The sequence below is a fragment of the Mesorhizobium sp. Cs1321R2N1 genome, assembly GCF_037179725.1.
Classification (GTDB): Bacteria; Pseudomonadota; Alphaproteobacteria; order Rhizobiales; family Rhizobiaceae; genus Mesorhizobium; species Mesorhizobium salmacidum.
Window position 1 is genome coordinate 1 of sequence record NZ_JAPYKP010000016.1, and the last position, 57,671, is coordinate 57,671.

Sequence of the window (57,671 nt, forward strand, 5' to 3'; positions counted from 1 at the left end):
AACCATCAGCCAAATGAGCGATGATCCCCTCATCAGCCTGCCAGCTGTGGCACGCTGATCATCCCGGCCCCTTGCCGGAGAGCGCGGCGACCAAACCGTCAGCTACACCACTCCCTGGGACACGATCTCGTCGAATTGTGCAGCCGCCGCTTTGACTGGCTCTGAGACGCTGCGGTGAAGAGCGGCCAAGGCATTCAGCCCATTTAATCAGGAGATGCCAAGGGTTCGGCCACCATAACATCGGATGTCCACCCAACCACAGAATCGGCCTTCCGGGCCGGGGTGAAGTGCGAGCTTCAACCATCCGATCGACATGGATGGAGGCTCACGTCGGCGGCAAGCAGTTTCCGTCAGACCTGCCATGTGGTCTCTCGCGCTTAGTCCAGGCATTGCGAGGGCAGGTGGATTTCCAGTACGCCCCGCCTGCCCTTCTGGCGGCCGACTTGAATAACCAGGTCAATCGTCTTTCTGGCATAACTGACAATTTCGCGATGCGACATCTGCACACCAGAGCGCATCACCATGAGTGCCAACCTGTCGAAGGCAAGTCCAGGACTGTCGGCGTGGATAGTTGATATAGAACCCGGGTGGCCGGTGTTGATCGCCTCAAGGAAATCATAAGCCTCGATGCCGCGTATTTCGCCGAGGATGATGCGATCTGGGCGCATTCGCAAACAGCTTTCCAAGAGCCTCGATGGGCGGCGAGCGGAACCCTCGTCACGGTCTGCGATTAGCCCCACCTGGTTTTTGTGTGATGGGCTAAGCTCTTGTGCATCCTCGATCGTAATGATCCGCTCAGCAGGGTCTGACATCGCCAGCAAGGCACGCGCGACCGTGGTTTTGCCAGAGGATGTGCCTCCCGAAATCAGAATGTTGAATCGCTCGTCAACGGCTTGTCGAAACACACCTTGCAAATTGCTGGCCTGGGCCATGTCCATAATTGCCCGATGGCGCATACGGCGGTTGGCATCCACTGTGGTCTGTCCACCGTCGAATAGCTCTATCTTGGAACCGTCCAAGGTGCGCTGCAGATATTTGCGGATGGTCAGCGACACACCGAACGTCACCGCCGGTTCGACAACGACCTGCACGCGCAGCGGATTCCCCCAAACCACTGCGCGGCCCGAGACGATCGGATTGAGCGCCCCAAGGGTGTTGCGGGTCTCTCCAGCCAACTGGGCTCCAAGCTGCTTGATGGCACGGGGTGGCAAGGCCACGCCGATCTCATGCATGTGGAGCGCTCCGGCCTCCTCCACGAAGATGGAGCCGTTAGGGTTGATCGCCAACTCGTTGACATTATCATTGACCAGATAGTCCCGGAGTGGCTCCAAGTACTGCTCCACATATGAGATGTCGCGACTGGGCTGATGATCATTCATCGGAGGACGAGATCCTGGTTGACGAAGACTCGGATTTCCTCGCCCTGAGGGACACGAATGATAGGAGGGAGGGAGAGATATTTGTCCAAGATCGTTTCACTTTGATCGCTGAGTGCTCCCGCGATTTTTGACGCAGTCTGGCCACCAGCATTGCTGTTGCCTGATCCGGCACCGCCGATATTGATGGTCGGGCCACCTCCGCTGGAGGACCGGTTGCCGCTGGTCAGGCCGGGAATGCTCGAGGGCAGCGCGGTGATGGTGCTGATGAGGACAGATGCACCTATTTTGTTAATATAGCGGTTGTCCACATTACCTTCGGTACCGGCGCGACCAAGCAGGTCCGCCCCTGTGGAGCCGAGCGCGATTGATTTGCCATCGGGCGTGATTGCCCGGTTCCAGGCGATCAGCACGCGTCTTTGCTCAACATCCACTCGATCGCTGAAAGTGCCGATCAGGCTCGTCCCCGCCGGCATCAGAATGCGAGAACCGTCAAAGGAAAACACCGGTTCGATCACTTGGGCGCGGATATTCCCGGGCAGTTCTGTATCGATAGCCGTTTCAAGCACGGCAGAGATTATAGTGCCCTGCACGACCGTATGGGACGGAGCAGGCAGAGCACGAGACACCGACGTCTTTACCTCGGAGCCGGCGGCGGAGGCGAGAAAACGATCGTTTGCGCTCAGGTCTTCAGACACTTCTCGCGTACCTTCGGCTGAGGCGACGCCCGCTCCTGATTCATCCACGACAACGCCTGTCGATTCCCGTTGTCTGGTGGCGATCTCTTCGAGTTGACGACGCCTCTCGACATCGAGCTTGGCGACCTCACCGGAATGTTCGCGCTCTTCTTGCAAACGCAACGCCTCGGCACGCACCCGGGCGTCTTCAATCTTCCCCTTCTCCCGCTCCTGCTGGAGCTTCTGCGTCATGTCTTTGTTGTATTGCTCCAGCAGTGCCTGGACGTCAGCAAGTGAAACATCGGAGCCTTTGCTGGCCCTGGCAATGGCAACGATTTCCTTGCGCAGTTCTTCGAACTGCTTGTTGGTCTCAGCGTTAGGACTGGGCCTTGGCTCAGCTGCTGCAGGAGCCTTGGCAGCGGGAAAATCAAGCCGCTGATCGTTGGGGATCGCGCGGTCGACTTCCAGATCAACCTGCGAAGTTTTCTGCTCATCCTCGCCGCTAAAGCCGACTGCCTTCAGCGCGAGAGTTGGCTCGACAATCAGGAACGCAACGGCGATGCCGGCCAGCAACATGCCGGCGAGCACAACCCAGCCGACACTTCGACGCTCGGATTGACGAATGTGGCGAGCTCGTCGTTCCTCCACTCGCTTTTCGCGATCCACATCGACAGAGGCATCAGCCACTGTCTCTGCGGCAATGCGATCATGTCGAGGGTCAATGTCGCTCGACTTGTCCGGCACGTCCCAGTCCTTTCCTCACTGGCTTTTTTGCCATTGCACGGCGTTTGTCTTGCCGACGCAGACAGCCTCATCGCCGATCCTCATCACCCAATAGTCGCTGGTCCCATCAATGATGATATGGTCGCCGTCGGTGCGCGAATTGACCAGCTTTTCCTCGCGCTGATGACCGACGCTGAAGATTGCAGGTCGGGGTGCGCCCTTGGGCAGGACGAAAGTTGTCTGCAATGTATTGTCTGTCACCGCGAGCGGCCGGAACCGGGCATGGCCCGAGACCATGTAATTGTGATCCACGGGTCCGCCTCGGGCAAGGCTCTTGTCCGAGGGCCTGGATTGGTCTGGGTAGGTGAAGACGATCCGGAACGCTTGCGCGGCACCCGCCTTCATGCCCGCCTTTATCTCGCCGACTGATCGTAGCTCGAATGTATAGACTCGCTGATCGGTGTAGATAGTCATATTCGTCAGGGCTTGGTCGATAATGGGCTTCAAACTCACCACATTGCCCATCTTTAGCTTGATCACTTGCCAGGATGCGCTGTCTCCGAGGAGAATTGATTCCACTTTCTCCCCGGCGTCAAACTGGATCGCAGTGACTGACTTCAAATATAATCCGAGCTTATACACGTTATGCTCATCATATACATACCGCTTTATTCGCGCGTCTGATGCAAATCCCACCGGCGATTGTTCGGCCATGGCCGGCACTATCAACATTGCGCCGACAATCATCGATAATGATAAGATCTTTAGCATTTTTACCTAACAGTTTGCCGAATTTCTAATTGGCGGTTTCCGCGTCGATCCGGTAGGCAACAACGGTGAAGCCAAGGGGATTTTTCCACACCGACTCCAAAGTGGCATTTACTTGTGGCCTGAACTGGTAACCGACGGTGACAACATAACTGCGCTCGACAGTGTCGCGTCCCTTTTCTTCTCGATGCTTGATGATGCGTACACGAGCGAGGTCCGCCGCGTTGCGCCGACCCGAAGGCGTCAGTGAGATCGATTTGACCACAACGCGCACTCGAACCTCATCACCATAGACAGTCGGCGGATACTGAGCCGAATCCGAGCGCCAGGTCTGGGCCAGAGTTTCGGCGGCGTTATCCGATGAGCGCGCCATGACATCAGGAATTCGGGTGCTGTTATCGGCTGGATCGTAAGTTTCGCGATCAACAACGTAGGACACCAATTCTGCCTGAAGGACTGCCTCCTGCTGATCGAGCGAGGCAGGCCGAACCTGGACGATCTTTTCAGCCTCGCCGGTGGTCTTATCGACCATCACGACATAAGGCCTGGTTTCTTTGAGGGGCAGTACAATGACCAGAGCTACCACCGACAAAAGGCTGGCGGTGACGGCGCAAACGGCGACTCTTGCCCAATTGTTGCGTTGATCGCGAAGGCTGAAAAAAAGCTCGTCTTCGAATGCGTGCTGCATTGCTTGCTCAGCCACGCGTCCCTCCTATTCTGGTGTGCGTGGGTTCAGCGGTAGAGATTGGCCTGTTCAGGAGACAAGCCTCGGTTGCCCTTTGAGCGGGAAGCCCCACCGGCAGGACCGTCGGCAGCGGCTCCCCTGCCGTCCGATTTCGGCGAGGAACCCCCGATGATCCCGCGAGCGAGATGATCATTCCAACGCTGTTTCCGGACATACGCGCTTTGCTGCATCGCGTTGGCCCCCGACCGCACTGCGCCGAAGTGCGAAGCGCCAGCGGCACGTGCGGTGTTTGCCGTCATCAGGCCATCTTCCAACCACCGCCCTCCTTTATAAAGTGATTTGAGTCCACCCTTGACCTTGGAAGCTGCGGCAACCGCTGCTCCAGCGCCCACAGCGGCAACCGATGCAGAGGCTAAGGTGCTTGCCATCGTGGGGATCATGAACATGAGAACTGTCACAGCGATCATAATAAAGGGAAATCCAAATTCACCGCCGGCTCCTCTAGGCATGTGGGCGCTAATGCCCACTACAACTGCCATCAGCGCGGTAGCAAGTAACGGTATTATAGCAAATCCGATAGTAAAGCGCGTCCAACTCTCGAAATGTTGCCTGGTTTGAGGCATCATTAGCATGGTGATGGCGAGAGGCGCCAAGCTGATCGAAACGGCAAATCCGACTTTTGATATTAAAACACAAACGGCGGATGCCGCGGTAAAAAACGCACCAATGACCATTATTAAGATGCCTAAAGCAACGTTCCGTACTGACTTACCGATATCCCAGACGGACGTGTTTGAAATACGATCTTCGCCGATCTGCATTATCGCTCGAGAGAACCCGTCCATCGCAGAATACGTATTCATCAGCTTCGCAGGATTGGGGCCGCCACCAACAGCCCTCGGCGATGCCGCAGCGCGCATCATAAGCGCGGTGTATTCGCCGGGGACGTCTACGAGAATTGTATAGATGCCATGGAAATTCACCCAGATCGTGGCGAATGAATATATGAGTATGTATCGCACCCCCCACATCAGATATATTGAATAGTTTACAGGCCTAAATTGCATTATATGATTCACCGCGATGAATAGCAGCGCAATCAGAGCAGTAGCGTTAAGCAGTTTTCTGATCGGATGAGCGACTCCTTCAAAAACTGCCTGCACGTAATCGACGAGGGCACCGTCGATGGTTGCGGCAAGTGTTGAAATCAGGCCCATGGTGACTACTTGTCAAAGTTATCGAAAAGATTTCGGACAGTGTCCGGCTCGGCGGCCTCGGCGCCTAACGACATGAGGTAGGTTCCTGCCACGGATGCGATCACCGCTTGGGTGCGAAGCGTTTCGTTCAGTTGCTGCGCGACTTCAATCATCACGCGTGTGTTGATGTCGACGCTCGTTTTCAAGTCGCCACTGGTGCCGAGCGCTGTGACATAGCCATTTATCCTATCCATGCTGTCATTGGCCCGCCGGTAGGAGTCCTCCGCGGCAGACGCCGCGACAGCGCCTTGAGCCGCTGAATGAGCGACCATGACGTTGCTGAGGAGCTTGTCATTGCGCAAAGCAAATGCGTCGTCCAAGTGGTAGAGCTTGCGAATTTTGACTAGGGCTGCCTGAATGCCATCGGAGCCGACCGTCTCTCCGTTCAAGGCAGCGGTGGCCATTTCCCACAGACCTGGCCCTGCTTTGCGCGCCGCGACGTCTGCCTCGCCATTATTCTGTGGGAACGGCTTTGGCCCGGATATGGCAGCAAGCTGCGCTTGAGCCGCCTCCTGGATCCGGCTCAGCAGATTTTCAGCTACGTGCGCCGACGCAAGCAGTTGCGCGGTCCCGCCGCCCATCAGCCGAGACAGTTCAACCACGTATGTCAGCAGTTCGACAGCGTTCTTGTCATAGCTTGCCTGCGCGCCGTCCGGCGCCGCCGGGAGGGCGGCGATGGGAGGCAGGGGTACAGGCGCGATTCCGGTTTCTTGGGCGTAAGCCTCGTGAACCAGCAGACCGGCCCCAACCCAAAGGCCAACCACGGCTTGGAAAAAGACTTTCATGTGATGGCTCCTTCGGCTTGATGGTCAAGGATTTCCCAGGTGCAGACACAGTTGTTCTCCCGCGTCGCAGGGACGGATTGGCAGGCGGCAAGGGGGACGAGTACCAATGTGAGAAAGACCAGGGACCTCGTCATTTCAGCATCTCCATTTGAAAATTGGGCGTATTGCGCCATTCTGCAGGCGCGTTTTGCCCGCGTCCGCCCCCCAGAACGTCGATCGCCTTACCAATCGCCCCGAGCGCGAAATCAAGAACGACGCTGTCGCCGCCCGACTTCAACAGCACGAGATGGTTATCGACGTTACTTGTCTGAAGGAACGCGCTCTCCGTCGGTGACAGGTTGAGCGGCGCGAGTTCGGCTTCGGTATTGTAGGAGCTGGGGTAGATGAGACGCGTGACGGCGCTCTCCAATATGGCGTCGCCGGCGGCGCTGTTGATGATGTGCGACACACGCTGGGTCAGGAGAACGACCGCAACGTTTTTCTTGCGCATCGTTAGCATCCAGTCCTTGAGGCGCAGTTCGAAATACGCGTCGTCCAGCAGTTTCCACGCTTCATCAAGGACGAGCAGAGTCGGAACCTCGTCTTCTACGAGACGTTCCACGCGCCGGAAGACATAGCTCAGCCACGCTGTGCGAATAGCGTTGTTGTCGAAAATTTCTGTGAGGTCAAAGGCGGTGATCCTACTGTCGAAAGCGAGCGGATCGACGTCTTTGCCGCTGAAGAGCCAGCCGAACTGGCCAGTTTCGTCCCACCGGCCAAGCCGGTTGTGGAGGTCGCCCTGATCGTCCGTCGCACGCAGCTGAGTGCGGAACTGTTCGAAATTCTGGAGGCGGGGGTCAGCCGTCGCGTTGGCCTGAACGGCATCGCTGAGGGCCTGAACCTGCACCGGATTTAGTCGTCCGCCCTCGTTGCTGGCCAATGCCATCAGCCAATCCGACAGCCAGGCTGCGCCGCGGTTGTCCGCCTCCGCCCGCATTGGGTTGAAGCCCGTTTCCTGCCCCATACGTACGGAGGAATACGCTCCCCCCATGGCGCGGACCGCCATCTCAAAACCATTGTCCTTGTCGAAGATAATAGTGCGGGCGCCAAGCCGTTGGGCTTGGCTCAGCAGAAACGCGACGCCGAGGGTCTTGCCCGACCCGGTTTGGCCGAGCACGAGCGTATGAGCTACCGTACGCTGACCTGGCGTGCCTGGTAAATGGAAGTTGAAACGGAACGTCTCGCCGGATGCTGTCGGGAAGATTGTCACGCATTCGCCCCAAGGACATCGCTCCGGCGGGTTGCCTTTCGGCAAGCCGTGCATGGCGCAAAGTTCTGCGAAGTTCTGAGAGGAGATCATTGCCGCTCGTGTGCGGTAGCTGAAGTTGCCAGGATGCTGGGCGAAATAGACGGCCCGGGCGGAGAAACTCTCGCGAACGATTGCAGCACCAGCGTCCTGCATGGCGCGCGTGACATACGCCATGGCCTCCTCAAGCTCCTCTTGAGTTTCGCAGAAGACAGCGATGCTGCAATGATGGTCGCCAAAGATGACGCGACCGGATGCAACGTCGTCCTCGGCCAATTCGAGTTGTGCCATCAAGGAGACGGCCGCATCCTCTGCCGCCTTCATCTGCTTGCGCACACGCGCGATCTTGCCTTGGGCGGTGATGTTATCGATCGGTGTAAAGCTCTGTGAGACCACGGAATCGTAGGGTAGATTGAGCCTGTCGAGAATTCCGGGAAAGGTCTCGGTCGGATAGTCCTTTACGGATATGAGGGTCCCGTAGCGTTTGAGGCTGGGGTTGGGATGATCGCATTCAAAGACCCTGCCGCGGAACGTGACCATCGAGGTCGCCAGGAGGTCCGCGACCGGGACAAATTTCCTGCCCGCAACAAGACGCCCACTTGATCCATCGATCAGCGTGCGCAACATGCCGAGCCATTGGCCATCCAGGACGGTGAGACGACGAGGCTTTGCCTCGCTTAGACTGATCATGGAGGTTCTGATCATCTGATCGAGGCGGATCGCGCGCGCGGCGACCTCGTCACGGCTATAGGTATCCTTTTTCCCAAACAAATTGATGAATTTGGTCAGTTTTTTCGGTGGCCGTATCACCATGGTGACCATCGTGATGCGATCGCGCAGGCCGATGTTCTCAAGATAGTATTGCCAGCGCCGGTCAATCTCTTCGTTGAACGCATCTCCTTTGACCGCCCGCATGCTGGGCTGAGTTGCAACGGATATGCGGTGAACATAGTACCCAACGTTACCGCGCTGCTGCGCAATGAAGCGGGAAAACGCGTTACTCAGCTCCGCTGTCTGCCGGCTGTCGATTGTGTCGGCATTGACGCCTTCGACGACAAAGGCGCCCATTAGATCGCCATCCCGCAACATCAGGGTGACGTCGTCCACGCTGCTGAGATATGGAAGTTGGCTGGCAAGTTGGTCGCTTTTGTGAGCGCCTGGTCGCATCGCCCGATTGGGAGGCGACTCAAGCACGGTACACCAGTCCTTCGCCTTTCAGCAGTGCCGCACTCATCCGCGTGCTTTGCACGGTTGCGATGAAGACATCGATGATTTTTGGATCATAGGCGGCTAGAGCACGCAACGCGAAGTAGCCAGCCCCCCCCACGACCGCCAGATAGACGAACGATTTGGTTATAAGAAAGCCGAGCATCACGGCACATATAAGAACGACCAGATATGTGAGCGGCAACCCGGCAAAGGCGACCTCTCGCGTCAAGCCTATGAAAAGCGTTGTACGTTGAATGGCCTCTACTCCCTTGAAACCGTGAGGCAGCCGGCAGCCTTTAGAAGATGAAAAAGTGGCTGCGACGGATCGAAATCATTTTGCGGCCAGGCCATGGACGAAGCTGGCGCCGCCAAAGACGATCGCGATACCAACGATAACCGACACCGCGAAGGTCCAGTCCATCCGACCGGTCATGAATGAGAAGCCGACCGCGATGACAGCCAACGCCGAGATTGCAACCCCAATCGGGCCGGTGATCGATGCCACGATGGCGTCAAGGAATGATGTCACGCCGCTGAAATCCTGAGCGGCGCTTGGGCTGGCGAAAATGAATGTCAGGAAAGCCGCCGTACAAGCGACAGACAACAGCTTTCTACAATCCATGTCGATCATTTTCTTCATGTGTTTCCCTTCTGGAACGTATGTGACCACAATTTATGTGCAGTATGAAACTGATAACTTTTTGGATAATTCTTATTCATGCCTCTAGTTGGTTTGTCTTTAAGCTTATCGCCTTCTATGTTCCTTGTGACCATCGGTTTACGCATGCCGACGACATTCGTCACGGCTGATAACCAAAGGAGACCTCGCTATAAATTGTACTGCACTGCCGCTCGTATTCTCTGACACATGTGCCATTGACAGGTGCATTCGTCCAAGAGAAACGGGTTTCATTTGTAGTGTTACGTCATATTTCATTCGCAACAAGAGAGGACCTCGGCCCCGCGTGCGGAAGGGAATCGAGAGGAATGAAGCGGCCGAGATCGCACGGGCCATGGGCGTCATCGTGGAAGCCGAACGGCGGAGAACGGTCGAGCGTCAGGCGACTTGGCCGCTTGCAAGGACGATCCCGCACGACAGCACCTCAGCTCATCAGGCAACCTCACGATTGCGTTGAATCAGTTTAAGAGCTGATTGGGCGTTGGTCCCGCGCCACCGTGACGACTGCCTATGTCGCTTGCCCGATGAGGGCCCGCATGAGACTTGCAGCGTTTCGGTGGCCGAGAGCCACAGACGGGCTACAGGAAGATGCGCCACGGACACTTCGGCCAAGATGGGTCCAGAGCGCCGATTGATGAGCAACCCGTGAGGGCTCCCGGCACCGGGCACCATACTCCAGTTCAGTGAGGTGCATCCATGACCATTTTCGTCGGACTCGACTGGGGCGGCTCGAGCCATGCCGTCTGTGTCGTCGACGCTGCCGGTAAGGTCCTCGACCATTTTGTCGTGGCCCATGACCGCGATGGGCTTGCCGATCTCGTCGCGCGTTTGCGACGGCATGGGCCACCCGGCGAGACGCCGATCGCCATCGAACGGCCTAGCGGGTTGCTCGTCGACGCGCTGGTCGATGCCGGCTTCGTCGTCACGCCGGTCCATCCCAATGTCGTCAAGGCGTGCCGGCCGCGCTATCGCGCCGTCGCCGCCAAGAGCGATCCCGGCGATGCTTACATCCTCGCCGACATCCTGCGCACCGACGGGCACCGGCTGACCCCGCTCAAGCCGCAATCCGATGCCATCAAGGCACTGCGCGTGCTGGTGCGTGGCCGTGACGATCTCGTCGCCACAAGACTCGTCCTCGCCAACCAGCTGCGCGCCTTGCTCGAAAGCTTCTGGCCTGGCGCCGCCGGTTTGTTCGCCGACATCGCAAGCCCGATCGCACTGGCCTTCCTCCAGCGCTATCCCACACCTGAAAGCGCCAGCCGCTTGGGTGAGAAGCGCATGGCTGCCTTCCTTGCCCAGAACCAGTATTGCGGCCGGCGTAGTGTTGCCGATGTGCTCGGCCGGCTGCGCGCTGCTCCCGCCACAGTGGCCGCTGAAGCCGAGGCCGACGCCAAGGGTGAACTCGTACGTGCCATCGCCGTCACTCTCGAAAGCCTCGTCGCCCAGATCGGCAAGCTCTCCAGCCGCATCGAACATGCCGTTGCCGAACTGCCCGAAGGAAAGATCGTCATGTCCTTTCCGCGCGCCGGAAAGATCTGCGCTGCACAGATCACCGCCGAGCTGGGTGACGTGCGGGACCGCTTCCAGAGCCAGGAACACCTGGCCGCCGAGGCCGGCGTCGCACCAGTCACCTACCAGAGCGGTAAATCCCGCGCCGTTACATGGCGATGGGCCTGCAACAAGCGACTGCGCGCTGCGCTCACCTGCTTCGCCGACAACTCCCGCCATGCCAGCCCCTGGGCTGCCAAGGTCTATCACGATGCCAGAAAGCGAGGATGCAGACACCCTCATGCCGTTCGCATCCTCGCCAGAGCCTGGCTCAGAATCCTCTGGCGCGCATGGCAGGACGGCACATCCTACGACCCCAACAAACACCCCGCCGCTAGCCTCTTGCTCACAACAGGTTGACACAGGAAAGTCTCATCAGGTGGTCGTTTGCACAGTATCGTTGAGCCGGCCGTCATCTTATCGGACGTGAGATCGAGCCGGGCAGCTCGCCAAGACCAACTGCATGCGCGTCGGCGCGCGGCCCTGCCGGGTGTCGAGGAGCTTGCGCACCGACTACCGCAAATCGCGAAATGTCTTTGAGGCGAAGCACGCTCGATGTCTAACTAACACGTGGCTCAACGGCTATTGATGTGCCTTCAGTCCCGCCTCGCCGAATTTCGATTTACGGGTGTCTCGCTCCGTGCCTTTCGCGAGGTCGTGCCGGGACCCGGCGCCACCGGCGAAGGCGGTGAAGACAGTGTCGAGCGCCGGGCTGATGCGCCAAAAGGTGCAATCTGCCAGGCCACTCTATCAGGCGCTGGGAGATTGTTTCACGGAACGTATCTTCAGCCCTTCTGGGCAAAGAGCCTAGCGGTTTCCCGCCGGAATGGCGTTAACAACACTGGATTAGCGGTCTGACCTGCCAAGGGCTGAACCTCTTAGCGTCCGGGCAGAGTGCTTCTTACGGACATCTCGAACACGTCGAGCAGGATTGCCAGTCCGACCCCGCATGCGGTGAGGATGAGGCCGAACATGAAAATGCGGTTAGCACGTTCGAAAACCTGCCGGCGTAGCGAGCTGATTTCGAGCAGGATGGACAGGGCCCGCATCTGAAGCGCGATGCCGCCCAGGATCGGCACAACGGCGAAAAGATCATACAGCCGCCACGGCACCGGGTTCGCCGCCCAATGTGTGACGAAGCCCAGCGAGAATGCAAGTAAGATGCCGACGACGGTAACCGTGCCATTGCGGAACACAGTCTCGATCGGCTCCTCCTTAGGGTCCTGCTGGTCCAAGCTATCCTCCCTTACGGCAATCGGCCGATTGTTCGGGCGCCGGACGAATATCGCCCAAAAGCCAAAGCGGTTTCGTGAAGCGACATACAAGACAATCGCGCCAGAGGAAAGCCGCATAGATCACAGCGACGTCATCGGGCCCGACATGGACGTTGCGAAGCGGGGGCTGGCGTCGTCCTCCTTGATCATAGAGGCTCTGCAGCGGGTGCTGGCCGTCGTGCTGCCAAGGGTAAAACCCGCGGAGGCACCGGCGGCCGATGCCAATTTCGTTGTGATGACGGCCGTGGGTGCTTGAATGGCTGGAGGCTGACGGGCATTGTTTTGGCTGCAACGGTGGTATGTCGGGCCGGAAGGTGCGCTGGGATTTTGCTTGGTTTGGAGAGGCGATCCGTCCGCCACTGGATCCAGCTGTCGCGGCCAGAAAAGTTTCGACGACATCGACTTCGTAACAATCGGCCGCGCTGGAGCGCCCTCGCAAGGCCTGCACGCTTAAGCCATATGCATTGGCTGTCGCGCCTCGCTCCTGGGAAGGACCGTGCTTTTGACATTTGGCTGCCGGGTTTGTGCCGATACTGGACCGGCTTGAGAAGTTCGCTTCATATATTTTCTGGAAGATAGATGTCGAATGGCAGGAATGTCTGTCCCGGCGTCTTCGCGCAGCCGGTTTCGATGGCATTGGCCATCAGCGTCGTCAGCTCTTGGCAAAGGCGGTGCAGTGGCGTGGCGACCGCCATCGTGATGGTGCCATCTGCGAGCGCGGCCCGTGACTGCGGCGTGATTTCGTTGACGATGGCTACGATCTCCCTGAGTTCGCCCTCTTTCCTGAGCGCCGAGATTGCGCCATCCATGTCACCGCCGGCCACATAAAAGCCGACGAGCTCAGGTTCCCGCATCACATCCCGTGTTGCTTCGTAGGTCATCCGTCGTGTCTCGATGTCCATAAATACGTCAAACAGGTCGAACGTCGGCGCGTTCTCACGAATATAGGAGCGAAAGCCGATTTCCCGAAGCTCGTGACTCTGGTAGCGCTCGTTGACGGCAAGGACCGCGACCTTGCCCGGACGTTTTGCGACTTTGGAAAACATCCAGGCTGCTGTCCGCCCGACTTTACGGTTGTTGAGCCCAACATAGCCCTCGCGTACGCCGGCGGCGAAATCGGAAAGCAGCGAAAAAACCGGGATGCCTTTCGCCCTGAGTTCTTCGACGGCTGCCGTTATCGTTGGGTGGTCCGGCGCCACCATAGCAATGGCGTTGCAGCGGCCGCCAAGCTCTTGGAGAAGTGCGATGAGATCGCCCGGCACATCCGAGGGCGCGAACTCAATGCGGGAGGTACCATGAAACGCTTGTGCCGCATTTACTGCAGCCTCGACCTCGCGCGCGAATTCCTGGTAGAAATGCTGAGCCGGTTTTCTGAGGATAAAGCCGAGCCGATATCGCGGCGGGTTGGGCTGCGGGCGCCGCTCGACAAGGCCGACCCGGTGATAGCCAATGGTCTCGGCCGCCTTGTAGACCCGCAGCGCAGTCTGGTCCCGCACCGGAAGGCGAGCGTTCAAAAGCCTGTCAACGGTTGCCACGCTGACTCCAGCTTCGCGGGCAAGATCCGCAATCGTTGGTCGCTTGGCCATATCCTATTCTGTAAACATTATGAGGAGGGACGTTAAGCGGTGCTAGAGTTAAGAAATCCCTATTTGCACGCAGCTTGCTTATTCCGCAATCGGGCGACTGTCCTGAGAATCCGTTTTGAAATTCAAGCGCTCATGCGATCTTGGATGCCATACGAGCCGTTCTTGTCGGATCGACGGTTGATCTCGATCCTTTGTCCAGAGGGGCTGGCCTTCCATAACCTTACACCCAGCGTCCTTGCGCCGGCATTGGAGATATCGGAGAAGTTGACGATCAATAGGTGGCCCTTCGTAGCGACTGGAATGTGACGTTTTTGGTCCTAGCCCTTGTTCCGATGGCGGAGCCTTGACCCAACTGGCTGTCGATTACCGCCGTCGACGGGCTCGCGTCGCGTGCGGTTCGCTCAAGATCCGGCATTAGCGCCACGTTCTGGTTTGGAACAAGAACCACCGCGCTAACTTCCGAAACCAGCCATAGACCGTCTGCCAGATGGAAATGGTCGGAAGGTCCGCCAGCCGTAATTGAACGGTCCAGCCAACCGCATCCAATGTTCAACATCCGACCACCGCACTGCTTTGTCTCCAAAGCATGACCCAGCGTCGGATAAACCCACAGCAAGCCGATTTCAAAACCCATTCTGAGCCAAGTGGTCAAGGGCGAGTACAGCCATAGTCGAGCTGGAACATCGGATGCCATCCAACACTGATCGGGGCTGCTCAGATCTTCTCGAACGCGAGGACCAGCACATCGCGGTACGCAAACGGCTTTTTTCGTTTCTCGGCAACGATGGGAGAGACGTCGTGGTAAGTTTTCCTGTCATCGCAGACCAAGAAGTCATTCGGCCGCATCATTTCCACGGTTCCGATCGGCTGCTTGCCCGTATCCGTCACGGTATTAACGCCTCCGACGACGTTTAGACGACCGATCATATAGGAAACGATGAAATCGACGCCGTCCTGATGCAGCCCCTCAGGGGCCGGCAGGCCAGACACGCTTCCGCGTGCAACAATCCTGTAGGGATGAAGCTTGACGTTCCAGTGCCTGTGGCCGGTGGTTTTGGAAACGATGCGGCCGACGCCTTTCAGGATCTTGTCCAGAATCGGATGCTCAACAAATGTCCGCTCCAGGGGTTCAAAATATCGCAGGAAGCCGCCGTTCAATTTGTTGATGCTCTTGGACTGCTCGTATGGCGCGTTGGGTAGCAGACGAAACGAGCCAGCCTCTGTATCGAATTCGAAGGCACTGTACCGGCGAAACCGATAGGTCCCGCCGTCGCGCATGTATTCATCCAAAAGCAAGTGATTCCAATGATCCGCGAAGCCGACCCATGATGAACAGTCAGCAATATCAAATGCATCTTGCGTCCACTCGCATGGTGAAAACCACCAGCCGCAGGCGCCAAGACTTTCCACGCATTCGTGCATGTACTTTTCGTTTGTGCGTTTGCTTAATTCGTCCGGCATGGCTCTCTCGTTATGGCTTGAAGGAATGCTGGTTCGCGGCCCGGGACTCCCAAATGTCGCGGTCCCTGACATAGCGTGGCCTGTGCGCAATGATGGAGCGGGGCAGGAACCGTTTGCTATCGATCACATAGATCAACGTGCCGCCGACGCCTTCGAGGGCAGCAGCGATCGCGCTATCGCACATGGTGTGGCTGGTGCTGCCCCAATTTCCGGACACAGCCTCCTGCACCCAGGTCTGTTCTAGCCCCTGTTTCAGCATAATGGCTCGGGTTGGGAGGGAAGCCATCTCCAAGTGCCTGAGGGCATCCATGATAATAGCGGCTGCCGGCGCTTCGCGAATCTCCAAGACCTTGTCATCGGTGGAAATATGTTCAAGGCCGACAAAACGGCCATGACCAAACTTGCCGACGTCCTTGTTCAGCAGGGCAATCGCCTCCATCAGCGCAAGATCGCGCCCGTTCACGGAAACGAGATTGCCATTGCTGAAACGGAGCGAGATCTCCTCTGCCGGGAGATCGCCTGCCGTGTGGGTCCAGCAGAACGCTTCGTCAGGCATAACAAAGTCTTCGGGGTCATCCAGCGGCCCAGACTCGAATTCGCGGCACCAAAGATTTTCGTCCACACTCAGCTTGCGATCCATCATGAAAGTGAGCCCTGTTTCGGCGAGGGCCGTTGCTTTTTGCTGTCTTGAGATAGCCGACCGGACGTAGGGGGTGCCGAAAAGGCCCGAAAAGCCGTGCTGCTCAATACTGTTGTTAAGGCGGGCCAGGCTATTCTGTGACAGATTTGCCGTATGAAGGAGCAGTTCCGAACCAATGGTCGTCGCATGGTCCGCTACGGCTTTGGCGAGCACCGGTCTGCTCAACGAACTGCTCAGCGGATAAGTGCCAAGGTATCTGGCATGGGCGCGAATGGCCGGGTTGACGCCATGTTCGATGAAGGCCTCTCGACGATCAAGGCAAGTAAAGCGCGCCCCGAACTTTGCGGCCGTCTGCTCCAGAACCGGATGGTCGATGGACCCGCCCACGTCAACCGCGACGGCTTCGATATTCCGAAAGCCGAGTTGGTGTAGCCTGAAAATCAGGTAAGTACTGTCCAAGCCGCCACTGAACATCGTCACGACCGGCTTCGAGCGGTCGCCGAAGACCGCGACTTCTTCAAAGCTTTCAACACGACCCGTCGGATGTCTTAGGCAAGAATCAATGAGCATGATTATCGCTTTCTGGTTTCGAAAATGATGCCGGTGCAGGTTCCCGCGATAATGAGGCCGGCTCCAAGCATGCTTGGCACGGTTAGTGGTTCAGCCAGAAAAAGGTGAGCGACCAAGACGCCAAAGAGCGGTTCGGTACCCATCAGAAGGCTCACCCGAGTCGGCGTGCTGCCCCGAACGGCGGCGTTCTGAACATAGAATGCCCCGATCGTGCAGAAGAGTGACAGGAACACGACGGATGCCCAGAATCGACCACCGCCTTTGATCGCCAGTTCGGAAACGCCATTATCCACCAGCAGCAGCGCGATCGTAAGGACGGCGACAGTGGCGCCTTGGATCGCCGTCAAGGCAGCTGACGAAATATGGCGACCGTGCATGAGCCGTTTGGTCGTAACCACCATGATTGCTCGCAATACGGCGGCGCTAAGAACAAGAAGATCCCCGAAGCTGAAGCCGCTCATTCCTCCGGTTAGGGCAGCGACACCGACACATGAACATCCGGAGCCGGCGAGAACGCCAATCGGCGGCAACTTTCTTGAAAGTCCGTAGTCAAGGATGGGTGTGAAAACGACGCATAATGAGATGATGAGTGCGGTGTTCGTGGCACTTGTCAGGGACACGCCATAGGTCTCGGCCAGGAAAATCGCGAACAGGATGGCCCCAAGCACGGCGCCCCGGGCACAATCGCCCTGAACGACCGTCGCAATTTCCTTACGCGCGACAAACGACATGACGACTGCTGTGATCAGGAAGCGGTAAAAGATAATGACCAGAACAGGTGCGACGAGAAACGCGCCCTTCACCACCGGATAACTTGCACCCCAAACAAATGCGATTCCGACAGCGGCCACATCCGCCCAGAAAAGGCTCTTGGGTTGGCGCCCCTCCAGGATCGCGCGACTATTGCCGCCATTGCGCTTTGAATTTTTCTGCATCTTCCGCGTTAGCCCTGGCGATTTTCAGCGCATGCCGAGTGGCGCACGTAACGGGGATCGCAACAGGCGTGCCAACTGGGAAAAAGGAGTGCGAAAAAAGATATTCGTGTAATTGTTCAGTGACTTACGAGATACTGCAGGAAGCCGTATCGAACAGCATCGTGTCGCGGATGCTACAAAGCCACAAAGCCTACACAGTGTCGTTTGGCGTGCGCGACATCGGCGCTACAGTTGTCGTGAGAGGAGCATGATGAAAGCCGCCGGTATACAAACGACATCGTCACCATGATCGCAGGAGCATTCGCCGCATCATCGGGATTTCAAGAGGCGGGCCTCGACGATTTAGGCATCCGTGCTTGTTGCAGGACGAACGATCCACGTCGTTGCCCCGTGGGTGTCGAGGAGCTCTGATGCGCGCGCCTCTTTTGCTGCGCTCGGATCACGCTCTGATCGCGCATTTTGTTGCTGTGAGGACCAGAGGCAGGCGTACTGGGCATGAGAGGCGTTCAGACCCGAGCCAAAACTCTGTCTGCGGCCGTAGCGCGATACAAAATAGGGGGAAGATGCTCGGAGCGGCTTAACCCGACCGCGGCGCAGTGCCCCTGATGATCAGGGGATCACGCGGCACCATATGAACATGGTGCCGCGTTGAATTTCTGAAGTGTCAGAAGCGATAGGTGACGCCAGTGCCGATCAGCCAAGGATTGAGCTTGGCCTTGCCGGTGAAGTTCGTCCCGCCAATGGCTGTCTCGAATTTCGGCTCGAGAAAGAGCTTCTTGACGTCGAGATTGACGCCCCAATGCCGGTCCAGCGTGTAGTCGAATCCGACCTGCAAAGCGGCGCCAAACGCGTTCTTGACGTCGAGAGAGTCGGCGCTGCCGGTATTCTGGTTATAAAAGATCGTGTAGTTTGCGCCTGCGCCGACATAGGGCTTGAAAGCGCCGAAATTGGTGAAGTGGTATTGCAGCGTCAGGGTAGGCGGCAGCACCCAAGTCTTACCGATCTTGCCCAGGTCACCGATCGTTCCGCTGCCGTAGATATTGGCATAGGTCGTGCCAAGTATGAGTTCAGCGGCGAGATTGTCGGTGAAGTAGTAAGAAAGGTCTAATTCCGGAATTGCCGTATTCGAATAGGAAAGGCCCGAGCCTGGAACTCCGTCGACGTAACCCTTGTCGTCCGTGATCACTCCCAGCGCGCGCAGGCGAACTTGCCAAGGACTAGGTTCGACCACATCGGCCGTGCCGTGGGTCAGATCCGCAGATTGTACATCCGCGGCCGCTGCCTGCTGCTGCCCTGTCACGACAAGCGCGATGCCAAGCGTCATTGCGCGTCCCAGCCCTATCCAGTCTCTCATCCTGCTCTCCATAAATCCGAAATTCGGGTGCGCGGCAGCTATGTCAGCAGGGGCGAGACGCTCGGTTGATCTAGATCAATGAGGAGAGACAATTATTTGAAACGACACCTTTCTTAACAAAACTTTCATGTGACAACTCACTGACGCACGTCCGCACGAAAGCCAGGCAAGGGTTGTTGCGTGGCAAGCATTCGCCACGCTTGAAGAGCTCCTTTCGACATGAGCGGCATCCGCGCGGTGATGCCTCCAGGAACGGGTCGCGAGGTCCGCCTGTTGCCCAGTACAGTCGTTCATGATTCCGTGTCGCCGAATCACGGACGCCTGACGATTCGGGACAATGGATTGCGCGGCCACGCAAAATCGGCTGATCAAGACCGTCACTGCCAGGCGCTGGAAGCGCTAGTAGATTCCGCCCGTTTCTGCAGAACCTGGTCGGATCATTCTTCCACAAGAAATATTCGTTTCGACCACAAGAGCGGCTCGCACGCGGAACCCTCTTTGGGCTGGCCAGCATCTCGATCCTGGCGTTGCTTCCGCTGGTTGCCCGCGATCAGTTGAGCGCAGGGCCAATTGCATATGGCATCCTGATGGCCGGCTTCGGCACCGGAGCGTTCGCCGCCGGAATCTGCAACAACGTTCTGCGGCGATCGCTGTCTCAAGAGCGGCTGATCACGGTCGCTTGCATCGCTTCTGCAGCCTGTTCACTCGCTCTTGCCCTACCTCTTCGCTTGCCGTGGCCGCTATTGCACTCGCGCTCGGCGGCGCGGGTTGGGTCGTTGGACTGGCCTGGACGTCAGCGTGCAGTTGTCGAGCCCGCGAACGGCGACGGGTTCAAAGTCGCGTCGGTGCTCGGCACTGGACCCTGCAGCGTGACCTTCAGGAACCTTGCCGATGGACGGAGACTTTTCGTACGCCGACCTGGACGGACTACCTACGTCTAAATCATCGACTTCCCGCTGCGGACAGGGAAGTGGACGGGCGACTGCTCGAATTGAATGCGAGTCAGGTTGGCCCTCAAACGAAGCTTTCAATTGAGCGACCGACAGGCCCGGCCCGCAAACGCCATCAACCGACGCCTTTTTTCTCCCGCCCTTGAGCCGCTTCGTGAGCGTGAGGCAGCTAATGCATGTCGCCCGGAAGTGTCCTCGGTTCCGGGACAACCACATGCATAAAATCAGAAGCTTACAGCAGGTCGGGCGAACCCTATTCGCCGCGAAAGCTGGTAGGGTTCACTGCGAGTAAAAAGAATCGATCGTAGGTCACACAACGGGCGGCAAACCGATGCCTCGCCGCCTGACGGCTGCCGGGAATGACGTGAAAACGCGGGCGCCAAAACGCTGCGGGCGAAGTTCGAATTCCAGCGCGAGCCATTCACCGGGTCCAGAACAGCAATCGGCCGCAAGCATCCAGAAGTTTGGAAAGTGTCGAGGAGGCTGGCGTGATCGCTGGCTCCTACCCTTATATAAGTTTCTGAACGCCGCCGAATGAGCCTAGCCTTGAGCCTTTCCGCGGCTCGAATGGGCGGAGGCGATCGACTTCATCGCGGGGGTCGAGTCCACCAATATGCCGGCCCTTTCGGAAAAGCCGACGAAGGCATTACGGGCAGTGCTTACGGGTTTGTGCCCATCGTGTGCGTCATAGCACACCCGAAGGGCGGTCTCGTGTATCAGGTCTCTGCGGACTTCCGGCCATTCGTCGAGAAATTCGATTGCGTCCGCAAGGCTGGCAATCTCTTGCACGATGTGCGTAGCGCGCTTCACGAAGATGGAGCTGCTGAAAACGTCAGCGTTCATTCTTTCCTCTCAAACCTGCTGGACGATCGTTCTGAAGAGGCGACCGCCTCGAAGCACGCCGAACATCGCAGACTATTCTGTCCGGGCGATGACGTTCACGAGACAATCATGCTCACCATGGCCAATTCGCCTTCTTTTTGCGGCATGATCGGCAGTGGCATGGGACTGGGCAGTGCCTTTGGCTGAAGGCCGCCGGCGCTGGCTGAACCCGGCTTTAAAATCGAGTAGCAGTGCAGGCAAGCAGCAGTGTGAGCAAGCCCTGATCGCTCTCAATCGCAACGCAGGATTTGCGCTCGAGCGCGGCGGCCACAAAGCGCGCCGAGCGACAGCTGGATGAGCCTCACCCCGCAAGCTGCAGACAGGCGTCCATTGCTGTCTTCCGTTTATCGGCCTTGCGGCTGAATCCCGCAGCAAGATTGTGGCGACGTCATTGCATCGAAGACGATCCGCTCGGCGCCACGCCGGCCAACCTGAATGACAATTGGCCTCGCAGAATTGGAGCCGGCCATGTCACCCCTCGTCTACCCCGCCATTCGGCAAAGCCGTCTACCTGGACGTTGCTCCCAACCGGTACCCCTTGTGCTGTTATCACCATGCTCGCCCTGTGCCTTCCGGAAGCGATCCGCGGGGCAGAAAGGCAAGGCACAGCCTAGATCCCCACTTTGGTGCATGTATATCCATGCCCTAATGCCTTGCCGGTGCACCGAAGTGCTGGCGGGCGGCACGGCCCCACCAACCGTGGAGAGTTTCAAACCCGCTGCATCTGCCAATTGCGCTTCATCCGCACGTGACGGCCGCTTCTTGGAGATCTGCCGGGAGCTGAGGATTTTGCGAATGGGCCAAGCCAAGCCACGTACGGCTTCAGCGAGAGCAGCGATGGCCAGCAGACGGTATTTTCTCTGTTTACTGAGCGGCGATAGCAGCCGTTTCTCGCTCAGCCTGCCTTTCGGCATAGAGCTTTAAATCCAGCCACATAATCGGAGCTGGCGATTCGGTATTTTTGGCCGTCTCTAAAATGGTGAAGCCGCGTCCAACATAGAAGTCGATCGACTTCCGTTTCGCGTTCACGATCAAAAAACGACATCCGACAAATGGGCAAATACGATCCAGGCTCACGGAGAATGCGAGCGCGACCAGATCTTTTCCAATGCCGCGCCCCCGCAATTCATCATTGACAGCTAAACGTGCAATTCGAACGGCTGGCTGGGATGGGTAACGGTCAGCGCGCGGTTTGTCGGCAATTGGGTACAGTCCCTTCACCGCGATTTCAGCGCTCATCAAACTCATATAACCGAGGATGCGTTTGTCAGCCTCATCCGCCGGAACGGCGACGTAAGTTTGCGTAATAAAGGAATTGCCAGCTTTTTCAGCATCACGCCGAAAAAACGTCTTTAGCGGCAAATCTTCCTCACCAGACAAGGAAAAGGGCGACTTGCAGTCGCCCTTTTGCAATGCTCTGATTGTGAAATCGAAATCGTTATCTGCCACGATCCTTGACGCTCGCTGCCTTCACGGTGACTTGACCGCTCCGGCTCATTTGGTTGAGCAATTCGCGGCCCCTAGCTAGCGTTCTCTCGGCGTTGGCCGATGGTTTGCCAGAGTCAACTTGACGGACGAACGTATCGGCATCGCGACCAGACAGCTTGATCCCACCGAAGTCACGGGACAAGACGGCCATATGCGCCTCCATTCGTTGTTGCGATGTAGCATTATCAAGCCACAATCACGTTATCAACGTCTAAATAGGTGCTTGGTTTCTAAACCAAAGCCCAAATTCGACAACGATCGTTTAAACGTGATCGAAACGCAAATCACACCGAAATGCGTTTTTTGTAAGAGCCGCGCTTTCCGGTCTTCGGAGCAATTGCGCCCATCTTCTCGCAAAGAGCGTCCATCGACCACAGCGTTGCAATACCCCACCGGCCATTGCCGGCGACGTTTCAGCGTCTCGTGAATGCGAATGAAGTTGTGCCGGACGGTGTACAGCGCGAGCGTATCCACGTGGTTTTCGAACTTCTTTGAGAACCCGTTCGTCAGGCGCGGGAAGCGGCGCATCTGCGCCGTGGCTTCTGCCGCTCGAGATGCGACGTGCTGACATACGCCAGATCGGTCTCGCCTTCGATGCGCGTCTTCACCGCGCCGACCGTCGGCGGGGCTATAAATTGGCAAGACGCTCTTTCACACCATCCATGAAAGCCAGCGCATATTCAACCTAAGACTCCCGCACGGCTGCGCTGTTGACGTGCCTACCGACGTGGTGCAGGCTCTATTAAATCGATTGTAGACCGCTTCGTTTGTGCAGCCGTCTCCAACAAATAGGGAGCATGGACGACAACGCAAAAGGAATCAGGAAAGGCGGATCAGTGGGCACGGCCAACGACATCAAAGCGGATCTGACCGCGGTTGTTGTCGCTGTGAACGGTCATGAGCCTCGCGTTCTCACGATCGGACAGGCAAACGCGCTGCCCTCCGGCCCATTTGAGCTCAGCCACCGTTCCCTTCAGTCGGGACTCAGATCATGGGTGGAAGAGCACACGGGGCAGCCCTTGGGCTATATCGAGCAGCTCTACACCTTTGCCGACCGTGACCGGGTCGGCACCGGGCAACGTGTGATCTCGATCAGCTATCTCGCGCTCACTCGAGAGGAAGAGGCAACGCATTCGGCCAGGCGTCGCTGGCAGAGATGGTACGACTATTTTCCTTGGGAGGACCACCGCTCCGGAACGCCATTTGCTGGCGAAGGTTTTGCGACCGCGCCTGTTCAAGTGGGCGGACAGCGCAGCCAACAGTGAAATGTGCCGAGAACGCCGGCGGCGGACGGCGGCTGCCTTCGGCTTCGACGAGCGGCCATGGAATGAGGAACTGACACTCCAGCGCTATGAGCTGCTCTACGAAGCAGCCATGGTGGAAGAGGCGACCAGCGAGCAGCCTTTGGCTGCTCTGTCGCCGGCGGCAGGGGAAACGATGATCGCCGATCACCGCCGGATTCTGGCTACGGGAATTGCGCGGTTGCGCTCCAAAATCAAATACCGGCCCGTGGTCTTCGAACTGATGCCGCCGGTCTTCAGTCTTCTGCAGCTACAGCGAACCGTGGAGGGCTTGGCGGGCGGGCTCCTCCACAAGCCGAACTTCCGTCGGTTGATCGAGCAGCAGGAATTGGTCGAGCAAACCGGCGAGACCACCACCGATACGGGCGGTCGACCGGCTAGGCTTTATCGCTCCCGCCATGCGGTTCTCGACGAGAGGACCGTCGCCGGGACCAAATTGCCGCTAACGCGGGCTTTATAATACGCTTATATTCACGGCAAGAATATGCCTATTTATATTCATATTGAGTATAAGCGGGTATCGATGACCACTGAGTCGCTATCGCGGGCATTTTTGTAAGAGCGCGTCCTGCGCGTGATTCCGCTGATCGAGTGGTCGGCATTTTCCGACGATATCGACGCCATTCTCGCGCTGAAGCGCGAGCGCACCGCCGTGATCCCGGCTCACAATAATCAGACGCCCGAGATTCTCCACTGCGTAGCCGACATCGTCGGCGGCCGTCTGGCCCTCGCCCGGAAGGCAATGACAGTCGACGCCGATATCATCGTGCTCGCTGGCGTGCATTTCATGGCCGATTCGGCGAGCTTCTCAATGCGGACAAGACGGTGCTCATTCCAGACATCAGCGCCGGCTGCTCGCTGGCTGACTCGATCACGCCCGCAGATGTCCGGCTGCTGCGCGAGCATTACCCGGCTGTTCCAGTCGTAACCTATGTGCTGGCGGACTGCGCGCCATAAGCGTTGACACGGAACGTGCGGAGCGCCAAACAGAATGTCCACCTCGATTCAAGCAGCGGCTTGATGCACCGCTTCAGGACGTGGCCATGGCACCTGGAGATTGTCTATCAGCCGTGTTTGGCCAAGCCAGGCAGCGACGAGCAGCCGCGCTGGCCGATCCAATGTGACGATCGAGGCAAGGTCACCATCCGCGCGCAGTTCGAGATACTCGACCTTCGAGAAGCCGGCGGCGAGGATCGCCTCTCGACCGTCAGTTAGCGCACGCCCTACAGATTCTCCCGAATTCACTTGCTTGGCGGTTTGGACCAGGATTTCAGCCAGTCGAGGCGCCCTGTTGCGCTCGGCCAAAGACAGTCGCGTGTTGCGCGACGACATTGCCAAGCCGTCGGCTTCGCGCACCGTGGGGCAAGCGACAATCTCGACCGGGATATCGAGGTCACGGACAAGCTGGCGCACGATCTGGAGCTGCTGAAAGTCCTTCTCGCCGAAAAACGCCAGATCGGCGCCCGTCTGCAGAAGAAGCTTTGTGACCACGGTCGCAACGCCATCGAAGTGGCCAGGCCGAAAGGTGCCGCAAAGCCCCTCGCTCACACCGCTGACCGAAACTGTGGTCGCAAAGCCTTGCGGATACATATCGGCTGCATCGGGAGCATAAAGGATATGGGCGCCAACTGGCGCGATCTTGGCCGCGTCATCATGTTCCGTGCGCGGATAGGCGGCCAGATCATCGGCATTGTTGAACTGCTTCGGGTTGACGAACAGCGTCACGATCACCCGATCAGCCTTGGCCAGCGCGGCCCGCACGAGACCAAGGTGACCTTCATGCAGAGCGCCCATGGTTGGCACAACGGCGACCCTGAGGCCCTCGCGGCGCCAAGCGGCAACGATGCTGCGCAGTTCGGAGACGATCCGGACGATCGCGGTGCTCATGTGCATTCTCCTCCAGTGACTGTGCCCGGCTCATCGCCGAAGACGTGATCAGCGGCCGGGAAGCGGCGTTCGCGCACATCTTTTGCGTATGCCGCGATCGCTGCGTCGGCGCCCTTCCCCAACTCTGCATAGCGTTTGACAAATTTCGGCCGGAAGGTGCCGAACAGGCCCAGCATGTCATCGACAACCAGGATCTGACCGTCGCAGGCCGGCGATGCACCGATGCCGATTGTGGGAATCGCAATTTCCTGTGTAATCAGCCGAGCAAGAGCTTCCGGTATTTTCTCGAGTACGACGGCGAATGCGCCAGCCTCGGCCACCGCCGTTGCATCGCGCAGGATCTGTTCGGCATCCTCGCCTTGTCCCTGAAGGTGATAACCCCCAAAAGCATTGACGGCCTGCGGCGTCAGTCCGACGTGGCCGATCACGGGTATGCCGCGTGCGGTCACAAACCGGATTGTCTCCGCGACGCTTTCGCCGCCTTCGAGCTTGACCGCCGCCGCCCCGGTTTCGGCCATAACCAGGGCCGCATTGCGGAACGCCTGCGCGGGGCTTTCCTCGTAAGAGCCAAAGGGCATGTCGACGACCATCAGAGCGCTATGAAGTCCGCGCCGCACCGCCTTGCCGTGCAGGATCATCATTTCGAGCGTGACGCCAACAGTGGAGGACATGCCGTGCAACACCATGCCGACACTGTCGCCGACCAGCACCACGTCGCAATGGCCGTCGACAAGGTTAGCGACGGGCGTTGTATAGGCCGTCAAGCAAACAAGTGGCGTCTTGCCCTTTCGCGCCGCGATAGCCGGGGCGGTCAATGCGTTCGATCCTGCGGTTGCGCTCACCAGGTCTCTCCTTCCCCTGCGTCAGCGGGAGGGAAGCATGTGCCACATTTTTGTGCAGTTGCGAAGAGAGAATTTGCAGCGCACAATCATTTGCCGGCGACATTCATCGTCGCGACCAATTCGGCGACTCGGCGCTCAAACTCTGCGCCACCAGTTCGGCAAGCGTTTCTCTGTAAAGGCCGCTGCGCTCTCAGCAGTTGCCTGCGAGGGAGCAGACGGTCGAGGACGATCAAACGGGCAACCAAGCACGCGCATCTCTGATTGACATCAGAACAACGCTGGTTATTTGTGGCGTCGGAAAGTGGATGGTGTTTGCTGTCCACTTCGCGGGTGGCGTCCGTTCCAGCATAGTCCGCCAAGTGTCTATCGGCAAGGGAGCCGATCCGGTCGCAGCCTACCCGGTAAAAACAAGGAAGCCTGATGAAGACTATCGTTATCTGCTCCGGCGGATTAGATTCCGTCACGCTCGCCTATAAGGTCGCTGCCGAAAGAGCCCTCACCCGCCTCGTGTCGTTTGACTACGGTCAGCGCCATAAAAAGGAGCTGGACTTTGCGCGCGGCTGCGCCGCGCGCCTCGGCGTGCCGCACGATATCGTCGATATCACCGCGGTCGGCCGCCGACTAACCGGATCGGCGCTGACCAGCGGCGGGACGGTCCCCGAAGGACACTATGCGGAAGACAGCATGCGCGTGACTGTCGTACCCAATCGTAACGCGATCATGCTGGCGATGGCCTTCGGTGTAGCCGCCGCGGAACAGGCAGATGCCGTAGCGGCAGCGGTCCACGGCGGCGATCATTTTATCTACCCGGACTGCCGCCCGGCTTTCGTCGAAGCCTTCGAGGCCATGCAGCGCCACGCGCTGGAGGGACTGGCGAGGATCGCCCTTTACGCGCCGTTCTTGCAACTGAGCAAAGCCGATATTGTCAGTGAAGGCGGACGACTGGGCGTGCCGTTTGCACAAACCTGGTCGTGTTATCAGGGCGGCGCTCATCATTGCGGTCGTTGTGGTACCTGCGTCGAGCGGCGCGAGGCCTTTCACCTCGCTGCACAAAACGATCCAACATCTTACGAAGACCCCGATTACTGGATCGAAGCTTGCCAGGAATACCGGGCAACGCAACGACAATAGGGCGCAGTCATGTACACCATCGCCAAGCGTTTTGCCTTTTCGGCGTCACATGTGATCGGCGGCCTGCCGGCGGAGCATCCTTGCTCCCGACTGCACGGCCACAACTACGAAGTCGAGGTCGTCTTACAGTCGGCCGAGCTTGATCCGGTCGGCTTTGTCCGGGACTACCGCGAGCTTTCGGAGATCAAGGCGCTCATCGACAACACCTTGGATCATCGCCACCTGAACGAGGTCCTCGGACATGATCGGACGACCAGCGAGGTCATAGCCAAGTGGCTCTTCGACTGGTGCAGTGAGCGCTGGCCGGAAGTCGCGGCTGTGCGCATCAGCGAGACCCCGAAAACGTGGGCGGAATACCGTCCATGAAGGGGAGCATTCGCATCAGCGAGATCTTCGGTCCGACGGTCCAGGGAGAAGGTCCGCTGATAGGGCGCCCGACTGTATTCGTACGCACGGGCGGTTGCGATTATCGCTGCCGCTGGTGTGATACCCTGTATGCGGTGCTGCCCGAGTTCCGTGAAGACTGGACGCTGATGACGCCGATTGCAATCCTGGCGGAAGTGGAGCGGCTATCGAGTTCTGCGCGGGTGCTCGTGTCGCTGTCGGGCGGCAATCCTGCACTCCAGCCTCTGGTTCCTCTCATCGAACAGGGTCACCAGAAGGGATACACCTTCGCCCTCGAGACTCAAGGCAGTGTTTCGCAGCCTTGGTTTGCCGCGCTCGACTGGCTCACTCTTAGCCCGAAGCCGCCGTCGTCGGGGATGGCAACCGACTGGCAGGCCCTCGACGATTGCGTCGCGGCGGCAAAGAGCGGAACGCAATGCGTCCTCAAGGTGGCTGTGTTTGACGACAATGACTACGACTATGCCCGCCTGGTGGCGAACCGGTATCCGGCTCTACCGATTTATCTGCAGATCGGGAATCCTGCTCCGCTGATCACCCATGCGGGTCCTGGCAGCGAAGAGGCCGACATCGAGGATTTGATGCGGCGCTTCCGCTGGCTTGTCGACAAGGTCGCGGTGGATGGCTGGTTCACGGCAACGGTCCTGCCGCAGTTGCATGTGTTGGCCTGGGGCAATAGACGCGGCGTCTGACGGATGCGGACCATCCTGGCTAGCTTTCTTAGCTATTCGATGGAAGAGCTGGCTGGCCTATTTTGACCGTCTGCGGGACTCCGGTGTCCTGCTGATATCGGTGCAACAGGACCGACGGGCGTTCCCAGGAGCTCCCGATTCAGGAGGGCCCTTCTTCTCCGTGTTCATAACCCTCCGGCGAGCCCGGGCAAGGCAAGCGTCGAGGGCCGCAGTCAGCGGACGGAACGCGGTCAAAGCGATTGTTCCTGAGCTTTTATATCAGAGTCGGTATTCGGGTAATTGATCATCACCGATTGATCCAGGGCCTTGCGAGTTCTCGCTTTTGCTTCAAAGGTCGTGGGAGATCAGCCACGGGAGCACCCATAATTGGCTATAGCCGCCAAGCTTCGCTGCGACGCGCTGATCGAGAATGCCACTATGATTGCACTCGGTCTCGATCCCGCATTCCGTTCATGGCGCTTCCCACATCTCACGGTTGGCAACATTGAGCTTGCCTTCCCTGGCGTTACCTACCGCAGGCGTCGCGTTTGGGCCAGTTTTGTGCCACTGCGAAGAACAAAAGTGACCCGTACTGGTATGCGGTTAACGCGCGCCCCGGTATAGTCCACGTCCATCTAATCGGTTTAGCCGCGTCACCTCAGAGCACGGCCACGTTCTGCAACCATGCACGACCAAGCAACACGAAACAAAAATAGCAGCGCTCGGAGGGGCCGCGGCATCAATGCGGACTTGATCGCGGTTGTCGCCGCCGCGTCCGACCGGGACCCTTGCGTCCTCACCATCGGGCAACGGGATGCCCTACCCTCCGGCCCGTTCGAGCTCAGTCACCGTTCCCTACAGTCCGGCCTGAGGGACTGGGTCGAGCAGCAAACCGGCCACCCCCTGGGCTACATCGAGCAGCTCTATACCTTCGCCGACCGCGATCGGGTCAGCACTGGGCGCGAGCAGCGCAACATCTCCATCAGCTATCTCGCGCTCACCCGGCAGGAAGCTATTGCCGCATCCAGCAAATCCCACTGGAAAAGCTGGTACGAGTATTTTCCCTGGGAGGATCACCGCTCCGGGACGCCAGCCATCCTAGACGTGTTGCGGCTACGACTGATTGAGTGGGCGGACAGCGTCAGCGACGCCGCTGCGCGACGCGAGCGGAGGCAGCGTGCCGCGATTGCGTTTGCTTTAGACAAGCGCCCCTGGGACGAGGAACTCACGCTCCAACGCTATGAGCTTCTTTTTGAAGCCGCTTTGGTCGAAGAGGCCGGCGGCGGGCCGGAACCAACTTTCCCTGCGCCTGCCGCAGGCAAAGCGATGGTCGGCGACCATCGCCGGATTCTCGCAACAGGCATCGCGCGGCTGCGCTCCAAGATCAAATACCGGCCAGTCGTCTTCGAGCTCATGCGACCGAGCTTCACGCTGCTGCAGTTGCAGCGAACCGTGGAGGCGCTCGCCGGTCGGCTCATCAACAAGCCGAACTTCCGCAGGCTGGTCGAGCAGCAAGAGCTGGTCGAAGAAACTGGCGAAAGTGCCCTCGATACGGGCGGGCGCCCGGCGAAGCTCTATCGCTTCCGCCGCAATGTCCTCGATGACCGGGCAGTCGCCGGGACAAAATTGCCGCTCTCACGGGCTTGACACCTTTATAGTCAGCGTAGATATATGCCGCTTATTGTCAGCCGGAATATAAGCGGAGGCGCGGATGACTGGCGCGTTACCAACGGCCGCGTTTCTGTATGAGCGCGTCCGACGAGTGATCCCGTCAATCGAATGGCCGGCTTTCACCGATGACATCGATGCCATCCTTGCGCTCAAGCGCGAGCGCAACGCCGTGATCCTGGCCCACAACTACCAGACCCCCGAAATCTTCCATTGCGTGGCCGACATCGTCGGCGACAGCCTGGCGCTCGCCCGCAAGGCAATGACGGTCGACGCCGACGTGATCGTGCTTGCCGGCGTCCATTTCATGGCGGAGACCGCAAAGCTTCTCAATCCCGACAAGACCGTGCTCATTCCAGATCTTGCCGCCGGCTGCTCGCTCGCCGACTCCATTATGGCCGAGGACGTGCGCCAGATGCGGCAGCGCTATCCCGGCGTTCCGGTCATCACCTATGTCAACACCTCCGCCGCCGTGAAGGCCGAGTCCGACATCTGCTGCACCTCCGGCAATGCGCTCGCAGTGGTGAAGTCGCTCCGCGTGCCGCGCGTCATCATGCTGCCCGACGAATATCTGGCAAAGAACATCGCAGCGCAAACCAAGGTCGAGATCATCGCCTGGAAGGGACGCTGCGAAGTACACGAGCGCTTCACGGCGGCCGACATTCACGAACTGCGCGAGGCGCATCCGGGCGTCACTGTGCTTGCCCATCCCGAATGTCCGCCGGAAGTGGTCGCCGCAGCCGACTTCGCCGGCTCGACAGCGGCAATGTCCGACTACGTCGGACAGCAGAAGCCGGCGCGAGTCGTGCTGATGACCGAGTGTTCGATGAGCGACAACGTCGCGGTCGAGCATCCGGACGTGGATTTCGTGCGCCCCTGCAATCTCTGCCCCCACATGAAGCGCATCACGCTCGCCAATATCCGGACCGCGCTCGAGGAGAACCGCCACATCGTCACGATCGAACCGCGCATCGTCGAGCGGGCCCGCTGGGCTGTCGAGCGCATGCTCTTCGTATGACGCCGGCCATCCATGACATTCGCGGGGCGCCGGTCATTGTCGGCGCGGGCATTGCTGGCCTGCTGACGGCGCTTCATCTGGCGCCGGAACCGGTCATCCTTCTCTCCAGGACGCCGCTTGGAACGGATGCTTCGAGCACGCTCGCCCAGGGCGGGCTTGCAGCCAGTCTCGGCGAAGACGACAGCCCCGAACTGCACCTCGCCGATACGCTGGCCGCCGGGAACGGGATTTGCGACGAAGCAATAGTCAGGCGGGTGGTCGAGGCCCTACCGTCAGCCATCGATCACCTCATTCGTCTGGGTGCTCCCTTCGACCGCGCCTTGGACGGGAAGCTGCGGCTTGGCTTGGAGGCAGCGCATTCGCGGCGCCGGATCGTGCACGCCGCAGGCGACGCCACCGGCCGCGAGCTGTTCGGGGCGTTGCTCGCCGTCGCGCGGCGGACACGCTCGATCACGATTATGGAAGGCATGACAGCCCTGCGCCTGGTCGTGGCGGAGGGCAGCATTGTGGGACTTTCGGGGGTCCTGCACACAGGCGTCCTCGCATTGCCCACGCGCCGTGTGGTGCTTGCGACCGGCGGTATCGGCGGCCTCTTCAGCGACACCACGAACCCGCTTTCCTCGTTCGGACACGGGCTGGCGCTGGCCGCCTGTGCCGGCGCGGAACTTGCCGATCTCGAATTCGTCCAGTTCCATCCGACCGCGCTCGATACTTCGCGCCGGCCGATGCCGCTTGTCAGCGAAGCGGTGCGCGGCGAAGGCGCGGTGCTGGTCGATGAACATGGTCAGCGGTTCCTGGCCGATACGCCCGGTGCCGAACTCGCGCCGCGCGACGTGGTCGCGCGGGCGATCTCAGCCCAACTGGCCTCAGGGCATCGTGTCTATCTCGACGCCCGGCAATGCCTCGGCCAGAAATTCACGAAGCGCTTTCCTGCGATCGACGCCGCTTGCAAGCAGGCCGGCATCGATGCAGCCGTGGAGCCGATCCCCGTGCGTCCCGCGGCTCACTATCACATGGGCGGCGTGGCCGTTGACGCGGAAGGGCGCAGTTCCGTTGGCGGGCTGTGGGCCTGCGGCGAGGTTGCTTGCACCGGATTGCACGGCGCCAACCGGCTCGCCAGCAACTCGCTGGCCGAAGCGGTCGCAACAGCCGCCTGGGTTGCGAAGAGCGTCGCCGGCACCTGCGCCGGCTGGCAGTGGCCCAGGCTTCCCGCAATGGTGTCCGCGCGACCGGATCCCTCGCCTATACGCCAAGTGGTCTCCAATGCACTCGGCATTGTCCGCGATGGCAAGGCGCTGCGCGATGCGGTCGCTAACTTGCTGCCGATCGCCGTCAGCGAGACGGCGGCGGCCGACCCGGCGCTGGTTGCCCTGTTGATCGCGATCGCAGCCTTCCGGCGCGAGGAAAGCCGCGGCTCGCATTACCGATCCGATTTCCCTGGGCGCGATGCTGCAGCCCTCGCGTCGCGACTGACGCTGTGCACAGCCTTTGAGAATGCCGTCGCGCTCAACTGGCAAGCCTCGGAACGGAGCTCCTGGTAATGAATTCACTTGCACCACTTCCCCAGATCATCATGGAGCCGATCGTGCGCAATGCCCTGCTGGAAGATCTGGGCAGAGCCGGCGACATCACGAGCGATGCGGTCATCCCGGCCGATTGCAAGGCGACCTTTGCGTTGAACGCGCGGCAGGGCGGCGTTGTTGCCGGGCTCGATCTGGTGATGTTTGCCTTCCTCTTGGTCGATCCCGGGATCAGCATACAGTTGCGGTGTCCCGAGGGCGGCAAGGTTTCGTCCGGCGAAACGATCGCCATCGTTAACGGACCGGCGCGCAGCCTGCTCACAGCGGAGCGGACGGCGCTCAATTTTCTGTGCAAGCTGAGCGGTATCGCAACGGCCACCGCCGCGCTTGTAAACGCGGTGCGCGGTCATAAGGCAAAGATCGTTTGCACGCGAAAGACCACACCGGGTCTGCGTGCGCTGGAAAAATACGCCGTGCGCGCCGGCGGTGGCGCCAATCACCGCTTCGCGCTCGACGACGCCGTGCTCATCAAGGACAACCATATCGCCCTTGCCGGCGACATCCGCACCGCAATCGAGCGGGCGCGCGGCGCGGTTGGCCATATGGTCAAGATCGAGGTCGAGGTCGACACGCTGGATCAGCTGGACATGGCGCTACAGGCGAGGGTCGACGCGGTGCTCCTCGACAACATGTCGGTCGAGGACCTTGCCCAGGCCGTGGCAATGGTCGGTGGCCGCGCGATCACCGAGGCTTCGGGTCGGGTGACACGAGCGAGCGTAGCTGCAATTGCCGCGACCGGCGTCGACCTCATATCGGTCGGCTGGCTCACCCACAGCGCGCCGATACTCGACATCGGCCTGGATATGCCGGCCGACCGGAATTGCAGCAGACGTTTGAACTGAGGGAAAGGACATGAACCGGAACCCTAAGAACGCCTTTGGTCGCAGGCAAAGCTGCGCCACTTCGTCTTCAGTTGCAGCTTCACCGATTGCCGACGAAAGCCCGTGCGCTGAAGGGCTATACGGTTCAAGCGGTGAAGCGATCCGACAAACAAAAGACCGCGTCGAAGCACTTGGCTTCCTCATCTGCCGACTCGACGAGTTGCGCCAGATGGCTGCCTCTCACGGGCTGGAACCACTCGGTCATCTGCTGGACGTCGCGTTCACAGAATCCTGCGACGCGATCAGACGGGAGCGTTCCAGGGCTCAGAGCGAACCTGCGGATGCAGCGATCCGCGCTGACGACGTGAGTTGAGCCTGCAGGCAGCGGTTGGAGCTTCCGCTTTAGCGAAGAGCAATCGCGTTTCCATGGACCAGCCTCTACAACGCTCCCGGTCAAGGACAGATGGTTATGGAGAACAAGGCCGCTATGAACCCCGAACTCACCCCGGACCTGACCTCGGACCCAATCGGTTGGGCGCTTCTGCCCTGGACGCGAGCGGAAGCCGAGGCTGTCCATGACCTACCCTTCAACGACTTGCTGTTCCGGGCCCAGACGGTCCATCGCGAGAATTTCGATCCCAATCGCGTGCAGCTGTCGCGCCTGCTTTCGATCAAGACCGGCGGCTGCCCCGAGGATTGCGGCTATTGCAGCCAGTCCTCGCATCACCAGTCGGGCCTCAAGGCCTCGAAACTGATGGAGGTCCAGCGCGTCGTCGCCGAGGCCAGGAAAGCGCGTGATGCGGGAGCCACGCGCTATTGCATGGGGGCGGCCTGGCGCAGCCCCAAGGCGCGCGACATGGAGGCGGTTGTCGCCATGGTCGAGGGCGTGAAGGCCCTCGGCATGGAGACCTGCATGACGCTTGGCATGCTCGACCTCGGCCAGGCACAGCGGCTCAAGCAGGCCGGGCTCGACTACTATAATCACAACATCGACACCTCCGAGCGCTACTACAGCGAGGTCATCTCGACCCGCACTTTTGCCGACCGGTTGGAAACGCTTGGTCATGTCCGCGACAGCGGCATGAAGGTCTGCTGCGGCGGTATCGTCGGCATGGGCGAGGAGAAGGCCGACCGCATCGACATGCTGGTGACGCTCGCCACCCTGCCGGAGCCGCCCGACAGCGTGCCGATCAACATGCTGATCCCGATCGAGGGCACGCCGCTCGGCGAGGCCGAACCCATCGAACCGATCGAATTCGTGCGCACAATCGCGCTTGCCCGCATCATGATGCCGAAATCGCATGTGCGGCTTTCGGCCGGCCGCACGGCGATGAGCGACGAGATGCAGGCGCTGTGCTTCTTTGCCGGCGCCAACTCTATCTTCGTCGGCGACACCTTGCTGACCGCGGAGAACCCCGGAGAGGACAAGGACAGCGCTTTGTTCCGGCGCCTCGGCATCAAGCCGACGGAGCCGGAAGCCAGGTGAGCGGGCCAGCCTTGCTCGACCGCTACAAGGCGACCTTAAGCGGGCTGGCACGCAAGGATCGGCTGCGGGCCTTAAGCCCGCGCTCAGGGCTCGACTTCGCCTCCAACGACTATCTCGCCCTCGCGGGCTCGCCGCGTATGGCGCAGGCCGTTGCGACGGCGCTCGCGGCTGGCACGCCCGTCGGGGCGACCGGCTCTCGGCTCCTGCGCGGCAACGATCCGGAACACGAGGCGCTCGACGCGAAGGCAGCCACCTTCTTCGGCGCCGAGCGCGCGCTGTTCTTCGGCGGTGGCTATGTCGCCAATTTCGCGGTGCTCACGACCTTGCCCCAGAAGGGCGATCTCATCGTGCTGGACGAACTCGTTCATGCCAGCGCTCATGAGGGAGCGCGGGCCGGCCGGGCCGAAATGGTGGAAGCCGTGCATAATGATGCGGGAGCGGTGGATGACGCCATTGCCAGGTGGCGAGTCATGGGTGGGACTGGCCGTCCCTGGATCGTGGTCGAAAGCCTCTACAGCATGGACGGCGATCGCGCCCCGCTCGGTGAACTGATCGAGATCGCGGACCGTCACGAGGCATTCCTGTTCGTCGACGAGGCGCACGCCACCGGAGTCTACGGCCCGGACGGGCGCGGGCTCGCGCACGATCTCGAAGGCCGCGACAATGTCGTGGTGCTGCACACCTGCGGCAAAGCGCTCGGCGCATCCGGCGCGCTGGTCACCGCGCCCGCAGTGCTGTGCGCCTATCTCGTCAACCGCTGTCGTCCGTTCATCTACGCTACCGCGCCCTCGCCGCTGATGGCAGTGGCGGCGGCAACGGCCCTCGACATCGTTGCCGATGAGCCGGAGCGTCGCGAGCGGCTGGCCAGCCTCGTCGCGCTTGCCGGCAAGAGGGCCCAGACGCTAGGCCTGCCCGCGAGCGGTTCCCAGATCCTGCCGATCATCGTTGGCGACAACGCCCGCGCCATGGCGCTGGCGCAGAAGTTGCAGGCGCGTGGGTTCGACGCGCGCGGCATCCGACCGCCGACCGTGCCTGAGGGGACGGCAAGGCTGCGGATCTCACTGACGCTGAATGTTGGCGAGGCCGACGTTTCGACGCTGTTCGATGCGCTTGCCGCGGAATGGGAGCGCACGCCATGACAGTCCGGTTCGTTGTCACCGGCACCGACACCGGCATCGGCAAGACGGTGTTCGCGGCCGGCCTGACCGGCCTGCTTGACGGCATTTACTGGAAGCCCGTGCAATCGGGCACCTGCGAAGAAACCGACAGCGAAATCGTCTCCCTCCTCGCCGATCTACCTGCAGCTCGTGTCCTGCCCGAGGCCTGGCGCCTTCGCCAGCCGTTCTCGCCACATCTGGCCGCGAAGTTCGACGGCGTGGAGATCGATGCACAGGCACTGTCACTGCCCGCGACGGACCGGCCGTTGGTTGTTGAAGGCGCCGGCGGACTTATGGTGCCGCTCAACAGGCACACGCTCTACATCGACGTCTTCGCGCGATGGAACGCGCCGGTGGTGCTCTGCGCCCGCACCAGCCTCGGCACCATCAATCACACGCTGCTTTCCATCGAGGCACTGCGCGCCCGCTCAATCCCGCTGCTCGGCGTAGCGTTCATCGGCGACAGGGTGGTCGATACGCAAAAAACGATCACCGATATGGGCAAGGTTCGCGTGCTTGGCCGTCTGCCGCGTCTGGAATCCCTGACGCCCAGCACGCTCTCCGTGGCCATGCGCGCCTCATTCAATGCCGCCGACTTCATGAAGGTCCCACCATGAGCAACTCCGCTGTCTGGCATCCCTTCACCCAACATGCCACCGAGCCGGTGCCGCCGACCATCGAGCGCACCGAGGGCGCTTATGTCGAGACCCGCGACGGCAAGCGCATACTCGATGCGATCTCGTCCTGGTGGGTCATCACCCACGGCCATCGTCACCCGAAGATCATGGCGGCGATCCGGGACGCGACCGAGACCCTTGACCAGGTGATCTTCGCCGGCCTCAGCCACGAGCCGGCCGAGCGATTGGCCTCGGCCCTGGTCGACATGACGCCGGCCGGCCTCGACTGGGTCTTCTATTCCGACAGCGGCTCGACGAGCGTCGAGGTTGCGCTCAAGATGGCGCTGGGTTTTCACCGCAACAATGGCTTCCCACGCTCGCGCATCGTTGTCGTCGAGGACAGCTATCACGGTGACACCATCGGCACGATGAGCGTCGGTGCGCGCGGCGTCTTCAATGCCGCCTACGAGCCCCTGCTGTTCGAGGTCGACATCATCCCCTTCCCCGCCACCGGCGAGGAGCAGAAAACGCTTGACGCTTTCGAGGGGCTGACGCGCGACCACAAAGTCGCGGCGCTGATCGTCGAGCCGCTGGTGCTCGGCGCCGGCGGCATGCTGATGTATCCGGCCTGGGTTCTCACCGAACTCAAGCGCATTGCCGAGCGCTCGGGCACGGTTTTCATCGCTGATGAAGTCATGACCGGATGGGGCCGCACGGGGACCATGTTCGCCTGCGAACAGGCAGCGATCGCGCCTGACATATTGTGCACGTCCAAGGGGCTGACGGGCGGCTCGCTGCCGCTTGCGGCGACGCTTGCCACCGATGCGATTTTTCGCGCGCATTATTCCAGCGACCGAGCCAAGACCTTCTTCCATTCGAGTTCTTACACGGCGAACCCGATCGCCTGCGCGGCAGCACTGGCAAATGTGGGCATCTGGAAAGATGAGCCGGTGGCGGAGCGAGTTGCCGACCTGTCGCGAATGCAGACGGAAAAGGTTGCGCGGTTCAGCCAGGATCCGCGTTTTGAGAATGTGCGCACCTGCGGCACTATCTCTGCCCTTGATCTCCGCGTCGGAAATGCGGGCTATCTGGCCGAGGTCGGACCAAAGCTGCGCGCTTTCTTCCTCGATCGCGGGTTGTTGGTGAGACCCCTGGGCAACGTCATCTACGTGCTGCCGCCCTATTGCGTGACGTCGGGCGAACTTGACCGGCTTTACGACGCGATCGACGACGCAGCCGGCCTTGCGGGCGACAAGAGATGATCCGCACGGCGCGCATCATGGGCTTTGGCCACCACGTGCCGGCTCGAAAAGTCGGCAATGCCGAGATCGAGGCAAGCCTCGGACTGGAGGCAGGCTGGATCGAGGGGCGCACTGGCATCCGCTCGCGTTTCTGGGCTGAGCCGGGCGACACGCTGTCCGGAATGGCGGCAAAGGCAGGCGACATGGCTCTGGAAGCCGCCGGCATCGACCGCAACGAGATCGGCCTGCTTCTGCTGGCGACTTCGACGCCGGATCACCTGTTGCCGCCGAGCGCGCCGCTGGTGGCGCACAGGCTCGGCCTCGAAAATGCCGGTGCGGTCGACCTTGCAGGTGCGTGCGCAGGGTTCATCTATGCGCTGACCTTCGCCGAGGGGTTTGTGCGTCTGAACAACAGGCCAGCCATCGTCATTGCAGCCAACATATTGAGCCGCAGGATCAATCCAGCCGAGCGGGCAAGCGCGGTGCTTTTTGCCGATGCCGCAGGTGCGGCGGTGATCGAGCCTTCCGGGAACCCTGGTCACGGCATACTCGGCTCTTCGCTTGCCTCGGACGGCTCCGCGTATAGTCTGATCCATGTTCCGGCGGGCGGGAGCAACTGTCCGTTTTCTGACGAGATCGACGTTGCACAAACTCGCATGACGATCGCGAACGGCCGCGAGGTTTTCGTCAAGGCCGTGGAGATAATGAGCCGCTGTTCCAGGCAGGCTCTGCTGGCAGCCGGTCTCTCGGCGTCAGATGTGGACCGCTTTGTCCCCCACCAGGCAAACGCCCGAATCTTCGACGCGGTCGGCAGGTCACTCGGCATCGAGGATTGCCGCATCGTCAAAACCGTCGGCGATCATGGCAACTCGTCGGCCGCAACCATCCCGCTGTCGCTGTCAATTGCCCACAGCGTCAACCCGATTGAGCCGGGCGAGCAATTATTGCTGGCGGCGGCCGGTGCCGGCCTTACCGGCGGGGCATTGGTAATTGGCGTTTAGCCCAGGCCGCGCTGTGATGGGCCATTGACGATCATTGATCGTCCTGGTGGCATTGCGTCACAATCGTCTGGATGCGCGCCGTGGCTGATCGATCGACCAATACGGCGAGCGGTCCTCGTTCTATGTCGAGCAGCTGCTGGTTCCGACCTTCAAACCTGGTGACATCGTGACCATCGGCTGTGTGAGCGCTCCGATTCGTGCGAGAGAATCGTTCGACGAATCCGGAGCTTGGGCGGGGCCGACATGTGTCCGCCCTCCAGTGCGGTTGTCCGCCGGCGGAGTTCGCGGAGCGGGTCCAATTCAATCTCGCGCTAAAGGGCAGTGTCAGGAATTCTGTCGGGCAGGCCGGTTTCGAGATTGGCGGATGAACGTCTCGCCGAAGCGGAGGGCGAAACTGGGTCTGGGCCTCGAACCAGTTGCGCGGGGTCCGTTCCAATCCTCGGCGGCGCGGTTTCGCACCAGACAGGCAGTTCCATCGCCGCGTTGTCGGCGGAGGAGTGGCCGCGCGTTCGTGCGCGCCCCGTAGCGTTGAGTTTAGCGCCTCGATGTCATCCGTCGTAGATCCGGCCCGCGCTTCCGCGATAGCCGACCAAGGCGCGACCTGGCCCCGGCTCTGTGTGATCGCCCGAGGTCGCTGGCCCAGTAGCCCGGCTCGAAGTCCTTCAGAGCCTTCGCGGAAATAGGTGCCAAGCCGGAGGGCAGCGCTCATCGCCGGCTGCCCGGGATTGGTGCTGCGTGCCGCAGCGGTAAGGCTACCGTCGATCATCAAAGCCTCGAGCGCGACGAGGAGCTTGAGGTCCGGGGCCTTGAGAGTCCTGCGTCAGCCATCCATCCCGTAGATGGCCCCTATTAAAGCAATCGATTTTACAATTTGGGAGATGCTGCGTTAGGAAAGCAGTTCAAGGATTAGGACAGTGCGTACATGGATAATTATCGATAGCCCGGCTCCCGGCAGGTGTACGCCGAGCATCAGCCGAGGGACACGTCCACTGCGGCCACCTCGGCGGTCTGCCCAAGCTAAATGGCGTCGGCGGACGCCAAAAAGGCCCACCCAACCTGTACAGACGCTCAACCACCGGCAAGCCTCGTACTGTTCTCAAGCCTCCTTCTACATCGGAAACTGTCGCGTGTTAAAACGGCAAGAGAGTGGAAGTCCTTTCACGCACCCTCAAGAGCGCTGGAGGCTTGGGAGGAAAGTGAACTGGAACTAGCCTACCATGTGGAACTCGCCGAACGGCGTCGGACGATCCGCCCTCAATGGCGATACCATCGTGCGGAAGCTTCATAGGCAAAAGCTCCCGCTGTCGTTTTCCCGAGCCTCATTTCGCGCCTAACTCCAAATCATCAAGTCGTACCCTGTGAGATTGTTGAAATGAGCCTGCGCACCGAAAATGAAAAAATGCTATCCGGAGAGCTCTACGATGTTATGGATCCTTCGCTTGTTGAACAGAGAAACAGGATAAGAGGTTTGTGCCAAAAGATAAACTCTTCCAGTGAAGCTGACCAGGATCTACGTCGAAGCCTTTGCCAACATATTTTCGGGAAAGGCGGAGACACTGTTTCGGTACAGCCACCATTTTTCTGCGATTACGGTTCCAACATAGAATTAGGCATGCACGTCGTTTTCAATTTTAACTGCATAGTACTCGATTGCTGTCGAGTTCGCATAGGTGACTACGGGCTCGTTGGTCCAGGCGTCCAAATCCTGACGCCAATGCATCCACTTAATGCTGCCCTTCGCCGGAAACAGCTGTACGGAAAGCCGGTTGAGATTGGATCGGACGTATGGGTGGGAGCGGGGGCGATTATCTTGCCTGGCGTGACAATCGGATCAGGCACTGTGATCGGTGCAGGCAGTGTCGTAACACGCGACATTCCAGCCGGAGTGTTTGCAGCTGGTAACCCTTGTCGAGTGATCCGAGAAATCTCTGCGGATGAGCGAGAAAACTACTCGTCAGATAGCAACTAAACTGGTCACAGTTGCAACTCTCCTCCAAGCACGGTCAGTCCAGCACCATCACCTACCCGCCCAACGGACGCTACCTCACCAGGCAGATCAGGAGCCTCGCGTGCGGACACGGATTTCGGGTGGTCGCTATTGCCGGACATCCCGCCCCAGCAGACGGAGAATGCCGTCGGTCGGGGAGGGATGCTTCTCGGCAAACGTCTCCCCCGTTGCGGGCGCGCAACCGATCTCTTCACGCTGTAAGTGAGCTTGTTGAGAAGCTGATCGGCGCTGCTCGTTAGAGCATTTTCCACATAACGGATGGATCTGTCCGCTTTTCAGCTCGTTTCTGAAGCGCTCCGTTTACCGCGATTCCTTTGAGATTCGTCAGCTTCTCGAAAGCTAGTCCTTTTAGAGCATGGGGACTTGAGAGGACGCCGGCTATCGAAGGCTATGGATCTGGAACGCCAGAGCTGATGCGAACAGAGATCGCCTGCCTGGCGTTTTTTTTCGGCGTCCCTTGATGATGAGTTGCACGACCTAGCCGAGGACCTCCCGGTCGGCCGGCGCAGGATAAGAGCTTTCGCCGGGAAACGTTCGACGTTTACCGAGTTGGGACGCTGCAAAGAGAGACCTCGCTGCGTGGAGAATTCACGATGACCAGCCCGTTCCTTACCTGCGACGGCGCCAGATTGGCTGCGGCCGCTGCTTCAAGGTCTGCCCGCGCGAAGCCTTGCATCTCAACGGGAGGAGGACGCGGGTGAAATCCTCGGCGTCTGCGATGACGGGGACGACTTCGATGGCGAGCTCAATGGCATGACTATCATCTCGACCATGACGGCTGCTGCATCGGCTGCGGAGCCTGCGCTCCCGTCTGTCCGAAGAACACTGCCAACCAGGTTGCGGCCGACAACCCCGCAGCGTGATCCGACGGACGAACAGGAGAGCGTGCGTGCCCCTCAGAATGTTTTGCCACGTCCTGGCGGTGGTCCTGCCCGTCAATGCTTTGGCCGCCTATCTCCTCCCGCATTCCATCCGAGCGGCAATCCTCAAGACGCTGAGTTGTGCACTGCTTCTCCAGGCAGGCTATTTTGGAAGCGTGCTCTTTCTGATCTGGCGGTCCGGCTGCGCTGCACGAAAGACCGAGCTTTTTGATGGCGACGAGGAAGTTCGGCGCCAGTCACAAACCTGTCGGGAGGACGAGGAATGAACTTTCCAACGTCGCAGCCTCTGCATGCGAATTGCGTCACTTCGATGGCGAAAGAGGTGCTGGAAATCAGCGACGGGTTCTCTTGGGAACACGAACTTTGGCAGGACTCGTGCATAGCTCAATCACACACCGCCGGAGAAAACCTAGCAAAATTCGAAAGCCACCCGCTCACCTTTGGTCGCGCCCCCGCCGGCGATCGAGCGTCCGTTTGCCATGGCCAAGGCAGGCTTCCGCATACGCCGCCTGTGGCTGGCAACTTGGCCGCCAAACGAACAGAGTTCGTGCTAGCACCCCGTGGCAATCTGCGCCGGGTCTAGCCCATCCTCTGCGCAGAAGCGCGGCCGGCATGAGGCCGCGCATACCCGAAGTCCAGCAAATAGATGGCCTGAGGCTCTGTAATGCCGTCCCCGGCAGGCCGCGCCGACAGCGCGCATCTGCCGATCAAAAAAGCCCCCCGCATCAACAGCGCCCAACAACGCTTCCCGTGCCAAGCCCTCTCGATAGGACACGAAATGCGAACGCTACTCGTTGATCATCATGCAAAGCTTACCCAAGTGATGCAAGGAGCGCTCTTGGACTGCGGTTTCACCGTTGACGTGATGCCTACTCTCGATGAGGCGTCGCTTGCATTTGGTTGTGCACGCTACGAAATTCTCCTCCTCGAGTTGGCCCTGCCGGATGGAGATGGGTTAGATTGGTTGAGGCAGTTGAGGCGCGAGGGGCATTCGGTTCCTGCTATTATGATGAGCAGCCTGGATGATCTCGATACGCGAATCGCGATTTTCAACGGGGGCGCGGATGACTTCTTGCGTAAGCCTGTCTCGACTGATGAGCTCATTGCGCGGATAAGAGCCGTTCTGCGGCGATCAACACAGGTGACCGACCCCATCGTCACGTTTGGCAATCTCACATTCGATCCAATCGGCCGCCAGGTTTCCGTTGGCGGTCAGCCGCTGAAGATCCCGCGCCGCGAACTATGCATTCTTGAGCATCTGCTCAATCGCGCGGGTCGCACGTTGCCGCGCGAGCTCCTGGTGGACAGCCTCTATGCCTTCGACGAGGAAGTCTCGAGCAATGCGCTTGAAGTGGGGATCTATCGCTTACGCGCGCTTTTGGGCCAGTCCGGTGCGACGCTTTCGATCAAGACGGTGCGGGGCATCGGTTATGTTCTCGAACTAAATGACAGGCCGCCAGAAGCGTAACCAGCGATCGTGAACCAATGTTCCCGGTTTGTGGTGGTTATAACACTATATGTACACGGAAATCACGCAGCAGGCTACCAAGGCCTTCTTCTGGCTCACTGGAAAGATGTTTTCGCCGATCTTCGTTCACAATAGTTTCGATCGCTAGTAAATTCACATTTTCTTCCAATAATTATCTGCCACTGTCCCGGATTCCCTTGAACGATGTAGAGATTTCCTCGCCGAGCAAAGACTTAACCGCGTTGCATGATGCATCTCGACACGATGTACTTTGGGCAGCTGTAACTGGCGCGATTGGCGTCAGCCTCTTTAGCCGCGCCGGTGATGAAGCACTTTCAACGCGCATGGCTGTGCGACTTCAAGGCCCGCAGGGTTCGGCTTCAAGACCATTTTCCAAATTGATCAAGGAGACACATAAATGGAGAAATCCCCTCTGCTCGCATCGGCCGCGATTGGCTTTCTGGGCTTGTTTGTGCCCTTGAAATCATTTGCGTCCGAAACCGAGGACCGCCCGGCTCCGCCTCCGGCTGCTGTCATGACGTCGCCCTTGATCTCGACCGGAACCCCACCGATCGGGCCCCGCGAATTGCCCGAGGTCTGCCTGACAGCGGGCGTGACCTGTGCTCAAAGCGGACGTGTTTTCTGCCTGGTCACCTGCCAGACCGCAGGACCGCCAGCCGACTTGGCCGTGTGCTGGTGGATCTGTGATCACTGAGCAATGCTGCGGCCAAAACGACGCTCGAGCTCGCCGGGACGGCGGACGTCGTTCACAGCTCTCGATCTTCAAGGCTGGTCTCGCCCAGCGCCGCTTCTTGGCGACCCAGCCATATGAGGTCGCAACAGGCCGGCCGGTCGGTATGATCCTGCGCTCGGTAAAACCACCAAAGGGAACTAGGATCGCAGCTAGCCGCGCCGGCTGTCCCGTGCTGGGTGGCCGAGAATCCGCGTTCTAATCCGAGGCCACAGCCCTATGGGCGGGCGCGGGTCACAGGAGATCGCAAGCCGACGCGGTCGAGGGCCGCCTCAGTTTACCTGGCAACAAGTTGCTGCAGCGCCTCATGGATGACGTCGCACATGATATCCGCACCTGCCCAGCGCTTGAGCACAAGCAGGCTGCGCGCACGCCGAGACCCGAGCGAAATCTGTGCGGAATCTGAAAGGCCGAGCCCGCCAAGTCCGGCTCGGCCCGGAGCACCAGACGACTCGACAGGTCCTTCCGCGCGGTTGGGCCAAAAGCGGCCGGATGTCTGGAAGCGGCAGCCGTTAGCAATCCGTCCTCCTCACATCGATGTTGCATATCGGCTCGCAAAGGACCGTCATGCTTTTGGATCGGCTCAAAATTGATTGTACTAACAGGATGAGCGATTGGCATAGGCGTCGAACACAGCAGCAACAGCCCGAACTACAAAGCGGTGCTTGTGCCTAACGCGGATGCAACCGTTTTCGATATCCACTATCCCATCGTCGGCGAGCATCGCCAAGCTTTTAGCCGACTCGAGAAGAGGGTTCGAATCAAATCCGTGGGCTGCACAGATTGCTGGCACGTCGGCCTCCAAATCGCACATCAGCCGCTCGATGATTGCAGCTCTGAGGCGATCTTCGCCGGTGAGATGGTAGCCCTTGGACGTCGCCAAGCGGCCGGCTCTGATGTGACGACTGTAGGAACTGATAGCAACTTCGTTTTGGACGTAACCATCGCCGAGACGCCCTATGGCCGACGCACCAAAGCCGATCACAGTTTTACAGGTGTCGGCCGAGTAACCTAGGGAGTTACGCCGTAGGCGACCGGCTTTGTGCGCCAGCGCGAGCTCGTCATGAGGCAGAGCGAAATGGTCAAGCCCGATCTGGCGGTAGCCGGCGGCAATCAGGGTCTCGGCCACGGCTTCGGCCTGTTCCGCGCGCGCAGTGATGTCCGGCAGCGCTGCCTCATCGATCAGGCGCTGGTTTTTCCTAGAGGTCGGAACATGCGCGTAGCCGAACACTGCAAGTCGGTCGGGATGCATGGCTACCGCTGCCGCCGCGGTCTGAACGCATGACTGCACTGTCTGATTGGGGAGACCGTAAACAAGATCGAAATTGACACGGCTCACTCCATTATGGCGCAAGGTCTCCGTGGCGGCTGACGTCTCTGCTTCACTCTGGACCCGATTGATCGCTTTTTGAACAACGGGGTCAAAGCTTTGAATACCCAGACTCGCGCGGGTCACGCCGGCTGCCCCTAGCGCCTCGGCCATCTCGGTCGTGAATGTGCGCGGGTCGATCTCGACCGCGATCGTCGCCGTTTTCCTGAACGCGAAACGGTGGCGCAGGAGTTTCATTAGGGCCAGGAGCTCCGCAGGTCCTATGAGGGTCGGCGTTCCGCCCCCGAAGTGCACGTCGCTCACTGGCAGCGGCTTCGGCGCTTGCTCCGCAACCAAACGGATCTCATCACGCAGAACCGCCAGATAATCGAGGATCGGCGCATCCCGCCGAGTGGCTCCGGTGGGGAAGCCGCAATACCAGCATAACGAGCGGCAGAACGGGATGTGGACATAGAGCGAGACGGGTTCCTCAGCCGGCAGGCAGGTCAGCCATTCCCTACAAGCCTCGGCGTCGACCGTGGTGGAGAACTGCGGAGCAGCCGGGTAGATGGTGTACCAAGGCGGGCCAGCGTCCGCATATTTTGTCAGGATTGAGCTCCGCAATCGACGTTGTTCCTTCTTCAAATCGGCCTATTCTGCACCGCTGCGCGCTCGTGTGTCTTTGCGCTATGTCAACCGTCCGACTTAGCCGGAGGCTAACAGCGATCTCAGTGCTAGCTGCTGACTTCGCTGTCCCGGACTCAAATGATAGTGCCGACGATTGAAACGACAGGGCCGAACTGAACTAGCTCGGAGGAAGGAGCGGGTTATGCCGGCATCCGGGACGAAAACTGTGGCAATGATGATCGGGGCCTGCTGCAAGCCACCCAGGATATGCAGCGCGACATGATGGAGCTCCAGCGCGAGATAAGGGGCAGCGATGCACGAGCCGCGCGGGCCTACGAGCAGTCGAACAGCGCCCGCCGCTTGGAACGACTGGAGGGCCTCCACGCCACCAGTTTCATGAACCGATGGCTTTTCTGGCTTCAAGGGCAGTTGACCTCGATTGCGCAGCCGAGCCGATATCGGAAGCACTGTAGTAGCATTCGAAACTCATTCGCTGTCTTGGCGCAACGTGTCCGTTTTGCAGGTCCGCGCAATCCTTTCCACGCTGCATGGGGGGACCAGCTTCCTTTCCAGGCACGATGCACCCAGGATGTCGTCCAACATTGCGTGATCTGGAATCGACTGTGATTGGGAAAATGGAAACTGATGCACGTGTATCGGAGCGAGAACCAAACCAGCAGGACGGTGCTCCGGCTGCGGAAATGGCCCGTATCGTCAACGGCCTTTCATTGCCGTCGCGCCCGTCGAACAAACGGGCAATTCGGCGAACCGAGCTTCGCAAGATCGTCCCTTTAGCCGATACCACGATTTATGAAATGGAACAGCGCGGCGAGTTTCCGCGACGGTTTTACCTGACCCCGCGTTGCGTCGTTTGGGACTTGGCCGAGGTGGAAGACTGGGTTGAGGGACGTCGCCGTGCATCCAATGCAGCCTTGACAAAGAAAGCTCCACCACCGGACGTGAGGAAGCGCAAGACACGTCCAGTCAGACGGTAGCTTCCAACGGGAGCAACTGCATGGCCGGTGGATAAAGCGTTGGAACGCGCTTCCGCCCTTCCACCCACGCGTCAACCATGTCAGCCCATTCTTGGAGCATATGGCGACGCTGCTGTTCGTATTCAGCCTTGTTGTAGACGCCGCGAGAAGACCGGCCGTCTTCATGGGCGAGACATTTCTCAATCCAATCCCCGTTAAATCCCATTTCGTTGAGAAGCGTCGAGCCGGTTCGTCGAAGATCGTGCACTGTAAAGGCCTCCAATGGTAGGCCTTCTTTCTTTGTCCGCTCGACAACGGCATAGGTGACCCGATTGAATGTCGCGCGAGACATGGGCTCATCTGCCTCGTAACGTGACGGCAGGATATACCGAGAATTCCCGGCACAGGTCTTTAGCGCGATGAGAATGTCCATCGACTGTTGTGACAGATAGACATTGTGCGCCTTGGATCGCTTCATTCGTTCCTTCGGGATGGTCCAGACTGAGTTCTCGAAGTCCACCTCGGCCCAGACGGCGTTTAGCAATTCGCTCTTGCGCACCATGGTCAACAGGATCAGCCTTAATCCGAGCCGGATCGTCGGCAGGGTCGGCACATGCTCGAGTTGATTGAGCATGTGCCGAATTTCGGCGGGCGTGAGAGCGCGATCCTTGGGTACAAAGGTCGCGATCGAAGCCGGCCCAACTTCATCAGCGGGATTGGCGATCTTGGTGCCATGCAAGATGGCAAACCCGTAGATCTGCTTAATGATATCGCGCACATGGATGGCGGTGGCCGGCGCCCCGCGTTCTTTCACCTTGGCGCAGAGCTCACGCAGGTCGTCAGAGGTAATTTCGGTGAGAAAGCGGTTCTTCCAGGCGGGAACAATGTCACGGTTGAGGATGGCTTTCCGCATCGAACGCGTGCTGTCGGCCATCCTGGCTTCCTTGATCCAGCGCTCAGCAACCTCATTGAAAGTTTTCGCCTCTGAATTACGGCGCTTCTCTCGCTGTTTCTCACGCGCTGGGGACAGGCCCTCGGCCGTCGCGCGCCGAGCATCGAGGCATTTCTCTCTCGCCTGTCCAAGGGAGATGCCTCCACGACCATATCGCCCAATTGTCAGGGTCTCTCGTCTTCCATTCAAACGGTAGTCATACCTGAACGTGATTAATCCTGTCGGGGAGACGGTGACGTACATACCGTCACGGTCTGCAACCTTGTACGTTTTGTCCTTTGGTTTCAGAGACTTGAGAGCGGTATCAGTGAGCATAGGACATCCTCTCGGGGGTCGGAAATGCACTCATTACCCTCGATTTTACCGTCAGACGACTTCCATGCAACTTGTTCTTATTAATCTTGCTATATCAATCAGTTAGTCAAAATATTTTACCGTCACGCTCGAAATCTGGCTGACGGTAATGGCAAAATCAACAGGTGAGCTAAAATCCTTTACCGTCAGCTTTACCGTCAAATCCAAGCGCTTGTCCGCGATAGGGACCGATAGTCAAAGAGAGTAATTTCGTTATTTTTCAGTGGTTTAGGTGCACGTTTCGATAGGTGGCGATAGTCTCTGAACAACATCATTTCATTCCCACTCTATTGTGCCAGGCGGCTTCGAGGTCACGTCGTACACCACACGGTTGATGCCGCGCACTTCGTTGATGATGCGGGTGGCGGCGGCACCCAGGAAGGCCATGTCGTAGTGATAGAAATCAGCCGTCATGCCGTCGACCGAAGTGACTGCACGCAGCGCACAGACGAATTCGTAGGTGCGGCCGTCGCCCATCACGCCGACGGTCTGCACCGGCAACAACACGGCGAAGGCCTGCCAGATCGCGTCATAGAGGCCAGCCTTGCGGATCTCGTCGAGATAGATGGCGTCGGCCTCGCGCAGGATCTCCAGCTTCTCCCGGGTGATGCCGCCAGGGCAGCGGATGGCAAGACCGGGGCCTGGGAACGGATGGCGTCCGATGAAGCTTTCGGGCAGACCGAGCTCCTTGCCGAGCGCCCTCACCTCGTCCTTGAACAGTTCGCGCAACGGCTCGACCAGTTGCATGTTCATGCGCTCGGGCAGGCCGCCGACATTGTGGTGCGACTTGATCGTCACCGACGGGCCGCCAGTGAAGGAGACGCTTTCGATGACGTCGGGATAGAGCGTGCCTTGTGCCAGGAAATCGGCGCCGCCGAGCTTCTTCGCCTCGTCCTCGAACACCTCGATGAACAGCCGGCCGATAGTCTTGCGCTTCTTTTCTGGGTCCGACTCGCCCTCCAGCGCCGAGATGAATTTGTCGGAGGCATCGACCAGGATCAGCGGCAGATTGTAATGCTGGCGGAACATCGCCACCACACCGGCGGCCTCGTCCTTGCGCATCAGGCCGTGGTCGACGAGAATGCAGGTCAGCTGGTCGCCGACCGCCTCGTGGATCAGAAGGGCGGCGACCGAGGAATCCACGCCGCCCGACAGCGCGCAGATGACCTTGCCCTTGCCGACCTGCTTGCGGATCGCCTCGACCGCGTGTTCGCGATAGGCGCGCATCGTCCAGTCGCCTTCGATGCCGGCGATGTTGTGAACGAAATTCCTGAGCAGCCGGGCGCCGTCGGGTGTGTGCACCACCTCCGGGTGGAACATGATGCCGTACATCCTGCGCTCGACATTGCCGAAGATGGCGAAAGGCGAGCTTTCCGATTTGCCGAACACCTCGAAGCCCGGCGGCAAGGCGATGACGCGGTCGCCATGGCTCATCCACACCTGATGGCGCTGGCCGGTCGCCCAAAGCCCTTCGAACAGCGGACTGTCCTTCTCGATCTCGACGAAGGCGCGGCCGAATTCGCGATGGTTGGAGCTTTCGGCGACGCCGCCCATCTGCACGCACATGGCCATCTGGCCGTAGCAGATGCCAAGCACCGGCACCCCGGCGTCGAAGACGATCTGCGGCGCGCGCGGGCTGCCGATGTCCGATGTCGAGGCGGGGCCGCCGGACAGGATCACAGCTTTCGGATTGATGCGCTTGAACGCGGCTTCGGCCGACTGGAACGGCACGATCTCGGAAAACACGCCGGCCTCGCGGATGCGGCGGGCGATGAGTTGGGTAAACTGGCTGCCGAAATCGACAATCAGGACGGTGTCGGTGTGATTGGCTGTCGTCATGGCGAGCCTTTAGAGAAAGAAACGAGTCGGCGCAATGGGTTGCGCGGTCGCGCCGCTCACTTCGGCCCCGATGCTCCTGCCGATGCGTCGCCCCGCCCCGCGTCAAGTGTGCGCAAGGCGTCCATAAGCGCTGCGAACCGCTGCTCGCCGATGCGATCGATATAGCCGCGCTCGATCTGAAGCTTGATGCGGTCGCCGTCGCGCAAGGCATCCAGACCCTTGCGGGTATAGCACACAAGCTTGCCGCGCCCGTCCCGTGGATCGGGCAACCGCTCCAGCACGCCTTCCGCCTCCAGACCGTCGAGCAATTGCTGAACCGCTTGCTTGGAGGTGGCGGCGCGCTCGATCAATACCGACTGGCGCGTGCCGTTGCGCGGGATGTGCCCGAGCAGCCCGGCGCGCGCCTCGCTGAACCAGGCGTGGCCGGCGGACCGCATGGCGGCAGCAAATTCCACCTGCCAGGCACGGCTCGCCTGCCATAGCCGCCAGCCGACATGATCCGGCGACGCTTCGGTTTTTTCGTCAAGTTGCTTGACCATTTGTGCCAGACTCCGTATAGTCAAGATACTTGACGATATTCATCCCGTCGAGCCTCTTTCGAAACGCGAACCCATGGACAGGTATAATGACATTACTGAACAGGGACACGCTGGCCATTATCATGGTCGGAACCACGCATGTCATCGACATGGGCGGCGAGCACGCCTTCGTCTACCATGAAACTGAAGATCGGGCGCACATGCTCCTACCGGACGGCACACGCTTCCACGGACTTTGGGCGCTGCTGGACGACGGCTACAAGGTCGAATGGAAAGACGGCCCCGCCGGCGCGTGGAAACTCGATCATACACCGGGAGCGATCGATTATATCGACGCAACAGGCGCCGTGCGCGGACGCGTCTCACGCATCGATTTCGGCGATCCGCAGTGCCTGGCCGCTTGATCCGAAGAACAGTCAGCCCTCGAGCAGGCCGCCACCGATCGCCCGTTCGAGCGACTCGATCGCCACGGCCAGTTTCTCGTCGATGACGTGCAGATATTCCGTCCAGTCGTTGACATGGCGCAGATCGGCCGCGCCGTCGGAAATGCCGCGCAGGCCGATCAGCGGCACGCCGAACAATTGGCAGGCGCGCAGGCAGGCGAAGGTCTCCATGTCGACCATATCGGCGTCGATCGCATCGTAAGCGGCACCGGTGACGATCGCGCCGCCGGTCGAGAGCGTGGCGCTTCTAATGCCTGGAATAACGAGAGGCAGCGGCACCGTCACCGGCAGGTCGAGGAAAGGCGTCGCGCCCTTCTCGAAGCCGAGCGGCGAAGCGTCCATGTCGCGATAGCTCACCGAAGCGGCCTGGTAGATTTCAGCCTGTTCCAGCTTGCGGCTGCCGGCCGAGCCCAGCGAAACGACGAGGTCCGGCAATGCTTTTGTGGATTTCAACCAGGAGAGCTCGGCGCCCAGCCGTACGCCGGCTTCGACCGGGCCGACCCCCGTCATCAGCGGGTTGAACAGCCGCTGCAGATGCGGGCCATATTCGGCCTGCGCCGCCATGACGAAGAGCACATTCTTGCCACCAATGCGCACGACATTGCTCATCGGATCATCCCGCTATACCGTCGCGACCAACCATCGTCATCATCGTGCCGGTCATGGTGGCGATCAGCTTGGCCTCGCCGTCGGCGGCGAAGGCATAGGCCTGGCCGTCGGCAACGATGATGGTGCGGCCGGGTTTGGTCACCGAACCGCGGAACAAAAAGCGTTCGCCCCGGCCCGGCGCCAGAAGGTTGACCTTGAATTCGATGGTCAGCACGCCGGAATTCTCAGGCATGAGCGAGAATGCCGCATAGCCGCAAGCCGAGTCCAGCGCCGTCGAAATGACGCCTGCATGCAGGAAGCCATGCTGCTGGGTCAGCGCCGCCGAATAGGGCATCTCGATCTCGATTATGCCGGGTGTCACCAAGGTCAATTCGGCGCCGATCGTCGCCATCGCCTGCTGGCGTGCGAAGGACGCCCTGACGCGATCCTCATAGTCTGGAGCCGGTACGATCTTCGCTGCCATCGCCGTTGCCTTCGTTTGTCTGGCAAAGCTTATTGCAGAGGGATCGGCGGCAGGCAATCTCAATTGCTGCACTGCAACAATTGGTCTCGTAGGCCGTCACCGGCCGAGTGGCCGCGAACTGCCGGCGGATGCGGCAGCGCTCAGTTGGTCCGGCGCAGCGCGCAGAAATAGAACCCATCAGTGCCGCTCAGCGCCGGCGACAGGGAAATATCGCCGCCAGCGCCGATCCGCGCCGCTGCTTGGTGGCCCGGAAAACGGCCGTCCCAGAGAGCGCGGTGATCGACCGGGACAAAGCCGCTGCTGCGCTCACGAAACGCCGTGACCTGTTCGCCATTCTCCTCGTCGAACACCGAGCAGGTGATATAGACCAGCAGGCCGCCGGGTTTGACATACATCCTGGCGGCATCGAGGATCGTCGCCTGCTCGCCCTTGCGGGCGTCGAGCTGTCTCTGTGTCAGCCGCCATTTGGCATCGGGACGACGCCGCCAGGTGCCGCTGCCGGTGCAGGGCGCGTCGACCAGCACGATGTCCATGTGACCGACCAGTGGGGCAAGCTCGGCCGGCTTGGTGGCGACCTGCACATTGCGATTTTCCGAGCGGCGGATGCGGTCGAAGATTGGCGCCAGCCGCGCCTTTTCAGCATCATGGGCAAAGATCTGGCCGTGATTGTCCATCGCCGCCGACAGCGCCAGCGTCTTGCCGCCAGCGCCGGCGCAGAAGTCGAGCACCTGCATGCCGGCCGTCGCACCGGCAAGCGCTGCCGCAATTTGCGACCCCTCGTCCTGGACTTCGAACCAGCCTTTCTGGAAGGCCGGCTCGGCCTGCACGTTCGGGTGTCGGCCATCACCGTCGATCGGCGGGATGCGGATACCGTAGGGTGCGATCCGTGCGACACTGGCACCGGTCTGCTCGAGTTCGGCCAAGACCTTGACGCGATCGGCTTGAAGCGTGTTGACCCGGATGTCGAGCGGCGGACGCGTGGCCAGCGCCGCGCCCTCCTCGACCCATGTCTCGCCAAAGGCCCGCTCGAAAAGCGGTTCGCACCAATCGGGTATGTCGGCGCGAACCGCGGGCGGCGCGTCCGCAAGCCGGCGTTCCGCGATTGCCTGGAGTTCCGTGGCGCTGAGCAGCGGCGGCGCGAACTTGTCGCCTTCAAGCGCGGCGTTGAGCGACTGCCCCGTCTGGTTCCATTCGAGCAACAGCGCCCCGAAGCCGATGGGGCGCGGCGTGTCTTCGCCCAGCAACCAGCCGGCGGAGCGCTTGTGGCGCAGCGCGTCGTAGACGATGTTGCCGATCGCGGCGCGATCACCACCGCCGGCGAAGCGATGCGACAGGCCCCAGTCCTTCAGCGCGTCGGCCACCGGCCGATGACGCCGACCAATGTCCTCCAGCACTTCGATAGCCGCAGCCAGCCGTCCGCCCAGTCGCATTCGTCATTCCATCAAATCGAGCACATTATCTCGGTCTGCTCTTAGAGCCTTTCACGTCCGGATTGAACCCCGCTCGGTCTCGCCGCGAGCGCAAGCTGGCCATGGTCGGCAAACCTGTCCGATCAGTAAATCTTCACGGCGGTTAACAGTAGGCAGACCAGTAGATGCAATATTTCTAATGTTCTTAACTGGCGGTTGCAAGGACGGCGTATGGCGCTACAGCTCTGCTTTCCAAGTTTTTCGGTTGGGAATACTCTTGCCGCCATGATTCGCGGCGCGGAAACCGTGGACCGGCGGATCGTCACGAGGAGAGGGCAATGAAGACTTATCTGGCGGAAGTTCTAGGCACATTTCTGTTGGTGTTCATCGGTACGGCGTCCGTGGTGACGGGCGGCTTCGGCGGCGCGCTGCCGCTTGGCCAGGAAGGCATCGGCCTGGCATTCGGCATCGGCCTCATCGCGGCGGCCTATGCGATCGGCCCGATTTCGGGCGCGCATCTCAATCCGGCGGTGACACTCGGCGTCTTCCTTGCCGGCCGGCTGCCTGCCAAGGACGTCATCCCCTATTGGATCGCGCAGATCATCGGCGCCATCATCGCCTCGCTTGCGCTGTGGATCATCGTTTCTGGCCAGACCGGCGGCCACACAGGCGGCTTCGGCGCCAATGGCTGGGACGAGACGAAATGGGGCATGAGCTCGGCGTTCCTGTGGGAACTGATCGGCACCTTCACCTTCGTCACGGTGATCCTCGGCGTTACCGCTGAAAAGCACTCGACGGCTTTTGCCGGTCTGATCATCGGCTTGACGCTGGCCGGCATTCACTTCGCCATGATCCCGGTCACCGGCACCTCGGTCAATCCGGCGCGCTCCATCGGTCCGGCGCTGTTTACCGGCGGTGCCGCACTCAGCCAGCTCTGGCTGTTCATCGTCGCGCCGTTGATCGGCGGCGCCATTGCCGGAGTCGTCGCCAAGGCGCGTATTTTCGAGAAGGATTGATTGCCGGAGCTTGAATGCAAAAAAAGGCGCGAGCTACGGCCCGCGCCTTTTTTTGCGACTTTGAGTTCGGATCAGGCAGCGATATCAAACCGGTCGGCGTTCATCACCTTGGTCCATGCCGCAACGAAATCCCGGGCGAATTTCTGCCCGGCGTCCGCCGATCCGTAGACTTCGGCCAAGGCACGCAGCTGCGCATGCGAGCCGAAGATCAGATCGGCGCGGGTGCCGGTCCACTTGACGGCCTTGGTCCTGCGGTCGCGCGCCTCGTAGACCTCTTCCGAGCCCGGCTCGGAGCCGGCAGCCGGATCCCACACCGTGCTCATGCTGAGCAGGTTGACGAAGAAGTCGTTGGTCAGCGTACCCGGCCTGTCGGTGAACACGCCATGCTTTGACTGGCCGGTGTTGGCGCCGAGCACCCGCAGGCCGCCAACAAGCACCGTCAGCTCCGGCGCCGTCAGGCCCAGCAACTGCGCCCGGTCGACCAGCATGGCTTCGACCGACATGGGCTGCTTGCCTCTGACGTAGTTGCGGAAGCCGTCGACTTTCGGCTCGAGAGCGGCAAAAGAGTGGACGTCCGTCTGCTCTTGCGAGGCATCCATGCGGCCGGGCGTGAACGGCACGTTCACGTCGTTGCCACCATCCTTCGCGGCCTTCTCGACGGCCGCGACACCACCGAGCACGATCAGGTCGGCAAGCGAGACCTTCTTGCCGCCAGCGTTGAACTCCTTCCGAATGCCTTCGAGCTTGGCAAGCACCTTCGCTAGCTCGGCCGGCTGGTTGACGTCCCAGTCCTTCTGCGGTGCCAGCCGGATGCGGGCACCGTTGGCGCCGCCGCGCTTGTCGGAGTTGCGGAAGGTCGAAGCCGAGGCCCAGGCCGTCGAGACCAGTTCGGAAACCGACAGGCCGGAGGCCAGAATCTTGGCCTTCAGCGATGCGATGTCCTGGTCGCTGACCAGTTCATGGTCGACCGCCGGGATCGGATCCTGCCAGATCAGCTCTTCCTTCGGCACCAACGGGCCGAGATAGCGGACGACCGGGCCCATGTCGCGGTGGGTCAGCTTGAACCAGGCGCGGGCAAAGGCATCGGCGAACTGATCCGGATGTTCGTGGAAACGCCGCGAGATCTTCTCGTAGGCCGGGTCGGCCCGCAGCGCGAGGTCGGTGGTTAGCATGGCCGGCGCGCGACGCTTCGAAGGGTCGTGCGCATCGGGCACCGTGCCGGCACCGGCGCCACCCTTCGGCGTCCACTGATGGGCGCCTGCCGGGCTCTTCGTCAGTTCCCATTCGTAGTTGAACAGGTTGTCGAAGAAGTTGTTGCTCCACTTGGTGGGCGTCGTTGTCCAGGTGACTTCGAGGCCCGAGGTGATGGCATCGCCGGCAATTCCCGACGCATACTTGCTCGACCAGCCGAGGCCCTGCGCCTCTATGCCGGCGCCTTCCGGCTCGGCCCCTACCAGCGAGGCATCACCGGCGCCATGGGTCTTGCCAAAGGTGTGGCCGCCGGCGATCAGCGCCACGGTTTCCTCGTCGTTCATCGCCATGCGAGCGAAGGTTTCGCGGATGTCGCGCGCGGCGGCGATCGGGTCCGGCTTGCCGTTCGGGCCTTCCGGGTTGACGTAGATCAAGCCCATCTGCACGGCGCCGAGATGGCCACGAAGCTCACGGTCGCCCGAATAGCGCTCGTCGCCAAGCCACTTGGTCTCGGAGCCCCAGTCGACGTCCTGCTCCGGCTCCCAAACGTCGGCGCGGCCACCGGCGAAGCCGAAGGTCTTGAAGCCCATCGATTCCAGCGCGACGTTGCCGGTGAGGATCAACAGGTCGGCCCAGGAAATCTTGCGGCCGTATTTCTGCTTGACCGGCCACAGCAGCCGGCGCGCCTTGTCAAGATTGGCGTTATCAGGCCAGCTGTTCAGCGGCGCGAAACGCTGCTGGCCCGCTCCGGCCCCGCCGCGACCGTCGCCGATGCGATAGGTGCCGGCGCTGTGCCAGGCCATGCGGATGAAGAGCGGCCCATAATGGCCGAAGTCGGCCGGCCACCAGTCCTGCGAATCCGTCATGACCTTATGCAGGTCCTTGACCACCGCATCGAGGTCGAGACTCGCGAATTCCTTGGCATAATCGAAGTCCTCGCCCATCGGGTCCGACAGATTCGACTGCTGGTGGAGAACGCCGAGGTCAAGCTGGTTCGGCCACCAGTCACGATTGGTCCGGCTGGCGGATCCATGCGCAACAGGGCATTTGCCCGCGCTGTTGTCGTCGGTTTTCGCGTCCATCTCTCACTCCAATTTTGCCGAGGTTTGATTTGCCGAGGTTGATTTTTGCCGAGATTTTGGGGGCGGCCAGCGGCCCGCGCCAATCTGGAACGACCCCAGACTAGGCCACACTGACGATAAAAACAAATTGCCTTTCCTGTTTATTTCGATAGGATTTTCTTATGATAGGCTTGACTGCATGATCGGATTGACAGTTCGCCAGATGCATTATTTTGACGCGCTGGCGCAGACGCTGCATTTCGGGCGTGCGGCGAAACTTGCCGGTGTCAGCCAGCCGGCGCTGTCCTCCCAGATCGCAGAAATGGAGCAACGGCTGAACTGCCGGCTGTTCGAACGCGGCGGCAAGTCGGTGCGCATGACGGACGAAGCGGTCGCCCTGTTGCCTCGCATCGAGCGCATCCTGGCTGACATACGTGACGTGGAAACGACGGCCCGGCGCGGCCGCACCGCCATGGAGGGACGCTTCCGGTTGGGCATCATCCCGACCGTAGCGCCCTATCTTCTGCCGCGGGCCTTGCCCGAACTGAAGAAGCATTTCCCGGCCCTGCTGCTCGAACTGCGCGAGGCGGTCACCACCTCCCTGGTCGAGGACACCGCATCGCGAAAACTCGATGCCTTCATCGCCGCGCTTCCGCTCGACCATCCCGGGCTGATCACCGAAGCGCTGTTTCCCGACCGGTTCTTCCTGGCCGTGCCATCAGGCGATCCGGCCTTTGCCTCGCCGCCGGTTCCGCCCGAGAGCCCGGCGCTGGAAAGACTGATGCTGCTGGAAGAAGGCCATTGCCTGCGCGAACAGGCGCTG

General features: G+C 60.1%; 49 protein-coding genes and 4 pseudogenes (1 of these 53 running past the window's edge). 25 read left to right on the forward strand and 28 right to left on the reverse strand.

Going from position 1 to position 57,671, the window contains the following annotated elements:
* Positions 1-377 precede the first annotated feature (377 nt).
* The 9 genes from virB11 to O7A61_RS06740 form a co-directional block, all read right to left on the reverse strand.
* Complete coding sequence (gene virB11, locus O7A61_RS06700) at positions 378-1,379, reverse strand: P-type DNA transfer ATPase VirB11 (RefSeq protein WP_337129076.1); 1,002 nt, start codon at positions 1,377-1,379, stop codon at positions 378-380.
* Entirely contained in the window at positions 1,376-2,797 is a 1,422-nt protein-coding gene (locus tag O7A61_RS06705) for a TrbI/VirB10 family protein (RefSeq protein WP_337129077.1), read from the reverse strand. The genes virB11 and O7A61_RS06705 overlap by 4 nt, the downstream gene beginning before the upstream one ends.
* Positions 2,798-2,812: 15 nt before the next feature.
* Positions 2,813-3,523 (reverse strand): TrbG/VirB9 family P-type conjugative transfer protein, encoded by a 711-nt coding sequence (locus O7A61_RS06710; RefSeq protein ID WP_337129078.1) that lies wholly within the window; start codon positions 3,521-3,523, stop codon positions 2,813-2,815.
* A 49-nt stretch (positions 3,524-3,572) separates the two neighbouring features.
* Positions 3,573-4,247: a virB8 family protein gene (locus tag O7A61_RS06715; protein ID WP_337129079.1), complete on the reverse strand. Its 675-nt coding sequence runs from the start codon at positions 4,245-4,247 to the stop codon at positions 3,573-3,575.
* Between the two features lie 29 nt (positions 4,248-4,276).
* Positions 4,277-5,446 (reverse strand): type IV secretion system protein, encoded by a 1,170-nt coding sequence (locus O7A61_RS06720; protein WP_337129080.1) that lies wholly within the window; start codon positions 5,444-5,446, stop codon positions 4,277-4,279.
* A 5-nt stretch (positions 5,447-5,451) separates the two neighbouring features.
* Positions 5,452-6,270 (reverse strand): type IV secretion system protein, encoded by an 819-nt coding sequence (locus O7A61_RS06725; RefSeq protein ID WP_337129081.1) that lies wholly within the window; start codon positions 6,268-6,270, stop codon positions 5,452-5,454.
* A gap of 130 nt (positions 6,271-6,400) precedes the next feature.
* Positions 6,401-8,623 carry a VirB4 family type IV secretion system protein gene (locus tag O7A61_RS06730; RefSeq protein WP_337129082.1) on the reverse strand — a complete coding sequence of 741 codons (2,223 nt, stop codon included), beginning with the start codon at positions 8,621-8,623 and terminating at the stop codon, positions 6,401-6,403.
* Positions 8,624-8,741: 118 nt separating this feature from the next.
* Positions 8,742-9,050 (reverse strand): VirB3 family type IV secretion system protein, encoded by a 309-nt coding sequence (locus tag O7A61_RS06735; protein ID WP_337129121.1) that lies wholly within the window; start codon positions 9,048-9,050, stop codon positions 8,742-8,744.
* 45 nt (positions 9,051-9,095) lie between these two features.
* Positions 9,096-9,395, reverse strand: a complete 300-nt coding sequence (locus O7A61_RS06740) for a TrbC/VirB2 family protein (RefSeq protein ID WP_337129083.1) — start codon at positions 9,393-9,395, stop codon at positions 9,096-9,098.
* 744 nt (positions 9,396-10,139) lie between these two features.
* Between O7A61_RS06740 and O7A61_RS06745 the strand changes: the two genes are divergently transcribed.
* A complete protein-coding gene (locus O7A61_RS06745) occupies positions 10,140-11,351 on the forward strand; it encodes an IS110 family transposase (RefSeq protein WP_337129084.1) in 1,212 nt (403 codons plus the stop codon).
* A 518-nt stretch (positions 11,352-11,869) separates the two neighbouring features.
* Here O7A61_RS06745 and O7A61_RS06750 read toward each other — a convergent pair.
* From O7A61_RS06750 to O7A61_RS06780, 6 genes are all read right to left on the reverse strand, one after another.
* Positions 11,870-12,226, reverse strand: a complete 357-nt coding sequence (locus tag O7A61_RS06750) for a hypothetical protein (protein WP_337129085.1) — start codon at positions 12,224-12,226, stop codon at positions 11,870-11,872.
* 596 nt (positions 12,227-12,822) lie between these two features.
* Complete coding sequence (locus tag O7A61_RS06755) at positions 12,823-13,851, reverse strand: LacI family DNA-binding transcriptional regulator (RefSeq protein ID WP_337129086.1); 1,029 nt, start codon at positions 13,849-13,851, stop codon at positions 12,823-12,825.
* Positions 13,852-14,565: 714 nt separating this feature from the next.
* Positions 14,566-15,312, reverse strand: coding sequence for a 2OG-Fe dioxygenase family protein (locus O7A61_RS06765; RefSeq protein ID WP_337129087.1), 747 nt, complete (start codon positions 15,310-15,312; stop codon positions 14,566-14,568).
* Positions 15,313-15,322: 10 nt separating this feature from the next.
* The gene (locus tag O7A61_RS06770) at positions 15,323-16,522 is read right to left on the reverse strand and encodes an argininosuccinate synthase-related protein (RefSeq protein WP_337129088.1); all 1,200 of its coding nucleotides are present in this window, start codon (positions 16,520-16,522) and stop codon (positions 15,323-15,325) included.
* A gap of 2 nt (positions 16,523-16,524) precedes the next feature.
* Positions 16,525-17,457 carry a DMT family transporter gene (locus O7A61_RS06775; protein ID WP_337129089.1) on the reverse strand — a complete coding sequence of 311 codons (933 nt, stop codon included), beginning with the start codon at positions 17,455-17,457 and terminating at the stop codon, positions 16,525-16,527.
* 664 nt (positions 17,458-18,121) lie between these two features.
* Positions 18,122-18,781 (reverse strand): OmpW/AlkL family protein, encoded by a 660-nt coding sequence (locus tag O7A61_RS06780; RefSeq protein WP_337129090.1) that lies wholly within the window; start codon positions 18,779-18,781, stop codon positions 18,122-18,124.
* 509 nt (positions 18,782-19,290) lie between these two features.
* Here O7A61_RS06780 and O7A61_RS06785 point away from each other — a divergent pair.
* Positions 19,291-19,907, forward strand: a pseudogene (locus O7A61_RS06785) (MFS transporter); the annotation flags it as partial.
* A gap of 394 nt (positions 19,908-20,301) precedes the next feature.
* Here O7A61_RS06785 and O7A61_RS06790 read toward each other — a convergent pair.
* The 3 genes from O7A61_RS06790 to O7A61_RS06800 all read right to left on the reverse strand — a co-directional run bounded on the left by O7A61_RS06790 (position 20,302) and on the right by O7A61_RS06800 (position 22,659).
* Positions 20,302-20,604: a DUF982 domain-containing protein gene (locus O7A61_RS06790; protein ID WP_337129091.1), complete on the reverse strand. Its 303-nt coding sequence runs from the start codon at positions 20,602-20,604 to the stop codon at positions 20,302-20,304.
* A gap of 903 nt (positions 20,605-21,507) precedes the next feature.
* Positions 21,508-22,092, reverse strand: a complete 585-nt coding sequence (locus O7A61_RS06795) for a GNAT family N-acetyltransferase (RefSeq protein WP_337129092.1) — start codon at positions 22,090-22,092, stop codon at positions 21,508-21,510.
* Positions 22,093-22,335: 243 nt separating this feature from the next.
* Positions 22,336-22,659 (reverse strand): hypothetical protein, encoded by a 324-nt coding sequence (locus O7A61_RS06800; RefSeq protein ID WP_337129093.1) that lies wholly within the window; start codon positions 22,657-22,659, stop codon positions 22,336-22,338.
* Between the two features lie 269 nt (positions 22,660-22,928).
* Between O7A61_RS06800 and O7A61_RS06805 the strand changes: the two are divergent.
* Positions 22,929-23,892, forward strand: a pseudogene (locus O7A61_RS06805) (NUDIX hydrolase).
* Between the two features lie 108 nt (positions 23,893-24,000).
* Positions 24,001-24,383 (forward strand): annotated as a pseudogene (nadA, locus tag O7A61_RS06810) (quinolinate synthase NadA); the annotation flags it as partial.
* Between the two features lie 54 nt (positions 24,384-24,437).
* On the opposite strand, the gene panC reads toward nadA (O7A61_RS06810), so the two are convergent.
* Together panC and panB are read right to left on the reverse strand one after the other, a co-directional pair.
* Positions 24,438-25,319 carry a pantoate--beta-alanine ligase gene (panC, locus tag O7A61_RS06815; RefSeq protein ID WP_337129094.1) on the reverse strand — a complete coding sequence of 294 codons (882 nt, stop codon included), beginning with the start codon at positions 25,317-25,319 and terminating at the stop codon, positions 24,438-24,440.
* Entirely contained in the window at positions 25,316-26,161 is an 846-nt protein-coding gene (gene panB / locus O7A61_RS06820; RefSeq protein ID WP_337129095.1) for a 3-methyl-2-oxobutanoate hydroxymethyltransferase, read from the reverse strand. Before panB ends, panC begins: the two co-directional genes overlap by 4 nt.
* A gap of 420 nt (positions 26,162-26,581) precedes the next feature.
* On the opposite strand from panB, the gene queC reads away from it, so the two are divergent.
* The 17 genes and pseudogenes from queC (at position 26,582) to O7A61_RS06910 (ending at position 43,311) form a co-directional block, all read left to right on the forward strand.
* Entirely contained in the window at positions 26,582-27,292 is a 711-nt protein-coding gene (queC, locus tag O7A61_RS06825; protein WP_337129096.1) for a 7-cyano-7-deazaguanine synthase QueC, read from the forward strand.
* Between the two features lie 9 nt (positions 27,293-27,301).
* Positions 27,302-27,658, forward strand: a complete 357-nt coding sequence (locus O7A61_RS06830) for a 6-pyruvoyl trahydropterin synthase family protein (RefSeq protein WP_337129097.1) — start codon at positions 27,302-27,304, stop codon at positions 27,656-27,658.
* On the forward strand, positions 27,655-28,386 hold the full coding sequence (gene queE / locus O7A61_RS06835) for a 7-carboxy-7-deazaguanine synthase QueE (RefSeq protein WP_337129098.1): 732 nt from the start codon (positions 27,655-27,657) through the stop codon (positions 28,384-28,386). The genes O7A61_RS06830 and queE overlap by 4 nt, the downstream gene beginning before the upstream one ends.
* A gap of 663 nt (positions 28,387-29,049) precedes the next feature.
* Complete coding sequence (locus O7A61_RS06840; RefSeq protein WP_337129099.1) at positions 29,050-30,012, forward strand: NUDIX hydrolase; 963 nt, start codon at positions 29,050-29,052, stop codon at positions 30,010-30,012.
* A 64-nt stretch (positions 30,013-30,076) separates the two neighbouring features.
* On the forward strand, positions 30,077-31,051 hold the full coding sequence (gene nadA / locus O7A61_RS06845; RefSeq protein WP_337129100.1) for a quinolinate synthase NadA: 975 nt from the start codon (positions 30,077-30,079) through the stop codon (positions 31,049-31,051).
* Complete coding sequence (locus O7A61_RS06850; RefSeq protein WP_337129101.1) at positions 31,048-32,592, forward strand: L-aspartate oxidase; 1,545 nt, start codon at positions 31,048-31,050, stop codon at positions 32,590-32,592. The genes nadA (O7A61_RS06845) and O7A61_RS06850 overlap by 4 nt, the downstream gene beginning before the upstream one ends.
* Entirely contained in the window at positions 32,592-33,473 is an 882-nt protein-coding gene (nadC, locus tag O7A61_RS06855; protein WP_337129102.1) for a carboxylating nicotinate-nucleotide diphosphorylase, read from the forward strand. Before O7A61_RS06850 ends, nadC begins: the two co-directional genes overlap by 1 nt.
* 10 nt (positions 33,474-33,483) lie before the next feature.
* Positions 33,484-33,825, forward strand: coding sequence for a hypothetical protein (locus tag O7A61_RS06860; protein WP_337129103.1), 342 nt, complete (start codon positions 33,484-33,486; stop codon positions 33,823-33,825).
* Between the two features lie 114 nt (positions 33,826-33,939).
* On the forward strand, positions 33,940-34,938 hold the full coding sequence (gene bioB, locus O7A61_RS06865; RefSeq protein ID WP_337129122.1) for a biotin synthase BioB: 999 nt from the start codon (positions 33,940-33,942) through the stop codon (positions 34,936-34,938).
* A complete protein-coding gene (locus O7A61_RS06870; RefSeq protein WP_337129104.1) occupies positions 34,935-36,077 on the forward strand; it encodes an 8-amino-7-oxononanoate synthase in 1,143 nt (380 codons plus the stop codon). Before bioB ends, O7A61_RS06870 begins: the two co-directional genes overlap by 4 nt.
* Entirely contained in the window at positions 36,074-36,712 is a 639-nt protein-coding gene (bioD, locus tag O7A61_RS06875; protein WP_337129105.1) for a dethiobiotin synthase, read from the forward strand. Before O7A61_RS06870 ends, bioD begins: the two co-directional genes overlap by 4 nt.
* Positions 36,709-37,974: an adenosylmethionine--8-amino-7-oxononanoate transaminase gene (locus O7A61_RS06880; protein ID WP_337129106.1), complete on the forward strand. Its 1,266-nt coding sequence runs from the start codon at positions 36,709-36,711 to the stop codon at positions 37,972-37,974. The genes bioD and O7A61_RS06880 overlap by 4 nt, the downstream gene beginning before the upstream one ends.
* Entirely contained in the window at positions 37,971-38,954 is a 984-nt protein-coding gene (locus O7A61_RS06885) for a beta-ketoacyl-ACP synthase III (protein WP_337129107.1), read from the forward strand. The genes O7A61_RS06880 and O7A61_RS06885 overlap by 4 nt, the downstream gene beginning before the upstream one ends.
* A gap of 1,399 nt (positions 38,955-40,353) precedes the next feature.
* Positions 40,354-40,923 (forward strand): sugar O-acetyltransferase, encoded by a 570-nt coding sequence (locus O7A61_RS06895; RefSeq protein ID WP_337129123.1) that lies wholly within the window; start codon positions 40,354-40,356, stop codon positions 40,921-40,923.
* A gap of 667 nt (positions 40,924-41,590) precedes the next feature.
* Positions 41,591-41,825 (forward strand): annotated as a pseudogene (locus O7A61_RS06900) (4Fe-4S dicluster domain-containing protein); the annotation flags it as partial.
* A 26-nt stretch (positions 41,826-41,851) separates the two neighbouring features.
* Positions 41,852-42,109: an exopolysaccharide production repressor protein gene (locus O7A61_RS06905; RefSeq protein ID WP_337129108.1), complete on the forward strand. Its 258-nt coding sequence runs from the start codon at positions 41,852-41,854 to the stop codon at positions 42,107-42,109.
* A gap of 512 nt (positions 42,110-42,621) precedes the next feature.
* Complete coding sequence (locus O7A61_RS06910) at positions 42,622-43,311, forward strand: response regulator transcription factor (RefSeq protein WP_337129109.1); 690 nt, start codon at positions 42,622-42,624, stop codon at positions 43,309-43,311.
* Between the two features lie 1,349 nt (positions 43,312-44,660).
* Here the strand turns inward: O7A61_RS06910 and hemN are convergent.
* Positions 44,661-45,995, reverse strand: coding sequence for an oxygen-independent coproporphyrinogen III oxidase (gene hemN, locus O7A61_RS06915; protein WP_337129124.1), 1,335 nt, complete (start codon positions 45,993-45,995; stop codon positions 44,661-44,663).
* 605 nt (positions 45,996-46,600) lie between these two features.
* Here hemN and O7A61_RS06920 point away from each other — a divergent pair.
* Positions 46,601-46,993: a helix-turn-helix transcriptional regulator gene (locus O7A61_RS06920; protein WP_442921052.1), complete on the forward strand. Its 393-nt coding sequence runs from the start codon at positions 46,601-46,603 to the stop codon at positions 46,991-46,993.
* Here the strand turns inward: O7A61_RS06920 and O7A61_RS06925 are convergent.
* From O7A61_RS06925 to O7A61_RS06935, 3 genes are all read right to left on the reverse strand, one after another.
* Positions 46,983-48,239, reverse strand: a complete 1,257-nt coding sequence (locus tag O7A61_RS06925; RefSeq protein ID WP_337129110.1) for a tyrosine-type recombinase/integrase — start codon at positions 48,237-48,239, stop codon at positions 46,983-46,985. The genes O7A61_RS06920 and O7A61_RS06925 overlap by 11 nt on opposite strands.
* A 315-nt stretch (positions 48,240-48,554) precedes the next feature.
* Complete coding sequence (gene guaA / locus O7A61_RS06930) at positions 48,555-50,117, reverse strand: glutamine-hydrolyzing GMP synthase (protein ID WP_337107363.1); 1,563 nt, start codon at positions 50,115-50,117, stop codon at positions 48,555-48,557.
* A 56-nt stretch (positions 50,118-50,173) separates the two neighbouring features.
* Positions 50,174-50,656 (reverse strand): MarR family winged helix-turn-helix transcriptional regulator, encoded by a 483-nt coding sequence (locus O7A61_RS06935; protein ID WP_337129111.1) that lies wholly within the window; start codon positions 50,654-50,656, stop codon positions 50,174-50,176.
* Between the two features lie 86 nt (positions 50,657-50,742).
* Between O7A61_RS06935 and O7A61_RS06940 the strand changes: the two genes are divergently transcribed.
* Positions 50,743-51,060 carry a hypothetical protein gene (locus O7A61_RS06940; RefSeq protein WP_337129112.1) on the forward strand — a complete coding sequence of 106 codons (318 nt, stop codon included), beginning with the start codon at positions 50,743-50,745 and terminating at the stop codon, positions 51,058-51,060.
* A gap of 12 nt (positions 51,061-51,072) precedes the next feature.
* Here the strand turns inward: O7A61_RS06940 and O7A61_RS06945 are convergent, their stop codons facing one another.
* From O7A61_RS06945 to O7A61_RS06955, 3 genes are all read right to left on the reverse strand, one after another.
* Positions 51,073-51,708 carry a 5'-methylthioadenosine/S-adenosylhomocysteine nucleosidase gene (locus tag O7A61_RS06945; RefSeq protein ID WP_337107360.1) on the reverse strand — a complete coding sequence of 212 codons (636 nt, stop codon included), beginning with the start codon at positions 51,706-51,708 and terminating at the stop codon, positions 51,073-51,075.
* A gap of 4 nt (positions 51,709-51,712) precedes the next feature.
* Entirely contained in the window at positions 51,713-52,171 is a 459-nt protein-coding gene (locus O7A61_RS06950; protein ID WP_027146613.1) for a PaaI family thioesterase, read from the reverse strand.
* A gap of 140 nt (positions 52,172-52,311) precedes the next feature.
* Positions 52,312-53,601: an RsmB/NOP family class I SAM-dependent RNA methyltransferase gene (locus O7A61_RS06955; RefSeq protein ID WP_337129113.1), complete on the reverse strand. Its 1,290-nt coding sequence runs from the start codon at positions 53,599-53,601 to the stop codon at positions 52,312-52,314.
* 317 nt (positions 53,602-53,918) lie between these two features.
* Here O7A61_RS06955 and O7A61_RS06960 point away from each other — a divergent pair, with 317 nt between their 5' ends.
* The gene (locus tag O7A61_RS06960; RefSeq protein WP_337129114.1) at positions 53,919-54,596 is read left to right on the forward strand and encodes an MIP family channel protein; all 678 of its coding nucleotides are present in this window, start codon (positions 53,919-53,921) and stop codon (positions 54,594-54,596) included.
* 71 nt (positions 54,597-54,667) lie between these two features.
* On the opposite strand, the gene katG is transcribed toward O7A61_RS06960, so the two are convergent.
* Positions 54,668-56,869 (reverse strand): catalase/peroxidase HPI, encoded by a 2,202-nt coding sequence (gene katG, locus O7A61_RS06965; protein ID WP_337129115.1) that lies wholly within the window; start codon positions 56,867-56,869, stop codon positions 54,668-54,670.
* Between the two features lie 178 nt (positions 56,870-57,047).
* On the opposite strand from katG, the gene O7A61_RS06970 reads away from it, so the two are divergent.
* Positions 57,048-57,671: the 5' portion of a hydrogen peroxide-inducible genes activator gene (locus tag O7A61_RS06970; RefSeq protein WP_140504564.1), read on the forward strand. 285 nt of this gene lie beyond the right edge of the window; only the first 624 of its 909 coding nucleotides appear in the window; its start codon is at positions 57,048-57,050; the stop codon falls past the right edge of the window.

Coding starts and splice junctions, on each gene's coding strand:
- O7A61_RS06740 (WP_337129083.1), bottom strand. CDS start 9,395: ATGATCGACATGGATTGTAGAAAGCTGTTGTCTGTCGCTTGTACGGCG.
- virB11 (WP_337129076.1), bottom strand. CDS start 1,379: ATGAATGATCATCAGCCCAGTCGCGACATCTCATATGTGGAGCAGTAC.
- bioD (WP_337129105.1), top strand. CDS start 36,074: ATGACAGTCCGGTTCGTTGTCACCGGCACCGACACCGGCATCGGCAAG.
- O7A61_RS06885 (WP_337129107.1), top strand. CDS start 37,971: ATGATCCGCACGGCGCGCATCATGGGCTTTGGCCACCACGTGCCGGCT.
- nadC (WP_337129102.1), top strand. CDS start 32,592: ATGAATTCACTTGCACCACTTCCCCAGATCATCATGGAGCCGATCGTG.
- O7A61_RS06745 (WP_337129084.1), top strand. CDS start 10,140: ATGACCATTTTCGTCGGACTCGACTGGGGCGGCTCGAGCCATGCCGTC.
- O7A61_RS06945 (WP_337107360.1), bottom strand. CDS start 51,708: ATGAGCAATGTCGTGCGCATTGGTGGCAAGAATGTGCTCTTCGTCATG.
- O7A61_RS06840 (WP_337129099.1), top strand. CDS start 29,050: ATGCACGACCAAGCAACACGAAACAAAAATAGCAGCGCTCGGAGGGGC.
- O7A61_RS06925 (WP_337129110.1), bottom strand. CDS start 48,239: ATGCTCACTGATACCGCTCTCAAGTCTCTGAAACCAAAGGACAAAACG.
- O7A61_RS06895 (WP_337129123.1), top strand. CDS start 40,354: ATGCTATCCGGAGAGCTCTACGATGTTATGGATCCTTCGCTTGTTGAA.
- O7A61_RS06725 (WP_337129081.1), bottom strand. CDS start 6,270: ATGAAAGTCTTTTTCCAAGCCGTGGTTGGCCTTTGGGTTGGGGCCGGT.
- O7A61_RS06940 (WP_337129112.1), top strand. CDS start 50,743: ATGACATTACTGAACAGGGACACGCTGGCCATTATCATGGTCGGAACC.
- O7A61_RS06770 (WP_337129088.1), bottom strand. CDS start 16,522: ATGCTCATTGATTCTTGCCTAAGACATCCGACGGGTCGTGTTGAAAGC.
- O7A61_RS06880 (WP_337129106.1), top strand. CDS start 36,709: ATGAGCAACTCCGCTGTCTGGCATCCCTTCACCCAACATGCCACCGAG.
- O7A61_RS06790 (WP_337129091.1), bottom strand. CDS start 20,604: ATGAACGCTGACGTTTTCAGCAGCTCCATCTTCGTGAAGCGCGCTACG.
- O7A61_RS06765 (WP_337129087.1), bottom strand. CDS start 15,312: ATGCCGGACGAATTAAGCAAACGCACAAACGAAAAGTACATGCACGAA.
- queE (WP_337129098.1), top strand. CDS start 27,655: ATGAAGGGGAGCATTCGCATCAGCGAGATCTTCGGTCCGACGGTCCAG.
- O7A61_RS06800 (WP_337129093.1), bottom strand. CDS start 22,659: ATGCGCCGCTTCCCGCGCCTGACGAACGGGTTCTCAAAGAAGTTCGAA.
- guaA (WP_337107363.1), bottom strand. CDS start 50,117: ATGACGACAGCCAATCACACCGACACCGTCCTGATTGTCGATTTCGGC.
- O7A61_RS06830 (WP_337129097.1), top strand. CDS start 27,302: ATGTACACCATCGCCAAGCGTTTTGCCTTTTCGGCGTCACATGTGATC.
- O7A61_RS06910 (WP_337129109.1), top strand. CDS start 42,622: ATGCGAACGCTACTCGTTGATCATCATGCAAAGCTTACCCAAGTGATG.
- katG (WP_337129115.1), bottom strand. CDS start 56,869: ATGGACGCGAAAACCGACGACAACAGCGCGGGCAAATGCCCTGTTGCG.
- queC (WP_337129096.1), top strand. CDS start 26,582: ATGAAGACTATCGTTATCTGCTCCGGCGGATTAGATTCCGTCACGCTC.
- O7A61_RS06955 (WP_337129113.1), bottom strand. CDS start 53,601: ATGCGACTGGGCGGACGGCTGGCTGCGGCTATCGAAGTGCTGGAGGAC.
- bioB (WP_337129122.1), top strand. CDS start 33,940: ATGAACCCCGAACTCACCCCGGACCTGACCTCGGACCCAATCGGTTGG.
- O7A61_RS06775 (WP_337129089.1), bottom strand. CDS start 17,457: ATGCAGAAAAATTCAAAGCGCAATGGCGGCAATAGTCGCGCGATCCTG.
- O7A61_RS06850 (WP_337129101.1), top strand. CDS start 31,048: ATGACGCCGGCCATCCATGACATTCGCGGGGCGCCGGTCATTGTCGGC.
- O7A61_RS06720 (WP_337129080.1), bottom strand. CDS start 5,446: ATGGGCCTGATTTCAACACTTGCCGCAACCATCGACGGTGCCCTCGTC.
- O7A61_RS06950 (WP_027146613.1), bottom strand. CDS start 52,171: ATGGCAGCGAAGATCGTACCGGCTCCAGACTATGAGGATCGCGTCAGG.
- O7A61_RS06960 (WP_337129114.1), top strand. CDS start 53,919: ATGAAGACTTATCTGGCGGAAGTTCTAGGCACATTTCTGTTGGTGTTC.
- O7A61_RS06860 (WP_337129103.1), top strand. CDS start 33,484: ATGAACCGGAACCCTAAGAACGCCTTTGGTCGCAGGCAAAGCTGCGCC.
- nadA (WP_337129100.1), top strand. CDS start 30,077: ATGACTGGCGCGTTACCAACGGCCGCGTTTCTGTATGAGCGCGTCCGA.
- O7A61_RS06935 (WP_337129111.1), bottom strand. CDS start 50,656: ATGGTCAAGCAACTTGACGAAAAAACCGAAGCGTCGCCGGATCATGTC.
- O7A61_RS06780 (WP_337129090.1), bottom strand. CDS start 18,781: ATGACGCTTGGCATCGCGCTTGTCGTGACAGGGCAGCAGCAGGCAGCG.
- O7A61_RS06730 (WP_337129082.1), bottom strand. CDS start 8,623: ATGGGCGCCTTTGTCGTCGAAGGCGTCAATGCCGACACAATCGACAGC.
- O7A61_RS06710 (WP_337129078.1), bottom strand. CDS start 3,523: ATGATTGTCGGCGCAATGTTGATAGTGCCGGCCATGGCCGAACAATCG.
- O7A61_RS06755 (WP_337129086.1), bottom strand. CDS start 13,851: ATGGCCAAGCGACCAACGATTGCGGATCTTGCCCGCGAAGCTGGAGTC.
- panC (WP_337129094.1), bottom strand. CDS start 25,319: ATGAGCACCGCGATCGTCCGGATCGTCTCCGAACTGCGCAGCATCGTT.